At 31.0% G+C, this 53,145-nt stretch carries 43 protein-coding genes, 2 pseudogenes and 1 riboswitch; of the genes and pseudogenes, 14 read left to right on the top strand and 31 right to left on the bottom strand.

The genetic code is table 11. The annotated features are described in order from the left end of the window. A pseudogene (gene msaA, locus CD034_RS11385) lies at positions 1-163 on the top strand (regulatory protein MsaA); the annotation flags it as partial. Between the two features lie 205 nt (positions 164-368). Then, on the top strand, positions 369-569 hold the full coding sequence (gene cspA, locus CD034_RS05020) for a cold shock protein CspA (RefSeq protein WP_001831260.1): 201 nt from the start codon (positions 369-371) through the stop codon (positions 567-569). 317 nt (positions 570-886) lie between these two features. On the opposite strand, the gene lysA is transcribed toward cspA, so the two are convergent. The 9 genes and pseudogenes from lysA to CD034_RS04975 form a co-directional block, all read right to left on the bottom strand. Continuing rightward, positions 887-2,152 carry a diaminopimelate decarboxylase gene (gene lysA / locus CD034_RS05015; RefSeq protein ID WP_002449712.1) on the bottom strand — a complete coding sequence of 422 codons (1,266 nt, stop codon included), beginning with the start codon at positions 2,150-2,152 and terminating at the stop codon, positions 887-889. 1 nt (position 2,153) lies between these two features. Next, entirely contained in the window at positions 2,154-3,227 is a 1,074-nt protein-coding gene (locus CD034_RS05010) for an alanine racemase (RefSeq protein WP_103288183.1), read from the bottom strand. Positions 3,228-3,233: 6 nt separating this feature from the next. Then, positions 3,234-4,385, bottom strand: coding sequence for an amidohydrolase (locus CD034_RS05005; RefSeq protein WP_049336273.1), 1,152 nt, complete (start codon positions 4,383-4,385; stop codon positions 3,234-3,236). A gap of 108 nt (positions 4,386-4,493) precedes the next feature. Next, positions 4,494-5,213, bottom strand: a complete 720-nt coding sequence (gene dapD, locus CD034_RS05000) for a 2,3,4,5-tetrahydropyridine-2,6-dicarboxylate N-acetyltransferase (RefSeq protein ID WP_002449858.1) — start codon at positions 5,211-5,213, stop codon at positions 4,494-4,496. A 24-nt stretch (positions 5,214-5,237) separates the two neighbouring features. After that, on the bottom strand, positions 5,238-5,963 hold the full coding sequence (dapB, locus tag CD034_RS04995) for a 4-hydroxy-tetrahydrodipicolinate reductase (RefSeq protein ID WP_049430855.1): 726 nt from the start codon (positions 5,961-5,963) through the stop codon (positions 5,238-5,240). Positions 5,964-5,965: 2 nt separating this feature from the next. Further along, entirely contained in the window at positions 5,966-6,847 is an 882-nt protein-coding gene (gene dapA / locus CD034_RS04990; protein ID WP_002455353.1) for a 4-hydroxy-tetrahydrodipicolinate synthase, read from the bottom strand. Between the two features lies 1 nt (position 6,848). Beyond that, complete coding sequence (locus tag CD034_RS04985) at positions 6,849-7,838, bottom strand: aspartate-semialdehyde dehydrogenase (RefSeq protein ID WP_103288182.1); 990 nt, start codon at positions 7,836-7,838, stop codon at positions 6,849-6,851. A 59-nt stretch (positions 7,839-7,897) separates the two neighbouring features. Further along, positions 7,898-9,102, bottom strand: a pseudogene (locus CD034_RS04980) (aspartate kinase). Between the two features lie 77 nt (positions 9,103-9,179). Beyond that, positions 9,180-9,355, bottom strand: a riboswitch (Lysine riboswitch). Positions 9,356-9,627: 272 nt separating this feature from the next. Next, a complete protein-coding gene (locus CD034_RS04975) occupies positions 9,628-11,232 on the bottom strand; it encodes an ABC-F family ATP-binding cassette domain-containing protein (protein ID WP_002449802.1) in 1,605 nt (534 codons plus the stop codon). 148 nt (positions 11,233-11,380) lie between these two features. Between CD034_RS04975 and cvfB the strand changes: the two genes are divergently transcribed. The 6 genes from cvfB (at position 11,381) to phoU (ending at position 17,172) form a co-directional block, all read left to right on the top strand. Continuing rightward, the gene (gene cvfB, locus CD034_RS04970; protein ID WP_002449860.1) at positions 11,381-12,277 is read left to right on the top strand and encodes an RNA-binding virulence regulatory protein CvfB; all 897 of its coding nucleotides are present in this window, start codon (positions 11,381-11,383) and stop codon (positions 12,275-12,277) included. Between the two features lie 234 nt (positions 12,278-12,511). Then, positions 12,512-13,462 carry a PstS family phosphate ABC transporter substrate-binding protein gene (locus tag CD034_RS04965; protein WP_002449750.1) on the top strand — a complete coding sequence of 317 codons (951 nt, stop codon included), beginning with the start codon at positions 12,512-12,514 and terminating at the stop codon, positions 13,460-13,462. A gap of 182 nt (positions 13,463-13,644) precedes the next feature. Continuing rightward, positions 13,645-14,571: a phosphate ABC transporter permease subunit PstC gene (pstC, locus tag CD034_RS04960; RefSeq protein WP_002449801.1), complete on the top strand. Its 927-nt coding sequence runs from the start codon at positions 13,645-13,647 to the stop codon at positions 14,569-14,571. A 1-nt stretch (position 14,572) separates the two neighbouring features. Beyond that, positions 14,573-15,493, top strand: a complete 921-nt coding sequence (gene pstA, locus CD034_RS04955; protein WP_002449903.1) for a phosphate ABC transporter permease PstA — start codon at positions 14,573-14,575, stop codon at positions 15,491-15,493. Positions 15,494-15,570: 77 nt separating this feature from the next. Then, positions 15,571-16,515, top strand: coding sequence for a phosphate ABC transporter ATP-binding protein PstB (gene pstB / locus CD034_RS04950; protein WP_049430864.1), 945 nt, complete (start codon positions 15,571-15,573; stop codon positions 16,513-16,515). 6 nt (positions 16,516-16,521) lie between these two features. Beyond that, positions 16,522-17,172 (top strand): phosphate signaling complex protein PhoU, encoded by a 651-nt coding sequence (gene phoU / locus CD034_RS04945; RefSeq protein ID WP_002449706.1) that lies wholly within the window; start codon positions 16,522-16,524, stop codon positions 17,170-17,172. A 99-nt stretch (positions 17,173-17,271) separates the two neighbouring features. Here the strand turns inward: phoU and pepF are convergent, their stop codons facing one another. Then, positions 17,272-19,080 carry an oligoendopeptidase F gene (gene pepF / locus CD034_RS04940; protein ID WP_002449848.1) on the bottom strand — a complete coding sequence of 603 codons (1,809 nt, stop codon included), beginning with the start codon at positions 19,078-19,080 and terminating at the stop codon, positions 17,272-17,274. 167 nt (positions 19,081-19,247) lie between these two features. Between pepF and CD034_RS04935 the strand changes: the two genes are divergently transcribed. Beyond that, positions 19,248-19,592, top strand: a complete 345-nt coding sequence (locus tag CD034_RS04935; RefSeq protein WP_002449774.1) for a hypothetical protein — start codon at positions 19,248-19,250, stop codon at positions 19,590-19,592. Positions 19,593-19,670: 78 nt separating this feature from the next. On the opposite strand, the gene CD034_RS04930 is transcribed toward CD034_RS04935, so the two are convergent. From CD034_RS04930 to CD034_RS04880, 11 genes are all read right to left on the bottom strand, one after another. Beyond that, on the bottom strand, positions 19,671-20,684 hold the full coding sequence (locus CD034_RS04930) for a siderophore ABC transporter substrate-binding protein (RefSeq protein WP_103288181.1): 1,014 nt from the start codon (positions 20,682-20,684) through the stop codon (positions 19,671-19,673). 1,202 nt (positions 20,685-21,886) lie between these two features. Continuing rightward, positions 21,887-23,146 (bottom strand): aminoacyltransferase, encoded by a 1,260-nt coding sequence (locus CD034_RS04925; RefSeq protein ID WP_002449855.1) that lies wholly within the window; start codon positions 23,144-23,146, stop codon positions 21,887-21,889. 18 nt (positions 23,147-23,164) lie between these two features. After that, positions 23,165-24,427: an aminoacyltransferase gene (locus CD034_RS04920; protein ID WP_049336297.1), complete on the bottom strand. Its 1,263-nt coding sequence runs from the start codon at positions 24,425-24,427 to the stop codon at positions 23,165-23,167. A gap of 343 nt (positions 24,428-24,770) precedes the next feature. Next, entirely contained in the window at positions 24,771-25,505 is a 735-nt protein-coding gene (gene trpA, locus CD034_RS04915; RefSeq protein WP_049336298.1) for a tryptophan synthase subunit alpha, read from the bottom strand. Then, complete coding sequence (trpB, locus tag CD034_RS04910) at positions 25,498-26,712, bottom strand: tryptophan synthase subunit beta (protein ID WP_002449727.1); 1,215 nt, start codon at positions 26,710-26,712, stop codon at positions 25,498-25,500. The genes trpA and trpB overlap by 8 nt, the downstream gene beginning before the upstream one ends. Beyond that, positions 26,693-27,343, bottom strand: coding sequence for a phosphoribosylanthranilate isomerase (locus tag CD034_RS04905; RefSeq protein WP_049430876.1), 651 nt, complete (start codon positions 27,341-27,343; stop codon positions 26,693-26,695). The genes trpB and CD034_RS04905 overlap by 20 nt, the downstream gene beginning before the upstream one ends. Continuing rightward, the gene (gene trpC / locus CD034_RS04900) at positions 27,340-28,119 is read right to left on the bottom strand and encodes an indole-3-glycerol phosphate synthase TrpC (RefSeq protein WP_103288180.1); all 780 of its coding nucleotides are present in this window, start codon (positions 28,117-28,119) and stop codon (positions 27,340-27,342) included. Before trpC ends, CD034_RS04905 begins: the two co-directional genes overlap by 4 nt. A gap of 2 nt (positions 28,120-28,121) precedes the next feature. Continuing rightward, positions 28,122-29,126: an anthranilate phosphoribosyltransferase gene (gene trpD, locus CD034_RS04895; RefSeq protein WP_049417590.1), complete on the bottom strand. Its 1,005-nt coding sequence runs from the start codon at positions 29,124-29,126 to the stop codon at positions 28,122-28,124. After that, positions 29,071-29,700: an anthranilate synthase component II gene (locus CD034_RS04890; RefSeq protein ID WP_002449807.1), complete on the bottom strand. Its 630-nt coding sequence runs from the start codon at positions 29,698-29,700 to the stop codon at positions 29,071-29,073. The genes trpD and CD034_RS04890 overlap by 56 nt, the downstream gene beginning before the upstream one ends. Beyond that, positions 29,697-31,106 (bottom strand): anthranilate synthase component I, encoded by a 1,410-nt coding sequence (locus tag CD034_RS04885; RefSeq protein ID WP_002449722.1) that lies wholly within the window; start codon positions 31,104-31,106, stop codon positions 29,697-29,699. Before CD034_RS04885 ends, CD034_RS04890 begins: the two co-directional genes overlap by 4 nt. A 487-nt stretch (positions 31,107-31,593) precedes the next feature. Beyond that, entirely contained in the window at positions 31,594-32,628 is a 1,035-nt protein-coding gene (locus tag CD034_RS04880) for a M42 family metallopeptidase (protein ID WP_002455365.1), read from the bottom strand. Positions 32,629-32,763: 135 nt separating this feature from the next. Between CD034_RS04880 and CD034_RS04875 the strand changes: the two genes are divergently transcribed. After that, positions 32,764-33,855: a prephenate dehydrogenase gene (locus tag CD034_RS04875; protein ID WP_077699726.1), complete on the top strand. Its 1,092-nt coding sequence runs from the start codon at positions 32,764-32,766 to the stop codon at positions 33,853-33,855. Positions 33,856-33,906: 51 nt separating this feature from the next. Here the strand turns inward: CD034_RS04875 and CD034_RS04870 are convergent, their stop codons facing one another. Next, complete coding sequence (locus CD034_RS04870) at positions 33,907-35,169, bottom strand: Y-family DNA polymerase (RefSeq protein ID WP_077699725.1); 1,263 nt, start codon at positions 35,167-35,169, stop codon at positions 33,907-33,909. A gap of 148 nt (positions 35,170-35,317) precedes the next feature. Between CD034_RS04870 and thmT the strand changes: the two genes are divergently transcribed. After that, positions 35,318-35,503: a 2-hydroxymuconate tautomerase gene (thmT, locus tag CD034_RS04865; protein ID WP_002449790.1), complete on the top strand. Its 186-nt coding sequence runs from the start codon at positions 35,318-35,320 to the stop codon at positions 35,501-35,503. 78 nt (positions 35,504-35,581) lie between these two features. Here thmT and CD034_RS04860 read toward each other — a convergent pair whose 3' ends face one another. Next, on the bottom strand, positions 35,582-36,565 hold the full coding sequence (locus tag CD034_RS04860; protein ID WP_077699722.1) for an LCP family protein: 984 nt from the start codon (positions 36,563-36,565) through the stop codon (positions 35,582-35,584). 140 nt (positions 36,566-36,705) lie between these two features. Here CD034_RS04860 and msrA point away from each other — a divergent pair, with 140 nt between their 5' ends. Beyond that, complete coding sequence (gene msrA / locus CD034_RS04855; RefSeq protein WP_002449832.1) at positions 36,706-37,221, top strand: peptide-methionine (S)-S-oxide reductase MsrA; 516 nt, start codon at positions 36,706-36,708, stop codon at positions 37,219-37,221. A gap of 37 nt (positions 37,222-37,258) precedes the next feature. Here the strand turns inward: msrA and mprF are convergent, their stop codons facing one another. The 6 genes from mprF to parE all read right to left on the bottom strand — a co-directional run bounded on the left by mprF (position 37,259) and on the right by parE (position 48,318). After that, complete coding sequence (gene mprF, locus CD034_RS04850; RefSeq protein WP_103288179.1) at positions 37,259-39,781, bottom strand: bifunctional lysylphosphatidylglycerol flippase/synthetase MprF; 2,523 nt, start codon at positions 39,779-39,781, stop codon at positions 37,259-37,261. Between the two features lie 205 nt (positions 39,782-39,986). Then, the gene (locus tag CD034_RS04845) at positions 39,987-41,216 is read right to left on the bottom strand and encodes an AI-2E family transporter (protein WP_002455368.1); all 1,230 of its coding nucleotides are present in this window, start codon (positions 41,214-41,216) and stop codon (positions 39,987-39,989) included. A 63-nt stretch (positions 41,217-41,279) separates the two neighbouring features. Continuing rightward, positions 41,280-42,134: a glucose PTS transporter transcription antiterminator GlcT gene (gene glcT / locus CD034_RS04840; protein WP_065581259.1), complete on the bottom strand. Its 855-nt coding sequence runs from the start codon at positions 42,132-42,134 to the stop codon at positions 41,280-41,282. A 129-nt stretch (positions 42,135-42,263) separates the two neighbouring features. Next, complete coding sequence (gene alsT, locus CD034_RS04835; RefSeq protein ID WP_002449891.1) at positions 42,264-43,724, bottom strand: glutamine transporter AlsT; 1,461 nt, start codon at positions 43,722-43,724, stop codon at positions 42,264-42,266. Positions 43,725-43,933: 209 nt separating this feature from the next. After that, the gene (gene parC, locus CD034_RS04830; RefSeq protein WP_103288178.1) at positions 43,934-46,333 is read right to left on the bottom strand and encodes a DNA topoisomerase IV subunit A; all 2,400 of its coding nucleotides are present in this window, start codon (positions 46,331-46,333) and stop codon (positions 43,934-43,936) included. Then, complete coding sequence (parE, locus tag CD034_RS04825; protein WP_002455371.1) at positions 46,330-48,318, bottom strand: DNA topoisomerase IV subunit B; 1,989 nt, start codon at positions 48,316-48,318, stop codon at positions 46,330-46,332. The genes parC and parE overlap by 4 nt, the downstream gene beginning before the upstream one ends. A gap of 216 nt (positions 48,319-48,534) precedes the next feature. Between parE and plsY the strand changes: the two genes are divergently transcribed. Together plsY and CD034_RS04815 are read left to right on the top strand one after the other, a co-directional pair. Continuing rightward, positions 48,535-49,143 (top strand): glycerol-3-phosphate 1-O-acyltransferase PlsY, encoded by a 609-nt coding sequence (gene plsY, locus CD034_RS04820; RefSeq protein ID WP_002455372.1) that lies wholly within the window; start codon positions 48,535-48,537, stop codon positions 49,141-49,143. A gap of 159 nt (positions 49,144-49,302) precedes the next feature. Then, a complete protein-coding gene (locus CD034_RS04815) occupies positions 49,303-49,602 on the top strand; it encodes a HesB/YadR/YfhF family protein (protein WP_002449780.1) in 300 nt (99 codons plus the stop codon). Between the two features lie 48 nt (positions 49,603-49,650). Here CD034_RS04815 and menI read toward each other — a convergent pair whose 3' ends face one another. Together menI and acnA are read right to left on the bottom strand one after the other, a co-directional pair. Further along, positions 49,651-50,121 carry a 1,4-dihydroxy-2-naphthoyl-CoA hydrolase MenI gene (gene menI / locus CD034_RS04810; RefSeq protein ID WP_002449842.1) on the bottom strand — a complete coding sequence of 157 codons (471 nt, stop codon included), beginning with the start codon at positions 50,119-50,121 and terminating at the stop codon, positions 49,651-49,653. Between the two features lie 195 nt (positions 50,122-50,316). Then, the gene (gene acnA, locus CD034_RS04805; protein WP_002449723.1) at positions 50,317-53,022 is read right to left on the bottom strand and encodes an aconitate hydratase AcnA; all 2,706 of its coding nucleotides are present in this window, start codon (positions 53,020-53,022) and stop codon (positions 50,317-50,319) included. Positions 53,023-53,145 lie beyond the last annotated feature (123 nt).

The following is a 53,145-nucleotide window of genomic DNA, read 5'->3' as shown; positions in this document are numbered from 1 at the left end:
ATATTATAATAATTATGTTATTGGGAAATATAATATTTATGCATTTTATAATAATTGTGATTTAAATTTTTGTGAAGATTGTGATGAAGATTTACAAATATTTTATAGTTTTATTATTTTAAATAATAAACAAGTTTATTATAATCTACCAAAAATTAATTAAAAGAGAATTTTCTATAATTGTATTGCAATTTAGTTCAAACTAACATATAATAGTTACCAAGCAATAGTTTTATTCCATATTGCAAAGAATATCTGTAATATTGATTGATAGCATTTTGTTATTTATACATATTTATAACACGTATTTTTTGTAATATGCGAATAATGCATATTGAATGAATTTTAGTCTTGGAGGTTTCACAATTATGAAACAAGGTACAGTTAAATGGTTTAACGCTGAAAAAGGTTTTGGCTTCATCGAAGTTGAAGGAGAAAACGACGTATTCGTACACTTCTCAGCAATTAACCAAGAAGGTTATAAATCATTAGAAGAAGGTCAATCAGTTGAGTTTGAAGTAGTTGAAGGCGATCGCGGTCCTCAAGCTGCAAACGTTGTTAAACTATAATTTATAGATTGCAAAAATTGACTTTAGTAACACCTTACCAAGATGTAGGGTGTTTTTTATATATAATTGAGGCTGGGACATAATCCCAGAAAAATAGCCAGTAAATGAGTTTTAAAAAACTCATTTACTGGCTTCTTTATTTATGATACTTTCTGTTATTGGATCATTTTCTTAAAGAACAGCTTCATCCTGTTCCTTCAAGTATTTCGCCAACATACTTTATCTTCAATTAAAACAATTCTTGATATCTGAATTCAATGAATTCAAATATCATCATGGTGCAACATTAACGGGTAAGTATAAACTTTTTCGTTATTTTATTTTGTATCATTAATTATTAATTGACGTAATGATTGACGTTTAATAACTTCACGTGCTTTTCCATCTTTTAAGAAGAAAACAGGTGGTTTTTGCATTTGATTATAATTAGATGCCATAGAGTAATGGTATGCGCCAGTAGATAAAATGGCTAAATAATCTCCACGTTTTACAGAAGAAGGTAACATAGCATCTCGGATAATAATATCTCCAGATTCACATAACTTTCCGGCAATAGTTACCGTTTCGTCTGCCTCCTCATGACGATTTACAAGTAATGCTTGATATTTTGCTCCATATAAAGCAGTTCTAATATGATCACTCATACCACCATCAATAGAAACATATTTATTTACTTCAGGAATGTCTTTAATTGTTCCAACTTCATATAAAGTAATGCCCGCTTCGCCAACAATTGAACGTCCTGGTTCAATACCAATTTCAGGAACGTCGTAGTTTAATTTTTCTGATTCAGATTTAATCGCATCTGTAATTTCAGCAATACCTTCTTCAATAGGGAAGCTCACATCACCTTCGACATATTTAATACCAAAACCACCACCTAAGTTAAGTAATTCAACTTGGATATGATGCTCATTAAGCCAATTTAAAACAATTTTAGCTGTTTCAATCATAGCTTCAGTACCCTCAATTTGTGATCCTACATGGAAATGTATTCCTTTTAAATGAAGATGCTTTGATGCTTTGACTTTTTCAACTGCTTGAATTGCAAGACCATGGCGAATTGAAAGACCAAATTTACTATCTTCTTGACCAGTTTGAATAAATTCATGGGTATGGGCCTCTACTCCAGGATTCACACGAATGACAACATTAACTGTATCACTTGCATAGCGATCGATTAATTCAATTTCTTCTAAAGAATCAATAACAAAGTAGCCAACGCCACTTTCTAAAGCATATTGTATTTCACGTTTCGTTTTATTATTGCCATGGAAGTGGATGCGACTAGGATCAAATTTAGCCTCTAATGCTGTATAAAGCTCACCTTCAGATACGACATCTAATTGTAAGTTTTCTTCTTGAACTAACTTTACCATTTGAATGCAAGTAAAGGCTTTAGAAGCATATGAAATATTGTATTTTAATCCACTTTTTTGAAAAGCATTATGAAATCGACGCATTTGATTGCGAATTTCATCTTCATCATAAACAATGGTAGGCGTACCAAAACTTTGAGCTAGTGTTTTCAAACTTGTACCCGCCATTGTTAATTCACCATAATCATTATATTTAACTGACATTTTATCTAAACTCCTTTATAAGAGAATCATGATTCATCGCACTAAGTTGTTCTGAATTAGCGCCAACACCTTTGAATGTGTATTCATCAATGCGTATATCATTATTATATAGTATCACTTCATCTTGTGCATGAACATCATCATCGACTTCAACAAACATGTGACTCATCATTAATGCTCGAATAGGGTAACGTTTACCATTAATTAATGCTTCGTGTGTTGCACGTTTTTTTAAAATACCATCACCATAGCCAATATCAACAACTGCAAGATGTGTATGATCATGCATTGCTTCAAATGCAAAACTATAACCACAATAATCACCTTTATTTACTTCACGAACTTGAATTACATTTCCTTTTACGGTTAAGGCTTGTTCAATCTCATGTTCATCTAATTTGCTATATGGTCTTGAACCATATAAAGCGATACCTACACGTGCATGTGTATGATAGGGAAGAAGTTGTTGTCCTTCGCGATAATAACTCGCACTGTTTTGCGCATGGATAAGTTTAAATTGGTATCCTTCATTTAATAATGTATTAACGACGTTTAACCATGCTTCCCGTTCAATCCCATACTCTGGAACATCAAATTCATCTGCATACCCAAAATGCGTCCATAGGCCAACGATATTCATTTTACTTCCATTATCATTTTCATGATGATGAAGTACTTCTTTAATTTCGTCAAGATTTTTGAAACCTGAACGATGGAGTAAATTTTCAAATTCTAAGTGAACATTAATATCTTTTAATTCACTTTTGTACTGATAATAATATTCTAAAGAGGGAAGCGTCATTTGAATATTATTATTTCGAACTGTATCAAAGTCATAAACTGCATTCATTAAAAAGATTGTAGCATGAGGCGCAAGTTTACGAACTCTCACTGCTTCTTTTAAGGAAGTAGTACTAAATGTATGGATACCCGCTTCTAAAAATGTTCTTACTGCAAACTCTAATCCATAATGATAAGCATTATTTTTTACAACTGCCATTATTGATTGATTATTCTTTACTTTAGTTGCATTTCTTAAAAATATTTTTGAATCAACTGACCAAACTGCTGTCAATTTAATTTACTCCTTTCCATAATGGTTCAATATTTGTTCATAGTAATTGGCAACATCAATAAGCACTTTTTCGTCAAAATTTAAATGCGATGTATGTAAGCCTGTGATAAAGCCTTTATCTTCATTTCGAGTTCCTACAAAAGCAAAGTAAGACGGTGCTAATTGTTGGCCATAAAAACTAAAGTCTTCGCCGAATAAAAATGGCAGAGGCTTTTCAATAACTTCTAAATTAGCAGATAGAATAGATTTTTCAACGATATGACGTAGTTTAGGACTATTCATTGTAGCAGGATATCCTTCTTCAAATTTGACTTCACAATCAACATTGAATAATAATTTCACACTTTTTGCAATTTTATTCATTTGATTTTTCACAATATTTAAATCAGTGGCATCATAAGTACGAATAGTTCCTTCTAAATAACCGTTACTAGGCACCGTGTTAATTGCTTCGCCTGCATTAAAGTGGCCCATATGAACAATATTACGTTTTAGTCCATTTAAATGATATTGCTGTATTTGACCAACTTGATTTAAAACATGAATCAGTGCTTCGCCACATGAATGACCTTGCTCTTTATCAGCTACATGACTAGATAATCCTTTTAGGAAAAAACGATATTCAGTGGCACTTGCTGTAATTTCTTCATCGCGTATCACGACTTGTCCTTCCTCAGCGAAAGGATTGACATGAATGCCAAATACTGCTTCAATAGGATATTGATTAAAAGCACCTGCTTTAATTAAGCGATTTGCGCCTCCGCCTGTTTCTTCAGCTGGTTGGAAGATAAACACGACATTATGAGGTAATTGATGTTGATCAGCCATCACCTTACATCGTTTAACAAATAACATCAATGCTGTTGTATGACCATCGTGACCACAAGCATGCATCACATTATCTGTTTGACTACGATAATCGACATTATTTTCTTCAAAAATGGGTAGGGCGTCAATGTCTGCCCGAAATGCAATTGTATGGTCACTATTACCTTCTAAATATGCAATAGCACCCGTTTCAAGAGGTTGTTCGTAAGGTACATTTAATTCATCTAGAAATCGAGTAATATATTGAGTTGTCTCAAATTCGTGAAGACTTAATTCTGGATGTTGATGTAAATGTCTTCTATGTTGTGTGACAAATTCTAATTCGCTCATCTTAATCAATCCTTTATTCATTTATTATTCAACTTATGTATTCATTTAATTGTAAAGGCTGAGAACATGTTGTCCCAGCCTTTAGCATTCAATTATTCAAGTTTGTCATTAATCATTTAATTTTCTTAACGCTGCAACAATTTCTCGTTTAGAGTCTTGAACTTCAGATGTTTGTTTAATGACTTTAGCAGGTGTACCAGCTACAACCGCACCGGCAGGAACATCTTGAGTCACGATAGCACCAGCAGCTACAATAGCGCCTTCGCCAACTCTTACGCCTTCTAGAATAACTGCGTTTGCGCCAATTAATACATTATCTTCGATTACTACTGGAGAAGCACTAGGTGGCTCAATAACGCCCGCTAATACTGCACCGGCACCTACATGAACATTTTTACCCGTTGTCGCACGACCACCTAATGTTGCATTCATATCAATCATAGTGCCTTCACCTACAACAGCGCCAATATTGATTGTTGCTCCCATCATCACAACGGCACCGTCTTCGATAATAGCTTGTTCACGAATGAATGAACCTGGTTCAATACGTGCATTTGTATTAGTTAAGTCTTTTAAAGGAATAGCAGAATTACGACGGTCCATTTCAATTTCTAAGTCAGTAATATGTGATTGATTGGTTTCATAAAATGTTTTCCAATCATCCGCTTCACAAAATATTACTTTTGAATCATCAGATCCGAATACTTTAAATGTATTAGGAAAAGTGACGTCATTGAATTGTCCATTTACGTATACTTTTAATGGTGTTGATTTTTTAGCATCACTAATATATTGAATAATTTCTTGTGCAGATAAGTGTTGTACCATAGTTTAGAATCTCCTTAAGTTATTTTATAAGTTGTCAAATGTATAGAAACCATTTGATTTTGTGTTTAATTTTTCAGCAGCTGTAATTGCGCCATTTGCAAAAATGTCCTTAGATTGCGCTTTATGAGAAATGGTAATTGTTTCATCTGTGCCAGCAAATAAAACATCATGTTCGCCTACAATTGTACCGCCACGAACTGAATGAATACCGACTTCATCTTTTTCACGTTTTTCAGTTCGCTCATGTCGATCGTAAACAGGCGTTACATTTTCACGTAATTCTTTAATAACATCATAAAGTTTGACTAGCGTGCCACTTGGCGCATCTACTTTTTTATTATGATGAGCTTCAGTTAACTCAATATCATAATCGTGTAAAAGGGGAACAGCTGCTTCTAGAATTTTAGTTAATGCATGGACGCCATAACTCATATTTGCACTGAAGAAAACAGGCATACGTTCGCTTAATTGTTCTAATTTTTGAATTAGTTTTTCTTTTTCACCAGTAGTAGCAATCACTAAAGGTAATTCAAAACCTTCATCTAATAAAGGTAATAATAGATTAGGATTAGAGAAGTCGATCGCTACATCAGCTTCATTTTGTGCGTCTGCAATATGATGATAAGTTTTATATGGTGAATGTTGATGTTCTTCTGGCTCAATTGTACCAATAATCTCATGACCTTTTTCTTCTGCTAATCTGGCAACGCGTTGATTCATTGTGCCATATCCAATGAGTAAAATTTTCATTTTTATTCCTCCGCTTTAAATGCTTTATAAGCATTCACTAATACATTTGCTTTTTCTTTCTCTAGTGGTAATAAAGGTAATCTTAATTCATAATTTCCAAATCCTAAATGACTTGTTAGAGCTTTAATTGGAATAGGGTTGACATCAACTGAAAGTGCATCTAACAATTGACCAATTGGTTCAAAGTCTTTCTCAATTTCTTTCCCATTTTGTTTAGCATCATAGAGTGCTTGAAATTCTTTCGGAATAACGTTAGCAATGACAGAAATTACGCCATTACCTCCGCGATTATAGAATTCTACGACATTATCATCATTACCACTGTAAAGAGCAAATTCATCTTGATGAATACGTTTTTTCACTTCTTCGTAATAGTTAAAGTCATTTGTAGCATCTTTAATAGCTACAATATAATCATTATGACTTAATGTTTCGACTGTTTCAGGATCAATTGTCATATTCGTTCTTGAAGGTACATTATATAAAACAACAGGTAACTTAACTTCATTCGCGATAGTTTCAAAATGTTTAATTAAGCCACGTTGATTCGTTTTATTATAGTAAGGTGTGATTAACATAATACCATCTACACCTAATTCTTTAGCACGTAATGAAGCTTGAATAGATTTAGCTGTATTATTTGTACCAGTTCCAGCGATAATAGCCACTTGATGATTAACTTGTTTAATCACTGCTTGAAGTACTGTTTCTTTCTCTTCTTCTGTTAAAGTAGGGCTCTCTGCTGTAGTACCGTTTACAATAATTGCTTTAACATTATTATCAAGTAAAAATTGAACATGTTGTTCTAATGCTTTATAGTCAACTTCATTATTAGTAAATGGAGTAGCAAGCGCTACACCTACACCTTCAAAAATATGTGCCATATTATCTAGCTCCTTTTAATTTAATGACTTGTTCTAACACTTGAACTGCATTTAAAGCTGCACCTTTAAGTAGGTTATCTGAAGTACACCAAACATGGAAAGTATTATCAAGTGAGTCATCACGACGAATTCTACCTACAAACACTTCATCTTTACCTGTTGAATTAATAGCTAAAGGATATTCATTATTTTCAGGATTATCTACTAAAACAACACGATTATCGTTTTCAAATAAATCTTTAATTTCTTGAACTGTTGCTTCTTTATCAAGAGTAACATCAATTTCTACGCTATGACTATCTTGAACAGGTACACGTGCACATGTTGCAGTCACACGTAAGTCAGGTTGTCCTAAAATTTTTCGTGTTTCATCAATCATTTTTTGCTCTTCTTTTGTATATCCATCTTCTAAGAAAACATCAATATGTGGTAAAACATTATTATAAATAGGATGTGGATAAGCTTCTGGAGCTTTACCATTCGCACCTTCAGCTAAGTCTCTCTTACCTTTAATCCCTGAACCTGAAACTGCTTGATATGTTGTATAAGCTACACGCTTTAATCCAAAAGCATCGTATAAAACTTTGAGTGGCACGACCGACTGAATTGTTGAGCAGTTAGGATTGGCAATGATACCACGTTTAAATTCTGGTTGGTTAACTTCTGGTACAATTAAGTCCACATCGTTTGCCATACGCCATTGACTTGAATTATCAATAACAATTGCTCCAGCTTTTTCGAAAATAGGGGCAAATTGTTTACTTGTTTCGCCACCTGCACTCATTAGCACGTAATCAAATTTTTCACTTGCTGATTCTTCTGTAAGTTCTTGAACTGTATATGTTTTCCCTTGAAACTCAATTTCTTTTCCTGCTGATCTTGCTGATGAGAATAATACTAACTCATCAAATTGAATATGTTTACGATCAATTGTTTCTAACATTTTTGTTCCGACTAATCCTGTTGCTCCAACTACTGCTAATCTTGTCATAAAAGAATCACTCCATTTAAATATTAATTGAATTTTAAATTACTTATTTTAACTTAAGTTTAAATATCAAAAGCATCGTATAAAACTTCAACCGCTTTATTTCCATTTTCTGCATCAATAACATAAGAAATACTAATTTCAGAAGTTGTTGTTTGATAAAATGGAATATTAGAATTAATTAACGTAATAAATGCTTTTGAAGCTACACCAGACATATCACGCATTCCTGAACCAATTAATGAAATTTTGACGTACGCTTCATTAATTTTATAGTCTAATGCATCAAATGTTGTAGAAAGTTCCTCTAAGATACTTGAAATTTGTTGTACATCACTATCTTTAATAGAAAAAGATAGTTGTAAACCTTCAACATTTACGATTTGAGAAATCATATCCACATTAACTGAACCTTCATCTAAAGCAGTAAATAATTGAGTTAGAAGTCGATTATCTGGAAGAGGATAACTAATTGTTACATGCATCATATGTGTATCTAATGCAACTCCAGTTACGGCTTTTTTTCTAATATTTCTGTTCTTGGCATAATCCATGTTCCTTTCACATTTGATAACGTTCTACCTAAATACAAGGGGATATCATAATTTTTAGCAAGTTCTACACTTCTTGTTTCTAACACACCAGCACCTAAAGCGCTCATTTCCATCATTTCTTCATAAGACACATAATCTAAACGTTTTGCCTCACTCAAAATTCTTGGATCAGTAGCATAAACGCCATCAACATCAGTGTAAATTTCACAAGGGATTTGATTACTAGCTGCTAATGCAACAGCAGTCGTATCTGAACCACCACGACCAAGCGTAGTTAACTCTAATTCGTCGTTCACTCCTTGGAAACCTGCTACAACTAAAACATCCTTGTCTTTAAATTCCTTGTTAAATGTTTCAGGATTAATTTCTGCAATTCGACTTTTTAAATGATGACCTACTGTTTTGATACCTGCTTGATATCCAGTCATAGCTCTAGCACTTACGCCAATATCATTTAATACCATCGACAAATAAGAAACTGTTTGTTGTTCACCAGTTGTTAATAATAGAGCAAGTTCTTCATCTTTTGGTGTTGTTGTAAGATGAGAAACATTTTCCATTAATTGATCTGTTGTTTTGCCCATAGCACTTACGACAACAATAAGTTGTTCACCGTCATCTACACGGCGTTTAAGCATTTCTGCAATATTTTTTATCTTTGTAAAATCGGCGACAGATGAACCACCGAACTTTAAAACACGTCGTTTCAAGATTTTACCTCCTAGAATTTAGGGGCACACGTCATAAAAAAGAGCAAGTTCGGAATGTGCGAACTTGCTCGTAATTTATATACAAGTGATGCACTCCATTATTAAATAATAATGACAAACTCTCAGCTCTTAACCACAAAGTCCAACGAACGCTTACTGCGGTTGCAATTCGTTTCGGCATCGCACCCTTTCTATATTAGCCGTGGCAGACAGTATTCTAATATATACTAATGATTGATGCGCCTCATCAATTTCTTATTCAATTACTATGTTTTTAATTATACATAAGCACCTTTTAACTGTAAACCGATTTTTGTGATTTTTTGAAATAAACTGAAAATTATTAAAGTAATATTACTGTTAAAGAAAATAGATAGTAATAATAAGTAATTTGTGTAAATAATAACAATAATTCGAAAATAATAATATTTTATAAAAAAACTGTCGATAAAGTTCGTTATTTATCGACAGTTTTATACATATTTTAAATTTTAAAAATAGAAGATACCTTATTAAAATCCTGTTATTTTATTTTTGTAACACACCAATTTCTTTTAGATATTCTTCATATGGCAATTCTTTAGATAAACTACCTGGTTGGTTTAAGTCAATCACACGATTAGCGATTGTATTAATAAATTCAAAATCATATGAAGTAAAGATAATTGATCCTTTGAATGAAGCTAATCCATCATTAACAGCTGTAATGCTTTCTAAATCAAGATGATTCGTTGGCTCATCAAGTAGTAAAACATTGGCACTTGAAAGCATCATTTTACTTAACATACAACGTACTTTCTCTCCACCTGATAATACACTTGCTTTTTTCTTAACTTCTTCACCGCTAAATAGCATACGTCCTAAGAAGCCACGTAAAAATGTTTCAGTTTGTTCATCTTCAGGAGCATATTGACGTAACCATTCAACTAAATTCATATCTACGCCTTCGAAGAAATCAGAATTATCTTTAGGGAAATAGCTTAATGAAGTTGTCACTCCCCATTTAAATGAACCTTCATCTGGTTCCATTTCACCAGCAAGTATTTTTAATAGGGTAGTTTTAGCAATTTCACTATCGCCAATTAAAATAGCTTTATCATTTGGATTCATAGTGAATGAAATATTATCTAAAACTTTTTCACCATCAATTGTTTTTGAGATACCATCAACTACTAATAAATCGTTACCAATTTCTCTTTCTGGGGTGAATTTCACATAAGGATAACGTCTTGAAGATGGTTGAATATCATCAAGTTCAATTTTCTCTAATTGCTTCTTACGACTAGTTGCTTGTTTTGATTTTGACGCATTCGCAGAGAAACGAGCAATGAAGTCTTGTAATTCTTTAATTTTTTCTTCTTTTTTCTTGTTTTGTTCTTGAGCCATTTTTTGAGCAAGTTGACTTGATTGATACCAAAAATCATAGTTACCAACATAGACTTTGATTTTGCCAAAATCTAAATCTGCAATATGTGTACATACATTATTTAAAAAATGACGATCATGAGATACGACAATGACAGTATTTTCAAAGTTAATTAAGAAATCTTCTAACCAACTAATGGCAGGAATATCAAGACCATTGGTAGGCTCATCGAGTAATAAAACATCTGGATCTCCAAATAAACTTTGTGCCAATAATACTTTTACTTTTTGATTATTTTCTAACTCTGACATTTGCTTATCATGTAAATCTGGGGTAATACCAAGTCCTGATAGTAGGGAAGCTGCATCTGCTTCGGCATTCCATCCATTCATTTCAGCAAATTCACCTTCTAATTCAGCTGCACGAATGCCATCTTCATCACTGAAGTCAGGTTTCATATAAATTTCGTCTTTCTCTTTCATCACTTCAAATAGACGTTCATGACCTTTTATAACTACATCTAATACACGTTCATCTTCATAAGCAAAGTGATCTTGTTTTAATACTGCTAAACGTTCATCTTTCCCAAGAGAAACATGACCCGTTTGTGAATCAATTTCTCCAGATAAGATTTTTAAGAAAGTAGATTTACCTGCACCATTCGCACCGATAAGTCCATAACAATTACCTTCAGTAAATTTAATATTTACATCTTCAAATAGTTTACGATCACCAAAACGTAAACTTACATCCGTAACTTGTAACATTCATTTACTCCTTTATTCATCGTTTATCTAACGCAAAAAATTATATCATATAATGTTCCTATATTCGACCTTATATCATTTATGTCAATGATACTTTACAAAACTCATGTTATAATACTTAGAAATACACTGCTTAAAGGAGACAACTATGGCATTAGACAAAGATATCGTTGGTTCAATTGAATTTCTAGAAGTTCTTGGATTGGAAGGCTCTACTTATTTATTAAAAGGTCCAAATGGTGAACAAGTGAAGTTAAATCAGTCAGAAATCAATGAGGAAGATGAATTCGAAATTGGAGAAGAATATAGTTTCTTCATTTATCCAAACCGTTCAGGTGAATTATTTGCTACTCAAAATATGCCTGATATTACAAAAGATAAATATGATTTTGCAAAAGTATTAAAAACAGATAGAGATGGTGCAAGAGTAGATGTTGGTTTACCAAGAGAAGTGCTTATTCCATGGGAAGATTTACCTAAAGTTAAATCGTTATGGCCTCAATCAGGAGATTATGTATTAGTCACATTAAGAATCGATAGAGATCATCAAATGTTCGCGCGTTTAGCTAGTGAAACAATTGTGGAAAAAATGTTTACACCTGTATCTAATGATGATATGCAAAATCAAGTATTAAAAGCAAGACCTTATCGTTTATTACGTATCGGTACTTTTTTATTAACTGAGGATGGTTACAAAGTATTTGTACATGAGTCTGAACGTAAACATGAGCCAAGACTAGGCGAAGCTGTAGAAGTACGTATTATCGGGCATAATGAAAAAGGTGAATTGAACGGTTCATTCTTACCACTCGCACATGAACGTTTAGATGAAGATGGTCAAGTCATCTTTGATTTGTTAGTAGAGTATGATGGTGAACTTCCATTTTGGGATAAATCAAGTCCGGAAGCAATTAAAGAAGTATTCAACATGAGTAAAGGTTCATTTAAACGTGCAATTGGTCATTTATATAAAAGAAAAATTATAAATATTGAAACTGGAAAAATTACATTAACTAAAAAAGGTAAAACCCTTATTCAAGAATAATGAGTTCATGAAAAACGAGTTTCTTCTATATTATATAGATAGTTCAAAACCATTGAAAGGTAACACTTTCGATGGTTTTTTTATGGGTTTTATTTATATAAAACATAAGTTTTTTGATAAATTAACAAAATATTTACAATTACTCTATTTTACATTAACAAAAAGTATGTAATATAAGCATTGTAAGAAATACATATAACATTTTGGGTTATCTATAATTAGGAGGATGTTTTAATGAAGAAATGGCAATTAGTTGGTACAACTGTTTTAGGTGCTACTGTTCTTTTAGGCGCATGTGGCGGTGGAAATAGTGGCGGCAGTGGTTCAGGAGATGGAAAAGACCTTGAAGGTTCTGCAAAAGGTGAAGGTTCATCTACTGTTGCTCCAATCGTTGAAAAATTAAATGAAAAATGGGCTAAAGATCATCCAAGCGCAACTATTTCATCTGGTCAAGCAGGTACTGGTGCTGGTTTTGAAAAATTCATCGCTGGTGAAACAGACTTCTCACAAGCTTCTAGACCTATCAAAGATGAAGAAAAACAAAAATTAGAAGACAAAAACATTAAATATAAAGAATTTAAAATTGCACAAGATGGTGTAACTGTTGCTGTTAATAAAGATAATGACTTTGTAAAAGAATTATCTAAAGATCAATTGAAAAAAATCTACAGTGGCGAAGCTAAAACTTGGAAAGATGTAGATTCTAGCTGGCCTAACAAAGAAATCAAAGCTTTCTCTCCAAACTCAAGTCATGGTACTTATGACTTCTGGGAAGAAGAAGTTATGGATAAACAAGATATCAAAGCTCAAAAAAATGGAGATACTAACGTTATCGTTCAATCAGTTGAGAAAAACAAAGAAAGTATTGGTTACTTCGGTTATAACTTCTATAAACAAAATAAAGATAAATTAAAAGAAGTTAAAATTAAAGGTGACGATGGTAAATCTGTAGAACCTACTAAAAAGACTATCCAAGATGGTTCTTATCCTTTAAGTAGACCATTATTCTTATATGTTAAAGAAAAATCATTAGAAGATAATGATGTTATGAGAGAATTCTTGAAATTCACTTTAGATGATAAAGGTAAATCAGCTGAAGATGCTGGATACGTTGCTTCACCAAGCAAAGTTTATAAAGATGAAATTAAAGAATTAGATAAATACAAAAAAGATTCTGACAAATAATAATCATTATTAATATAAAGGGCTGGGAATTAACAACTCATGTAAATGTTACATGAGTTGTTCAGGATATATACATGGGTGATTGTTAAAGTGTTTTAAATTAATTTGAACTCATTCGTTACCTGATAATTTCCTGCTCTTTTTTAAAATCTATTGGGAGAAATAAAAAGAGAGGGTTACATATGGCTTCTAACACTAATGTTAGAGAGATGATAGCTAAAAATAACGCTAAAAAAGGTGGATTTTCTGATAAAATCGTGCCAATTATTTTAGGAATTATTGCTGCCATCTCTATTTTAACAACTATCGGTATACTATTTACGTTAATCACTGAAACAATCACATTCTTTACACGTGTTTCAATTACTGAGTTTCTTTTTACTAAAGATTGGAGCCCTACAAGTTCTGATCCTAAATATGGTATTTGGGCTTTAATTCTTGGTACTTTAAAAATCACTTTCATTGGTACTTTAGTGGCTGTTCCTATCGGATTAGGGGCTGCAATCTACTTAAGTGAATATGCAAGCGATAAAGCAAGACGTATTATTAAACCTATTCTTGAAATCTTAGCTGGTATTCCAACTATCGTATTCGGTTTCTTTGCTTTAACTTTTGTAACACCTTTATTAAGAACATTTATACCTCAACTCGATAGTTTTAACTCTATCAGTCCTGGTATCGTAGTTGGAATAATGATTGTTCCAATTATTACAAGTATGAGTGAAGATGCAATGGCTTCTGTACCTAATAAAATGCGGGAAGGTGCTTTTGGTTTAGGTTCAACTAAATTTGAAGTGGCAACTAAAGTCGTATTACCAGCTGCCGCTTCTGGTGTAATTGCTTCAATTGTACTTGGTATTTCTCGTGCTATTGGTGAAACAATGATCGTATCATTAGCTGCAGGTAGTTCACCGACATCATCTTTAACATTAACAAGCTCTATTCAAACAATGACAGGTTATATTGTTGAAATTGCTACAGGTGATGCGACATTCGGTTCAGATATTTACTATAGTATTTATGCAGTTGGCTTCACATTATTCATTTTCACATTAATTATGAACTTAATTTCATACTGGATATCTAAGCGTTATAGAGAGGAGTATTAATATGACAGCAACGACTGATCCAAGAGCTAAAGGTTTAGTTGACAAAAATAAAGTCGAAAAAAATCTATCTAGTCGTGATAAAAAAAATAGTCTTAATAAATGGCTATTCTTTGCATGTATTGTATTTGCTTTAATCGTTCTTGCCGCACTACTGATTCAAACACTTGTAAAAGGTGTAGGACATTTAACACCTGAATTCTTTACAAGTTTCTCATCTTCAACACCATCACAAGCTGGGATTAAAGGCGCATTAGCTGGTACATTATGGTTAATGATTACTATTATCCCAATTTCTATTATCTTAGGTGTTGGTACAGCAATTTATCTTGAAGAATACGCACGCGATAATATGTTTACAAGTTTCGTTAAAATTTGTATTTCTAACTTAGCTGGTGTCCCTTCAATTGTATTTGGTTTATTAGGTTTAACATTATTTGTACGTGGCGCTGGTATTGAATCATTATCTTTAGGAAATACTGTTATCGCTGCTGCTTTAACAATGTCATTACTTATCTTACCGATTATTATCGTTTCAAGTCAGGAAGCGATTCGTGCCGTACCTAATTCTGTAAGAGAAGCATCTTATGGTCTAGGTGGAAATAAATGGCAAACAATTAGAAAAGTGGTTTTACCCGCTGCTTTACCTGGTATTTTAACGGGATTTATTTTATCACTTTCACGTGCATTAGGTGAAACAGCACCATTAATCTTAATCGGTATTCCGACTATTTTCTTAGCAGTACCATCTGGTTTATTCTCAATGTTTACTGCTTTACCAACTCAAATTTATACTTGGGCTAAAATGCCACAAGCTGAATTCCAAAACGTGGCATCAGCAGGTATTATCGTATTACTTGTTATCTTATTATTAATGAACGGTTTAGCAATTTTCTTACGTAATAAATTTTCTAGAAAATATTAAGCATTTTATTATTAAAGTTATTTGGGATAGAGAAAAAGGTTTCTGCTTTCTCTCTTAAAATAAAAGGAGTTTTATATATGGCAAAAATCAATGTAGATGAAAAGAAAAAGAACGTTGAACAACATACAAATGATGTTGTTGATCAACGCTCAAATCACACTCATCCAACAAACGACACACAACAACATAACGACAATCAGTCGCAAAAGACAACAATTGTAACAACTAATAATGAAAATAAAAAAGATATTAAACCTGACAGTGAAAGAAAAGTAGTTTATTCAACTCAAAATTTAGATTTATGGTATGGTGAAAATCATGCTTTACAAAATATCAATTTAGATATCTTAGAAAATAATGTCACTGCTATTATCGGACCTTCTGGCTGTGGTAAATCAACATATATTAAAACATTAAATCGTATGGTTGAATTAGTACCATCAGTTAAAACTGCGGGTAAAATTTTATACAGAGGACAAAATATTTTTGATAGCAACTATTCAAAAGAAAAACTAAGAACGAATGTAGGAATGGTATTCCAACAACCAAATCCGTTTCCTAAATCAATTTATGATAATATTACTTATGGTCCAAAAATCCATGGTATTAAAGATAAAAAATTACTTGATGAAATTGTTGAAAAGTCATTACGTGGTGCTGCAATTTGGGATGAATTAAAAGACAGATTACATACAAATGCGTATGGATTATCAGGGGGACAACAACAACGTGTCTGTATTGCTAGATGTTTAGCAATTGAACCAGATGTTATTTTAATGGATGAACCTACGTCTGCATTAGATCCTATCTCTACTTTAAGAGTTGAAGAACTGGTTCAAGAATTAAAAGAAAATTATTCTATCATTATGGTTACACACAACATGCAACAAGCTGCACGTGTTTCTGATAAAACAGCATTCTTCCTTAATGGTTATGTAAATGAATATGACGATACTGATAAAATCTTCTCTAATCCTTCAGACAAACAAACAGAAGATTATATTTCTGGTCGTTTCGGTTAATGCTTAATGAAAATTATTAGACAAAAATATGAAGGCCAATTGGACGATTTAATTAAAGAACTTCGTCGTCTTGGTCTTCGTGTTTATTCAAATGTTAACAATGCTATTGAATCATTGAGTGAAGATGATAGAAACTTTGCTAGACACGTCATTGAAAAAGATAAAGAAATTAACAAATTTGATTATGACATTAACGAACAAGTAATCATGTTAATTACGAAACAACAACCCATTGCTACTGATTTAAGAATGATGATAGCAGCTTTAAAAATTTCTACTGATTTTGAAAGAATGGGGGATAATGCTGCAAATATCGCTCATATTCGACTAAGAGTAAAAATTACAGATCATTATGTCTTAACACGTTTAAAAACAATGGGTAAACTTGCATTATTAATGTTAGAAGACTTAAATACTGCTGTTAAAAATGAAGATTTAACATTGATTAAAGAAATTATCGAACGTGATAAAGATATTGACGATTTATACGTGAATATTGTTAACACAACTTATCTAATTGATAATGATCCGTTTGTAGCTGGACAAGCTCATTTAGCTGCACGTAACTTAGAAAGAGTAGGGGATCATGTAAGAAATATAGCAGAAAGTGTTTATTATTACTTTACTGGTGAACATTTTGATAAATATGATCGTTAAACTACTTTATAGTTGATAGTTTTATTCAAACTAAAAAAATCAAAGTAAAGGAGTGAGACACTATTCATTTTGAATAGTGTCTCACTCCTTTATAATACATTAATTATGTTCGATTTCATTTGTAAGTATTTCTACTTCATCTACTAATTCTGAAATATACGCAATAGTAGATTTAAGTGGGGCATTTGTTGTTATATCAACGCCTGCTACTTTTGCAAGTTCAACTGGATTTTTACTTCCTCCAGCTTTTAACGTTTCTAACCATGCATCGACTGCTTTTTGTCCTTCTTTTTTAATTTTTTGAGAGACCACTGTGCCAATAGTTAATCCAGCTGAATACGTATATGAATATAATCCCATATAATAATGTGGTTGTCTCATCCAAGTTAATTCCATTCCATCAGTAAGTTCAACCGCATCACCAAAGAATTGTTCATAAACGTTTCTCATTAACTTATTAAGAACCGGTGCTGTTAAAGATTCACCGTTATCAACTTTTTTATATACTTCTCTTTGATATGCTGCTTCTAGTAAATGCGTGACCATATTATGATAATATGTGCGAGATATAATTGAGCCAATCACCCATCGTTTAAAACGAGCATCATTACTATTACTAAATAAGTAGTTTGCCATCAGCATTTCATTCATTGTAGAAGGCGCTTCTACAAAATACATAGATGCTTCTGAATCTAATAAATGTTGATGTTTTTGTGACAATGTAAAATGACCAGCGTGACCCAATTCATGCGCTAATACGAAGGTTTCTGCCATTTTACCTGTCCATGAAATAAATACATATGAATGCGTAAAATAAGGACTAGCACAATACGCGCCAGTATCTTTACCTTTATTTTGAGCAAAATCAATCCATTGATGATTATAAGCATTATCAACCATTTTAATATAGTCATCGCCTAAAACACCTAAAGCACCGTGAATATATTGTTTTGAGTCTTCTATTGAAATATCTGGTTCATAACTTGGATCAACTGATATTTTTAAATCTTCAAATCGCATTTTATCTAAGTTATGAATTCTTTGCAGTATTTTGGCATATTTTTGCATCACAGGTGCTAAATCACTCATGATGACATCAATTTGTCTATCATACATTTCACGTGTAACTTCTTGTTCTTGTAGTAAATAATCTATAACAGAATCATAGCCTCTTAAATTAGCCTCAATTTTTTCTTGTTGCACATGTTGATTATATGTTGCAGCTGTTGTGTGTTGATATTTACGTAATGCATTACTAAAAGCTTCGAAACTTTTACGTCTAAACTCTGGATCTGAACTGTCTTCATATTCGTTTTCAAAAGTTGCATAATCTAAAGGATACGTTTCATGATTATGTTCAAACGATTCAAACGCAATATCAAGCATTTTAGTTGTTCCATAGAGTTCATAAGCACTTTGAAAAGTAGGTGACAAACTAGCAAGCACTTCTTCAACTTCTGAAGATAATTGATAAGGTTTACGTTTTATTAATTTTTCTAGATAATGAGGACTATTGAACTGTTCTTTTAGCTCTTTTAATTTATCATCAGAGAGTATCATTATTTCAGATTCAACAAATGATAATAAACTAGATATCTTACCATAAGATGTTGATAGTTTGGCATTTAACGTTTGCGCTAATTCATTTGTAGTATCGACACTTAATCTAAGTTCAGCATAATTACCTAATCGATCAAATTGTATAAGTAAGTCTTCATATTCTTTAAGCGCATCTAGAATAATTTTAGTTTCTGATAAATTATTTTTATATTTTCGATTAAATTGATCGGATTTCTCTAATACATCATTTAAAGTATTATAAAATGCTTCATCATTCGTAAATAAATCTTCTAAATTCCATTTTTCATTATCTGGAACATGTTTTCTGAGTGGTAAGCCTGTGTTCATTTTATTCACTCCTAAATAGTTAGTCTCATATATATTATACATAATATTATTTGTAAACTCAGTTTTAAGCCTTTAGTCTGAGTCATTTTAATAATTAAGAAGGTATAATTATTTATAAAAGTATTGTATATTACATATTATAAAATATAAAAGTTGAGGCGTTTTTTATGACGATATTTGATATGCCAAATTATCTTTGGATTACAATCGTAGCAATGATGATATTAACTGTCTTTTGTACATTGGTACTGAAAAAATGGTTTTCAGCAACAGTAATTACCTTCGTTGTTTTAGCAATATTAGCTTTCTTTATTCCTAATTTTTATAATATAACGTTCCAGCCTTTATTAGGCTATGCGGCTTTTCTTGCCATTATAAGTTTAATGATTAGTTTCCTTTTATGGTATTTTACAAGAGGATGGCGCCGAGAACGTAAAGAAAAGCAATTGGAAAAAGAGATGAAAAAATATGATCACGACGAGTACATGTATCGCCGTCGTGATAGAAGATAAATATAAGGGAGTAGGATAGAATTCATTTTGAATTCGTTATCCCACTCCTATTTATATTATTAATGGTGTATAACATGATTATTTTTTAAAGGCTTTTTTAATTTTATTTAATTGATGAATAGTTGTTTCAATACCACCTTCACTAAAATACCAAGCGTTAGCTTCAAATTGATATACTTGGTGATTTTTTATTGCTTTCATATCTTTTATCACTTTATTATTTAAAGCAGAAGGTAACGTTTTGTCATCCGCATTTTTAGTTCGATTAATTACAAACAATTTATTAGGATTAATTTTATTTAAATACTCATTAGTAACTATATTACCAGCTGAATTTGCTTTCATTTTAGGATCAGCGTGATTAATTCCTAAATCTTTATTTAAGAAGCCCCCGAATCTACCAGTTGGTCCGAAGACACTAATGCCTTTATCATCAACATTTAAAAGTAATACGGTATCATTATTCATTACTTTTTTAGTCTCTTTCACTTCTTCACTTAATTTATGATTAAGCGCTTTTGCTTTTTCTTCTTTTTTGAAAATTTTACCAAACAATGTCGTATGTTCTTTAATTGATGAAATATAATGATCATTATCGGGACTAACAAATAAAATTTTAGCATTAGGCGCCGCTTTTTTCATTTCATCTATTGTTTTTGTATGTGCTTGTCTAAATGAAGCAAAGATAACATTAGGCTTTGATTTAGCTAATTCATCATAATTAGGTCTTCCAGGATTGCCTAGATTTGTATATTTACTGTTTTTAAATTCCGAAAGGGAAGAAGGTAAGAATGAAGCACCTTGTCCTTTAGCAATAGAAACTATTTTATCTTGAAGTCCCATTTGTTGCATAATATCTAACGCGCCATAATCTAGTACTGCTACACGTTTTGGATTAACTGGTACTTTAACTGTTTCTGTTTTATTTTTGCCTCTACTATGTGTATGATTCTTATCCTTAAATTCATATGTATTTTTTACTGTAATGGTATTTTTACTAGATGAAGAATTTGAATCCGATTGCTTATTACATGCTGATAAAATTAAAATAACTGATAAAATTAATAGAATATATTTAAATAATTTTTGCATTTTCTTACCTCCTAGAGAACATTATAATAGAAAATGATAATCATTATCAATTAAATATTTACGTTTTATAACATTATTTTACCTAAAATATTACATATTCCTTTTATATTAGTAGTGATTTCTTTAATACATGTATTAGACTTAAAATAAGTGATCTTATTGATTATTCGATAATTTTAAAAGGAGTATATTGCTCATAATATTGGAAAGGTATATTTAATAAAATCGTCTTAATAAACGATAATCAAAATTATAAGAATGGATCATTTTTTATGATATAAAAGTCATTCTTTGAAATAATTGTTATTATAAATCATGGTCCATTATCATCGATAGACCGTAAATTGATAAGGTAGAACAGGTAATAAATTATTTATCTGCAAAAATAATTTGATATCTTACATTATGTAAACTAAATAAGCATTCAATAATTGATTCATTATCAAAATATATTGTGTCATAAATACCAACACTAGATTCATATTAGTATTTTCTACGTTATATATAACGTAGTTGATTTTTATTATAACAAATTATAACTAAGTCAATCGTTTTAGATAGATCAATGTTAACCAAAGAATGATAACTAAAATGTATCATTAAAGTGTCATTAAAATAGAATAGGTCCCCTAATTGTTATACACATAACTTCCTATAATATATATTATGTAAACTAAATTGTTGAAATCTGTATTTTTATATGAATATCTTCAATTTAAGCTTTTTAACAAAATACAGATATTTAAAGTTTTAATATATTCCTTAACTCATTTACATATGCCCATGCATTCTAATTTTATGAGTATTTATTTAAAGTTATTATTTTTCTACAGTTCGGTAATCAATATCTAAAGTATTGAATCATGGTTGTCGACATTACGATTCATACAATCATTCTTAATTATTTGATAAATCAATCAAAGCGGAATGATTTCTATTAGATTAGTTATTTGATGATATAATAGCTATGTATTTATCATTTGAATTATAAAAAGATATAAAATTCATTTTTTATAAAATATCAAAAACAAATTTATTTTGGTGTATCATTGATAAAAATGATTGATATGCTATTATTAATTTGTAGGATGCAACTTGTATTTACAACTTAGAATTTACCTACACTATTTATAATTAGTCTCTATCACTAATTATAAAAAAGCATACTGGCAAGATTGCCAATATGCTTTTTATTCTAATTGTTATTTTTTAATCTTCTTACGTATACGATTCAATGTTTTAAATAGCCAATATTTAGGTTTATTAATTGGTTTATAGAAGTCTCCAATTAACTCCTCGATATACACATTAAACCCTCTTTTAAAGCGATAAACACCATAATCTTCACTATTTTCAGTAAAATCACCAGATAAACCGTAAAAATTATATCGATCATATCCATGGTCAAAGCAATAATTCATCATAAACCAATGCATCATGTATGGTCCCATATAATTATTGTATTTTTCTGATGAGCCACCTGAGAAATAGTTTACTTCATAAGCATTTGCAAAGTATACTCCAGAAGCTAAGTTTAAAATTTGTCCATCAGTTTGACGTAATTCACTTGCATGTAAGAGCTCTTTTTGGTCATGTTCTATTTGTTTATCTAATTCAGCAATTTTTTTCAGCTGTTTGTCACTTTTATTGTCTTTAGACATCATTTGATCACGACGCGTTTCTTTATCATTTAAAGAGGTTTGCAATGATTTAATATAGTCATCTAAATCAATATATGCTAATGGCACTAATGCTTTATCGCCGTATGTATCTATAAAATTATAAAAATATTCATCTGTTTTTGAAACAAAACCGGTACGTGCTTCTGTTTCACGATACAAGTCTAAGAAAATGTTTAGTTCATCTCTTTTAAGAAATCTTACTTTTACTCCATAGTTTATCGCTTTATTTATATTTCTTTTACGTTGACTATCAAACTGCTTTTTCAATGATGCAGGTGTTTCACCTTTTAGATAATTTACACCCATCCATCTCACTTGACTAGAGCGATCATATTTCGTAGTGAAACCATGATGTTCGTAACCATGTGATTTAAATAAATTAACTAAAGCATCATTTTTTTCGTGACCTTCAACCGGATTGATATCTTTATCATAAATTTGATAAATCCAATATGGATCAAGTTTTACATATAAACATTGATGTTGGTGTAGGTATTTTTCTAATTCTCTTAGGTAAAAATCAACAAGACCTAAATCGGAATAATCCATCACCGGTCCACGATTTGAATAGTATACATAACTTCCCATAGTTGGAATTTTTGAGAAAAGACTTGCAGCAATCACTTTATTACTTTCATCTTTTACGCCTAATAACACAACTTCAAATCCGTCATTTTCTCTAGTTTTTATATTTTCAGTAACTTGAAAGTAATGACTCTCTAATGATGGATTTTGTACGAAGGTTTCATATTCTTTAACTGTTAACTCTGTAAATTTCATATTCGCACTATCCCCCTCTTAATTCAATCTTTTTTTAATTTTTTTAAGTGTTGTATATAGTGAATACATTGGTTTATTTATAGGTTTAACGAAATCACCAACATATTCAATTACATCTGCATTAAATCCTTTTTTAAATTTTACAACACCTGCATCTTCAGCATCATCTGTAAAATGACCACTAATCCCATAAAAATTATAACGGTCAATGCCATGATCAATTGCATAATTAATCATAGTCCATTGAACTGCATAACTTCCAGCGAAGTGTCTATATTTATTTGACGTTCCACCTGCATAATATACAACTTCAAATGGATTAATAAAGAAGAATCCAGCAGATATTGGTAATTCGTTACCATGTTCTAATTGAAGTTGTGTTGCTTCATCAATTTTTTGCTCATTTGCTTTTAATTGCTGTTCTAAATTTATTTTTTTATTTTGTGCTTTTTTGTTATCTGGTCGTTTTTCAATATCTTTTAGAGCTTTGTTTAAGTCTTTATTTAATGTCTGACGTTCTGCATGAAGTTCTTCAAGATATTCATCAAATTTTATATATGCGAGAGGTACTAATACTCTATCTTTAAAATGATCAAATCGATTATAGTAAAAACTATCCTCTCTATCAGAAAATTCTTTAGTCTCTGATGTATCTTCCATAAATGATCTGAAAATAGGTAATTCTTCTTTAGTAAGAAATCTTACTTTAACACCATTTTTTTGGACTTTTTTAGTATTTCTTTTTCGTAAACTATCCATTCCATTTAATACATCTTTAGCAGTTTTATCCTTTAAATTTAAAACTGAATGGAACCGAATTTGTAATATTGGATCAAATCCTGTTGTAAACCCTTCGTGTTGATATCCTAATTGTTTCATTTTATCGAAGAACCAATCATTCCCAGCATTTCCTGTAATATCACCATCATGATTACGATATTGATAAGGCAAATAAGGGTCTATACGTACATATAAACAATGTTGTTGTTTTAAATATTTACTTAATTCGTTAAAGAAAAAGTGAACGAGTTCTTTGTTTTCATAATCAATGACTGGACCACGATTTGAATAAAAATATTTAAAAATTTTCATAACGGGTACAGCAGTTAGCATACAAGCAGCAATGACTTCATTATCTTTATTTTTAATTCCTACTAAATGAGTTTCAGTTTTCTCAGCAACTTTTAACTCATAATTTTCAGTCATCTGTGTAAAATGGCTATATGGCATTTTTTCAGTAAAATCGCCAAATTCTGTAGCTGTTAAATTTGTAAACTTCATTATCTCTATAACTCCTAATTTAGAATCTTTATTTAATTTGAGTTGACTAATTTTAAAATTTTAGCTTATGTATATGTTGTGAATACGCATCGGTCTAATCTCAATAAGTATACACTAGATAAGGTTAAAACTAAAATATAAACCTGTATACACTTCCAATTAACCTAAATGCGCTTAAATTCTTGGCTTCTATCTTCTCCAAATAATAAGAGCTGAAAAAGAATGATTTTCAGCTCTTAAATTCATATCTAATTTCATTTTAAATCAATTAATACTACATTGCTACTAATTCTTAAGTATTTCATGCTATGAATACTTTAAATAGCTTTTATTTTATACTATGCTAATAGTTATTTAAAATTTGTCTAATCTCCCTTAAGTATTCTCCTGTTTGATTTAAGTCATCATTTTCAAATCTTCGAACGATTTCACTTCCAATAACAACACCATCTACATCTTTTACCAAATCTTTTATATGGTCTGTAGTTCTTATTCCAAATCCTGCTACAACTGGAAGAGCTGTAAAAGATTTAATCATTTTTATCTGGTCTTTAAGCTTTGGATGAAACGTTCCATCTTCTCCTGTAGTAGCATTCATCGTTACAGTATAGATAAATCCTTCAGCATGTTTTGCTATATTTTGTATACGATTTGTATCTGCCGTCATTGCTATTAATGAAATTATTTTTACTACTCTATTATCATTTAATTGTTGTTTTAATTGTTCTATTAATTCAAATGGTAAGTCTGGAATAATTACTCCATAAACACCAATATCATCGCATTTTTTAAAAAAGGCTTTTTCTCCATAACTTAAAATAACATTATAGTATGTCATTAGGACATATTTACAATTAATTTCGTTTTGATGTTTATCTAACTCATCAAATATATAGTCGATTGTTATATGATTTTGAAGTGCTTCATGACCAGCTTTCATAATGATAGGTCCATCAGCTACAGGATCTGAAAATGGAATACCAATTTCTATCATATCTGCTCCACTTTTATCAAGTAATTTTACATTTTCTAAAAATTGTCTATTACCCATGATATAAGGAATAAATAATTTACTCATTTTTATCCTCCTTTCTTTGTTGGATATATTGTTGAATCGTTTCCATATCTTTATCTCCACGTCCAGATATTGTCACTACTAATATATCGTTTTGTTTCATTTGAGGTGCTAATTTTTCTACATAACTTAATGCATGTGCACTTTCTATAGCGGGGATAATACCTTCTATTTTGGTGAAGCGGACAAGTGCTTCCATTGCTTCTTCATCGCTAGCACATTCATAGGTTACTCTTCCAATATCATGATAATATGAATGTTCAGGTCCAATACCTGGGTAATCTAATCCTGCTGAAATAGAATGTGCCAATTCAATTTGTCCATGTTCATCTTGGATTAAATACATTTTTGATCCATGAAGCACACCAGCCTTTCCTTTCCCTATCGCAAGTGCATGTTGATTAGTATCCTTACCTCTGCCAGCTGCCTCCACCCCGTATAATTTCACATTATCTTTGATAAAAGGATAAAATGTTCCTATTGCATTAGAGCCTCCTCCTACACAAGCAACTACTGCATCTGGCAAACGATGTTCCTTCTCTAATAGTTGTGATTTTATTTCTTGACCAATTACACTCTGAAAATCTCTAACCATTGTTGGAAATGGATCCGGTCCTAAAGCTGATCCTAATAGATAATGTGTATCTTCTACGTGACTTACCCAATACTGTAGCGCTTTATTAACTGCGTCAGATAAAGTTCCTTGACCTTCATCCACAGCTTCAACTTTAGCTCCTAATAATTCCATTCTAAATACATTCAGTTGTTGCCTTTTGATGTCTTCTCTTCCCATAAAAACAATCAATTCCATATCAAATAATGCAGCCACTGTGGCACTTGCAACTCCGTGTTGTCCAGCTCCCGTTTCTGCAACAAGTTTATGTTTACCCATTCGTTTAGCGAGCAATGCTTGACCTATGGCATTATTGATTTTATGGGCACCAGTATGATTTAAATCTTCTCTTTTTAAATAAATTTTAGCCCCACCTAATGTTTCTGTGTATGATTTCGCATAAGTCAATGGTGTTTCTCTCCCAACATAATCCTTTAAATAATATGCTATCTCTTGTTGGAATTTAGGATCACTTTTGGCTTTTTTATACGCTCTCTTTAATTCAATGATAGCTGGCATTAATGTTTCCGGTACATATTGTCCTCCGTACTCACCAAAAAAACCTAGTTCATTTGCTTCAGTTTGTATCTGTTTCATATTCTAAGCTCCTTTTAACGTAATTTATAATTGTTTCCATTTTCAATTTATCCTTGCATTCATTTGTCTCTATACCACTGGATATATCATAGCCTTTATGTGATAAATCTAGCTTTTCAATCTGTTGAATAGCATTTATGTTTATTCCTCCTGCAATAAGATAAGGAATGTCTTGGCTTACTGATTCTAATATTTTCCAATTAAACGTTTGACCCGTACCACCCAATTGAATTGAAGGAGTATCAATAATAAATAAATCCACCCATGGCTTATATTGATTAATATCTCTATTCAAATTTTCTGTAGCCGGCAACGCTTTAATTATCTTAATATTCTTAAAATTCAATTTAACTTTTTGGATTAATTCAATTGCTTCATTACCATGAAATTGAATGGCATTCACATTGGTTTGTTGCAACAATGTATTTAATTCTTTATATGTAGGATTCACAACAACTATAACTCGATGAATGTGCTTTGCTACAAATTGATTTAAATAGTTAATTTGTTCTATATTTAAATGACGTTTACTTTTTGGATAATGAATAAAACCTATCATGTCTATGTCTAAGGAATTGACTTTTAAAATATCACTTTTTGTTTTAAAACCACAAAATTTTAGTATATTCATTTCTCTTTATTTAGTTTTAATGAAGGTAATAACGATGATATATTATTACTATTCATTAAAGCTCCTCCCACAAGTAACCCGTCTATTCCACTACTTACAATTTTTTTTACATCATTTAAAGTTGTAATACCACTTTCAGAAATATAGTAATAACCTTCTTTTTTCATTTCCAAAATGTCATTAGTATGTTCTACTTTAGTAATAAATGTTTTTAAATCTCTATTATTTACTCCAATGATTTTAGGTTTAATTTGATATGCGCGTTCTAACTCTTCTTTGTTATGGACTTCAACTAAGACTTCTAAGTTTTGAGACATTGCATAATGATATAAAGACTGAAGTGTATCATTGTTTAAAATATTTACTATTAATAAAATAATAGAAGCTCCAGCTCTCTTAGCAAGATCAATTTGAAGCGGATCAATGATAAAATCCTTACATAATACTGGTAAATGTGTGAGTTGTGTTAACGTTTGTAGACGTTCAAAACTTCCTCCAAAATATTTTTCATCGGTTAAAATTGAAATAGCATTTGCTCCATGATTTTCATATTTAGCAATTTGATGCTCTAAGTTAATGTCCTTGAATGCTTTTACAGAAGGACTTTTAGATTTTATTTCTGCAATAATACTCAATGTTGATTCTCTTTTCAAAGTGGTTTCTAGAGCTGACTTATAAGATACATCAACTTTTTTAATATGTTTTATTTTATCAGTATAATACCCATCACTTAGTAATTGTTTTTTATACTGTACAATCTCATCTAATATTGTCACTTTTATTCCCCTTTCATCAACTGATATTGTTTTAAGGCTTTGCCACTATCAATTAAATCTTTTGCTAAATCAACGCCCTTTTTAATACTATCCACTCTATTTGATATATATAAGGCTAATGCTGCATTCAGCACTACGACATTTCTTTTAGGGGAATGATCTTTTCCACTTAATATATCAATGGTAATGTTTTTATTTTCTTCAGGTGTACCACCTTGAAGTTCTATATTATTCGCATTAGCAATGCCGTAATCTCGTGCATTTAAAACATAATGTGAAATAGTTCCATCTTCATGCAATTCATATATTTCGTTATCCCCAGATAACGTTGCTTCATCCATTCTATTCGCGCCATGAAGTACGATACCTCTTCGTCGTCCTAAATCTTTCATAGTTTTAATAATCATGGATAATTGGGAAGCATCGTATACCCCCATTACTTGATAATCTAATTTAAAAGGATTGATTAATGGTCCGACAATATTGAAAATAGTTGGTTCATGAATGAGTTTTCTAATAGGTTGAATATATTTCATAATTGGATAAGATTCCATAGCACTGATAAATGCTAAATGCGTTTTAGATACTTGTTTGGCTACATTCGCTACTTTCGTAGTAGGAATGTGTAATTGTTGTAATAAATCGGTACTTCCAGAATTAGATGTAATGCTTTTATTTCCATGTTTAATGACTGGAACATCTGCACTTGCTACTACAAATGATACTGTCGTTGAAATATTGAAACTATTTGATTTATCTCCTCCTGTTCCACAAACACATATACTTCCTTTGTATTCAGGTTGAGTTGAATACATCGTATGAATAAGACTTTTCACTATATAAGTTAATTCTTTTTGTTGTATCGACTTATTTGTGAAAGCTTGTAATAACTTTACTTTATCTTGAGTATGACATTCTGGATTGATGAGATATTGAATAAATTCAGTAGTTTCATGTTGTGAGAGTGTTACATGGCTTTGAATTTGGTTGAGTAATGTTAAGGTCATCATATTTACCTCTTTCCTTTACGATATCGATAAAATTTTTAATTATTTGTTGTCCTTGGTCTGTTGCAAACGACTCGGGATGATATTGAATACCAAAATGTAATCCATTTTTTGTTTCATAAGATTGAATGCAATCTTTTGTTCTTCCAGTAATTATTAATTGTGATGGAAAAGAGATTTCATCACTTATTAATGAATGGTAACGCATTATATTAAATTGATTTGCTAAGTTGTTATATAATTTAGTTTGTTGAATAACTGTTAATATATCGACTTTACCATGCATGACTTTTTCACCTTGAATAACATGGCCACCGTAATAGCATGTTATTGCTTGTGCACCTAAACATACGCCCAATATCGGTAAAGATTTATACCTTTCAATAATATTTAATAGATGGTTACTATCTAAAGGATGACCAGGTCCTGGAGATATGATGAGACCATCACTTTGGTTAACGTAATTAAGCACATCTTTATCATCTGGATATTTAACAATGACGTCGTCTAATTGACTTACTATATCAACTAAGTTATATGTAAATGAGTCATAATTATCAATGATTAAAATCATGGTGTTACCTCCAATAAACTTTTTGCTTTTAATAATGTTTCTTCTAATTCTTTTTCTGGTACTGAATCATAAACCACCCCACATCCTGCTTCGACTTTCACGGTAGTATCATCGATTAACATTGTTCTTATTGCTAAGGCAAAATCTAAATTCTGATTGCAATTAATGTAGCCTACACCACCACTATATAGGCCACGTTTATATGGATATGTCTCATATATACGCCTAATTGCTCTAAGTTTTGGAGCTCCTGAAACAGTTCCTGTAGGTAATAAATTAGCAATTACTGTCATAGGAGATAATTCTCGCTTAATCTCACCTCTTACTTCGCTTACAATATGCATGACATGTTCATATTTTTCAATTTTCATTAATTTTGTAATTTTTGAACTACCGGTTCTACTGACTCTATGTATATCATTTCTGCCTAGATCAACAAGCATTCGATGTTCGCTTAATTCCTTTTCATCACTCAATAATTGCTCTGCATTTTGCTTATCTTCTTTTATGGTTTTACCTCTTTTAATTGTTCCAGCGATTGGATTCGTAATGACCGTCCCATCTTGTACAGCTACAAAACTCTCTGGAGAACTGCCTATAATAATTTGTGTAGTCATATTAATATAGTACATATATGGACTTGGATTACGTCTTTTTAAGTTTTGGTATAATTGATAACTTAATTGTAATGTATTATTTTTAAAATAATGATTGTAGCTATATATTCTAGATGGTACAACTTGAAACATATCGCCTTCTTTTATAAGTTCTTTCAATTGTTTTATAGTATTTATAAATTCATCATCTGATACATTTGGCATGATATTTGAAGGCGTAGGAGGATGAATATAATCATCTGTATAAGCTTTAATTTGAGATAGTGCCTTTACTCTATTTTTTACTCTTTCTTCTAAATCTTTCTGTTCTACTTCTGAGAATTGATTTGTAGCAATAACATATAATTCATCTTTATAATGATCAAATACATATACATCTTCTATCATGTGAAATTCAATATCATTGCTGTCCTTAATTTCTTGTATAGATTGCTGTTTTAACATTGGAAATTCATGTCTTATTAAGTCAAAACTACATGTACCAATAAAGCCAGATACAAATGGTAAATGTTTTAATTTTTCATCTGTAATCTGAATATTAAATTGATTGATATAATCTTTTAAGTATTCATAAGACTTTTCAGTAATTTCAATATTTTGTTTTTTTGTTTTTATCGTTAGTAAGTCGTTGTTTAACACAACAGAACCATAGCTTTCGAATGCTACAATAGAATATCTACCTTTAACTTGTTTTTGACTGGTACTTTCTAAAATAATTTTATTTTTCTTTAACTTTCCTAATACTTCGGGTGTAATATTAGCTCTAAGTATTTCATAATATATTTTCATTAAGCTTTAGTCCTTTCTCAAAAAAATATCAGCATCCTTATTTAAAAGGACGCTGACGCGCGGTACCACCTTAATTAACTAAATATTTTGAATTATCAAAATATTTAAAGTTCACTCATTTTTCATTTAATTTTTTATAAGTATAAACCCAATTTCATTATTAGTGATGTTAGTTTTCATCAACCACTAACTTTCTATGATTATCTAGCTAATAATTACTATATTTATACCAAAAAGACACCACGATTACGTTCCATAGATAAGGACGCGTTACCGTGGTGCCACCTTAATTAACATTACATGTTCACTTTACTGTTATTAAATTTAACCTTCTAAGTCCAATTCAAACATATGCTGTGCTAATTTACATCATCCATTAGCTTTCTATTTGCTACATCACATATCTTCTACTCAATTCTCAGAATTATTAAAATGTTATTATAATTCAGTATAATACATAAATAAATCTTCCTTGTCAATATTTATTTCAATTTATTGATGACAAGCAATAGGCATATAATAAGTTTTGAGCGGCATGTATAGAATCAATATGTGTTCGTTCCAGTGCATGAGAGGACTCAATACCAGCTCCAAATAACCCATGTTTAATATCTGCTCCTGCTTTTAATGCTGCAGACGCATCTGACGTATAATAAGGATAAATATCTATTTTATACGGAATATGATTAAATTTACATAAGTTTACTAGATGTGTTTTTAATTCTTTATGATAAGGTCCAGACGCATCTTTAGCACAAATAGATACTGTATATTCGTCAGAAGATTGTCCCTCTCCAAGCGCTCCCATATCAAAAGCAATAAATTCTACAATTTTATTAGAAATAGATGCATTCGCTCCATATCCTATTTCCTCATTATTAGAAATATAAAATTGAATAGTATGTGGTAATTTAATTTGTTCATTTTTTATTCTTTCTAATAAATCTAATATCATTGCTACACTTGCTTTGTCGTCTAAATGTCGGGATTTAATAAATCCAGATGATGTTATTTCTGTTCTTGGATCAAAGCTAATAAAATTACCTACTTCTATTCCTAAACCTTCTGTCTCTTGCTTAGAAGTCGTTTTTTCGTCTATACGGACTTCCATGTGTTCAATATCTCTTGGGATTTTTTCATTTTCACGATATACATGAACACTTGTTTCATGTAAACATATTGTCCCTGTGTATGTTTCGCCAGAGTCTGTTTCAATCTGACAATATTCTCCTTCAATCGCATTATATTTAAATCCACCAATTAGATCGATTGTTAAACGACCATCTTCTTTAATTTCTTTTACCATTGCACCTAAAGTATCTACATGAGCAGTAATACAACGTTGACGCTCATTGTCTTCACCCTCAACTGTGATAATTAAAGCACCTTTATTTGTTAATTGAGTTGAATATCCTAAATGTTCTACTTTTTGTTTTACATAACTTATTGCTTTATAAGCATTTCCCGAAGGACTATTAATGTTAGTTAAGTTTTGAATTAATTCTAATATTTTTGATTCCATTCAACTTCCCCCTTTATCAATTTAAATATATTTTAACTTAGATAAATAGCGAACTCTAATGAATAGTATTGTTTAAAATGAATGACTCATTTAAAATATAGATATTCTGAATATTTAGAAATAAGGAGAACTCATATGAAAAATATTTTATTTGTTGGTTTAGGATTAATTGGTGGAAGCTTAGCTAGTAATTTAAAATTTTATCAATCTGATTTTATAATTTCTGCCTATGATACTGATGTAACTCAACTAGATAAAGCAATGTCTATTGGTATAATTGATAAAAAGATTAATGATTATGCACTTGGTGTTAAGGAAGCGGATATTATTATCTTTGCTACTCCAGTTCATCAAACAACGATATATCTAAATTCATTACCTAATTATGAAACTAAATCACATTTGATTGTAACGGATACTGGCAGTACAAAGCTTATCATTCAAAATTTTGAAAAACGTTTATTAGAATCAAATATCCATCTTGTTAGCGGGCATCCAATGGCTGGTAGCCATAAATCCGGTGTCCTTAATTCAAAAAAGCACTTATTTGAAAATGCATACTATATTTTAGTTTACGATGATGAACATAATACACAAGCGGCTAAAACATTACAAGATTTGCTCTCCCCTACACTAGCTAAATTTATTGTTACTAATGCAAAAGAACATGATTATGTAACGGGGATTGTCAGTCATGTTCCACATATTATTGCCTCTAGTTTAGTACACTTGAGTTCAAGCCATGCAAATGATCATGCTTTAGTCAAACAGCTTGCTGCTGGTGGATTTAGAGATATTACAAGAATTGCAAGTAGTAATGCCGAAATGTGGAAGGATATCTCACTTAGTAATAAACAAAATATCATTAGTTTACTAGAAGATATGCAAACCAATATTAAGGATATGATAGTTAAACTTAAAAATGAAGAAGAACAACAAATATATCAATTCTTTGAAGAAGCAAAAATATTTAGAGATCAATTACCTCTTAAACAACATGGTGTAGTCAATGTTGGGTATGATTTATATATTGATATTCCAGATAAAGCGGGTATGATTAATAAAATTACTTCTATACTTAGTTTACATAATATTTCTATAAGAAACTTAAAAATTTTAGAAGTTCGTGAGGATATTTTAGGTGCTTTACAAGTTACCTTTAAAACTCCAAAAGATCGTGAATTAGGTATTGTTGCTTTAAATGAATTTGATACTTATATTCCATAAAAAAGGAAGTGGGCCAAAATTCAAAATGAGTTTTGACCTACTTCCATTTATTTACATCTTATGACCTGCCATTAATCCTAATCTATTATGTTTTGTTCCAGATTCAGTATAAGAAATTGCTTTTGAAACGATGCCTTTACCATATTTTTTTTGTAACGTATCAATCGTTTTAGCTAAATTTTCATCTCTTTGTCTTTTATATTCATCTATAAATAAATTTAATTGTCGATTTTCTTCATTAATGAATTGTGTTAGTGAAACACTTAACGTACGATACAAAGCGTGTTTATCACACAACTGATTCGCATAATCATTAACGACTTTAAACATATCTTGTTCTAGATTTGTAGCATCAGTTAAAGTGTGTTGTTTATGTATTCCTCCACCTTCAGTATATCCAAATGAAAAATGTATAGTACGTGCTAATTGCTTTCTTTCTCTTAATCTACAAGCAACATCTTCAATCAACTCTTGCATAACAGTTTTTGTTTCGTTAAATTGATAGTCTCTCATCAAAATTTGGCTTTTACATATAGCTGGATTGTGAATTTTACTTTTTTCTCTTATTTTACTTTGATCTATACCGTTAGCATGTAAATGCATATCAGTGCCTAATATACCAAAGTCTTTTTTCAAATATCTATGAGGATAATGCGCTAAATCACCTATTGTAATAATTCCTTTTTTATTTAACTTTATTTCTGTTTTTTTATTGATTCCCCAAAATGATTTTAATGGTGAGATACACCATAATTTATCGGGGATATCATGATATCGCCACTCAGTAATACCTTCTTTTAGGTGTTTAGCTTCGACATCCATAGCTACTTTACTAAGTAACAAGTTAGATCCAATACCTATCGTGCAGTATATTCCCGTCTTATCTAAAACTTCTTTTTGAAAACACTTAGCAAAAGAATATACTGTAGTATTAAAAAGATGGTAGCTATTTGTTACATCCATAAAAAATTCATCAATACTATATTGATGTAAGTCTTCCTCTGGAACATATTTAAGAGCAATTTTAGAAATTTCTAATGATACTTCTAGATATCTTCTCATACTTGGATTAATAATATAAATATCATTACGTTGTGGAATTTCAAATAATCTAGATCCCGTTTTAATACCAAGTTCTTTTAATTTAGGTGTTGCTGCCAACACAACAGATCCTTGTCGCTTAGTGTCAGCTACCACTGCTAATTTTGTCGTTAAAGGATCTAACCCTTTTTCAATACAAGACACACTAGCATAAAAACTTTTCTGATCTACACATAGTATGTCTCTATCTTCAAGTAAATTATAATCATACATATCAATCCCCTCCTTAGATAATTCAATTATATAAGAACATTTGTTCCCTTACAATATTAAAAAGAACAAATGTTCTGTTTAAATATCTTGAAGTTCATTTTTTAAAAATGATATACTAAGCACATAATTATATAAGGAGGAAAACATCATGCCGATTGTAAATGTAAAATTATTAGAAGGACGCTCAGATGAGCAATTAAAAAACTTAGTCACTGAGGTTACAAATGCAGTGGAGAAAACAACAGGCGCAAATAGAGAAGCAATCCATGTAGTTATTGATGAAATGAAGAAAAATCACTACGGTGTAGGTGGCGTGAGAAAATCAGAACAATAATATTATAATCTTTAAAGTTTACATAATAATATTATTGTAGTTAAAGAGATAATAAATAAGCAGGCCAAAGTGGCCTGCTTATTTATTATCTTTTAAAAATGACTCTATTGCTTTTTTATTTTTCTCTTTATCAATATCTAATGCACTACCATCGTTATTAGTATTAATATTTTGATAAGAATTTTTTAACGGTACAGTTAGTGTTTCCACATTTTTATCGCCTCGTATTCCAAAACTTAGTCCTGTTTGGAAAATAGCTGAGTTTGGCATATCTGTATTAATATATCCTCTCAATATACCAGCTACTTTAGGTAATTTCACGATTGTACTTGGGGTAATTAATTCTTTCTTAAGTGTTTGCATAACTTGTTGTTGACGTCTCACGCGTCCAAAGTCCCCCTCTGGGTCATGTCTAAATCTAGCATAACCTAATAATTCTTTACCGTTTAATCGATGATGTCCTTTTTTTAATGAAACTCCAATATTTTCTGACATATCTTTTTCAACATCAATTGGCACACCATTAGGTTCTAACTCATCAATCATTTTTTCAAAGCCAGTGAAATCTATGACTGCATAGTATTCAGGGTTAATACCTAAATTTTTATTTAGTGTTTGTCTCAACAACTCTGGTCCACCAAGTGAGTATGCAGCGTTAATTTTATATTTGTCATAACCAGGAATTTCCGCATAAATATCACGCATAATTGACATCATTTTCATTTTTTTCTTAATATAGTCATACTGTACAACCATAATAGAGTCAGTTCTTGATTTCCCACCATTAGCTTGGTCAGCACCGAGCATTAATACTGTAATTTTCCCGTCATTTTTAACGGCTCCATTAAATTTATGAATTTTAATATCTTTTGCATGTTCTTGTGCATATTTCATCCCACTTTGATATCCATGAACGACATACGTAATCATTACAATAAGTAAAACTACAATAATCAGTATTACAAAAGGTAATTTTCGAAATTTTTTCTTCTTGCGTCGTTTAGAAGGTATCGTTGTCCCCGTTTGCCGTCTTAATATTGTATTATCCTTCTCTTCTGTCATATTTACCTACCTTACACTCTTTAAAATCTTCAAAATAATATTCGGATATACTATAATATATAAATAAGTTATATAAAATACCTTAAAAAATCAAGTGTTTTCAATAAATATTACAAAGGTGTTAGGAAAGGATGGCATAAATGAATATTAATACAGCATACTTTGCAGGAGGCTGTTTCTGGTGTATGACAAAACCGTTTGATCAATTTGAAGGTATTGAATCAGTAACATCAGGTTTTATGGGGGGATCAGTTAAAAATCCAACCTATGAACAAGTAAAAAGCGGAACTACTGGACACTATGAAACTGTTAAAATAGAGTATGATGTTGCTTTATTTTCTTATCATAAATTATTAGAAATATTTTTTTCAGTCATTGATCCATTAGATGCTGGCGGTCAATTTCAAGATAGAGGGTCACAGTATCAAACAGCTATTTTTTATACAAATGATGATCAAAGAAAAGTTGCGATTAATTATATCAAAGATTTAGAACAAACGATGCATTCTGATAAAGCCATTGCTACTAAGGTTCTTCCCGCTTCAAATTTTTATAAAGCAGAAGAATATCATCAAAATTTCTATAAAAAAAATCCTGAACGTTACGCACAAGAACAGCGAGATCGCGCAAATTATGATCCTCGTTCTAACTCATAATAAAAAAGATATCCGAAAACAATTTCGGATATCTTTTTTATTTATGTCTAATCACTCGCATTACTTTTAACATACTGTACCATAGAGAACTATCTTTTCTATATACCAAAAATCGCGGTTCCCACCGAGGACTATATTTTTCCTTATATCTTCGTAACCCCTGAAAACGATATAAACCATTAAAATGTTCAAACACACGTCCCGCAATACGTTCTCGTAAATAAGAATAATCGAGTTGACCTACATTTGATAAGGTAGCCATACCCATGTTAAAAGCTTTATACCCTTTTTCTTTACCCCATAATAACATATGTAGATATAATCCATCCATTAGAGGTAAATCTAATTCAGGTAACCAACGAATTAAATCTACTGAAATTGCTTCGTTATAGTATGTTGGCATTAATGTACAAAAAGCAATAATCTTACCTTCTTCATTTTTCATAATTCCAATTGGCGCTTTATCTAAGTACTGTTCTGTAAATTGACCAACAGAAAAATGCATTTCAGTACGTCCATCGAGCCACTTATCACTTACTTTTCTAAGCTCTTCTATAAACGCTTTAGAAAATGGTGGTTCTATAATTTCAAATTTAATATTTAAATCATTAAATTTATTCAGTGTTGCTCTAAAACCACGTCGTTTTTTTCCAGAAGTAGTAAATTGTGTTAAATCAATAATAGCCTCTTCGCCTAATTTAAAAAATTGATTTCCAAAATTATGATACAACGGCATAAAACGATCAGATACTTGATAGAAAATGACATCATAACCTAACTTTTCAGCATAACTATAGAAATCATCCAACAATGATTGGAATGATGCTGTATTTCCAATTGGATCTCCCAATACGACCAGCGCATTTGATTTATATCTATACATAAGAAAGGCTTGTTCACTGTCATGCATAAATACATCTTTATCACCACTATATATCAAATGACTTAAATAATTCCCTCCATATGTTTCTATAATTGATTTACATTGAGAAAATTCTTGGAATTGATGTGGGCGTTCAAAGCGACGACCAAATAACCATGCAATACCAACAATTAATAATATAACAACTACCACAGTTAACCAGAAATAGTATTTTAATAATGACGTATCCATTTCCAAGTGATATAAATCTAAAGCATATAAGGTTTCAGAAATAATGAAATGATTAATATATAAAACAATCACACTAATGACTAAGGTAAATATTAAGTTTTTTAATCTAAATGGACGTTTAAATACTTTCGCACGTCGATAAGCTAAAATAAGTAAGATAAAAATAATGATGAGCCATGTAAGTAACATGATAGAAGCATACGTATATAACGTTGCAAGAAATATTAAAACAAGTGAAATCATTGAATAAATAATTGCTCTCTTACTTTGCTTATATATTCCCCTTACATTAACAAGTAATATTAAACATGCACTTGTATGAATAGACAACATGATATAGTAAATAAAATGATCTGCATCATATAATCCATCATACACAATCGTCACATTATTAATAAAGAAAATAAAACTTGTTAATAGTGCGAGAATAGATAAAGCAAATGCTGGGATTTTTGAAATAATATCTTTTTGATAAGACAGTATGAATGAGGTAATATCTTTAGCGGGTACAAAATATTTAGACTCTTCAAAGTACTTACGCGCAGAATTGCCAAATTCAAACGTAGATAGAATTAAAGCAATAATAACAGGTACAAAATAATAAGCAAAACGATATAACAGTAAGGCAATCAATATTTTTTCTTCAGGAATATCTAAGGATTTTAGTCCTAATAAAACAACTAAATCAAATGCTCCAAATCCACCTGGAATAAAACTAATTAGTCCAGATAATGCAGCAATAATAAAAATACCAAGTAATGTTGTAAAAGCTACATGAATATCAATAATCCATGCCGACAAGTAAAGTACAACAGCAGCGGCTATCCATTCAATACTTGAAACAAGCGTGCAATATATTCCTACCAATTTATTATGTTCAGTAACCGGTTTAACGACTGTATACACTATAAAAATAGGTAAAAATAAAGCGACTACGTACAATACCCATTTTACAAAACGTACTTTATCAAGAATATGAGAAGCATCGAAAATATGAAGTACGACTAAAATAGATAAGAAGCTTAAACCAGTTAACATTGAAACTAATATGATTGAAATAGCGTGAAGTAATCTTTTTCTATCAGAAGTATAATTTTTATAAATAAATGTTCTAAATCCTGCGCCTATAAATCCACCAAATCCAACAATAGCATTAAATGCATTAATAATATAACTCAAACGAAATACTTTGTTCAGTGGTATACTCAACTTTAAAGTTTTAACAAGAATGACATCATATAAACTTAAAAGTAGCATTGATGCGCCACCACATATAAATAAACCAATTAAAAACCATCGATTGATTTTACTAAATGCTTCTAATGTTTGTTTGAAGTTAATATGTGACAATTCATGATATAAAGTAGCAACTACTACAATAAAAAGTATGACAGCAAATACCACTTTTAATATAGATATCAATCTATTTTTATGTTCTTCAGTCATTATTCATTATTATCCTTTACATTATATTAATATAAAATATATCATATCATATTCTAGGTATATATCTTTAGACTATTGAACTAACATAATTGTAAGATAAAAGGTAGTGGAGGAGAATTCATCGCTCTACTTTACAACGATGACTATCACTATATTAAAAAGCCCGAGACAACTCATTATGTCTCAGGCTTTTTAATATAGTGATTTATTCTGCTTCTGTGTAATTTTTATGTTCTTCTTTTTTAATCTCATATTGACCTGCATCGTCACCATAGTATTTATTGTAACGACGTTTAAATAATAAGAAGATATGAGAAACTAATACTTTTAAAATAGCGTAGCCAGGAATACCTAAAATAACTCCTACAATACCTAACAAATTACCCGCACTTAATAAAATAAAGATAATTGTTAGCGGATGAATTTTTAACGTTTTTCCCATAATATTAGGAGAAATAAAATGACCTTCAATAAATTGAACCAACGTCCACACAATAATCAATTTTAATAACATAAATGGTGAAGTAATAATCGCAATAATAATTGCCGGAGAAATTGCAATTGTTGGTCCTAAGTATGGGACTACGCTCGTTACTGCAGCAATTGAAGCTAGAACTAATCCATAATCTAAACCAATAATAGAATAACCAATAAACAATAAAATACCAATACAAAATGATACGATAATTTGGCCTTGAATATATGAGCCGACCTGTACACTCATTTTTTCTAATAAATCATGATAGTCTTTTCTAAATTTAGGCGGCACAATTTTAGTTGTATAATCTCTAAATTTAGTTCCATCTTTCAACATAAAGAATAATACAAATGGAGTAGTCGCAATCACAACACCAACATTCACAACAGCTTCTGCAAATGTTCTAATTTTAGTTCCAAATCCACTAAAATAATCTGACGTTAACGATGGAATCTTTTTAGAAGTAGAATCAAGCCAGTCCTGAATTTGATTATAAAATGAAGATAAAATAGACATATGTGTCACTTTATCAATAGCTCTATTAAATTTTTCAATATATTTTGGGAAGTTATTTGCAAGTTGTTTAATTTGATCACCAATCACAGGAATTAATAAATCGATAATTAATGTTGCTCCTCCAATAATCACTAGAAAGACTATTGTAATTGCTAATAATCTTGGAATATTATACCGTTCCATCAAATTAATCACTGGATTTAACAAATAATACAAAATAAGCGATAAAATAATTGGCGCTGCAATAGTATTAAAGATAATGACAAAAGGCTGAAAAACATAAGAAATTTTGTCAAAGATGAATATAGTAATACCAAGTAATACTAATGAAACTAGCGCAAATAATAAATCTTTACCACCTAGAAACTTCATAAAGCGTGTTTCAGAAAAGCTTAGCTTATTAGCTTTCTTTCCTTCAACTTTATTGTGGTCCATTGACATATCATTTTCACCGTACCTTTTAATCTAAAATAAAATAATCTATATTATATCATACCATGTAGCTTATTCATTTTGTGTGTTATTTTGAGATTGAAAATGATAAATATGCAAAGCTAAATAAACAATTTCTGAATCATCTACATCAATATCTAGATTTTTTTGAATAACTTTAGAAATCTTATATGCTGTACTGTAACAATTAGGGTAATATGTTTTGACCATATTGATAAATTCATCTTGTGCATGAACATATTCCTTTTTATTTAAACGACGAATTAGAAATTGAATATGTCTAATAAATCGTTGATATTGGACCGTTCGAGGATTTACAGGATACCCTATATCATTTTCGATAATTAATACACATTTACTTATCATTTTATTAATTAAAGATATTTCACTCATAGGTAAATCTTCTTTATTTGACGCAATATGCAATGCTATAAAACCTATTTCATCCTCAGGAAATGTGACATCTAATTTTTCATTTAATCTCTGTATAACTTGTGTGGCAATATCATACGCCTCACTATATAAATGTTTAGTTTCCATTGCAAAGGGATTACTAATTATTTGATTTTGTTTTAAGCGTTTATATGCAAAAATAATATGATCGGTTAAGGCAATAACTAGTTGTTTATCATCGTTCATATAGATTGTACTTGTAATATAGTTAACTGATTCAATAATTGCTTGTAAGACCTCTTCATCAGCTATTTCAACTAGAGATTTGTAATACTCTTGTTGTTGTTTTTGATCTAATTTATACACTTTCTCAATAGAAGCATTATCATTTACGACCATTCCAGGCTTTTTATTAAAACCAATACCTTTACCAATTAAAATAACTTCTTGATTACTATTGATGCATATGATGACGTTATTATTTAAAATTTTTGAAATATGATATTTACTCATCATTATCATCCTTTTTTTACTATTAAAATTATATAGTTAAACATTATATTTGAAAAGTCGTCCTTTTAAAAAACACTTCTTTCTCGCATTACTCTAAAAGATGGAGAAAAGAAGTGTTGATTTAAATTATTAATGTTTTTTAGATATTTTATCTTCACGTCCCCAAGATTCAATACCAAATAAATTAATCTCAAGGTTTTCTGGTTTAAATACAGGTTTTAAACCAGCACGTTTTTGTTGAATGTAATCTTTCATAACAGCAAATGCAATATTTGAAAGACCTATAATGGAAACAAGGTTTACAATGGCCATTAATCCCATAAATAAGTCCGCTGTACTCCATACGGTTTCAGTTTTAACAACTGCTCCTGTAAATACTAATACAACAACTAAGCATCTAAAAATAAATAAAATTGCTTTGTTTTTAGATAGAAATTCTATATTAGATTGTCCGTAATAGTAATTACCAACTACAGAAGAAAATGCAAATAGAGTAATCGCGACAGTTAAGAAAATACCGCCCGGAGAACCAAGATGTTCATTCAATGCAGATTGTGTAACTTCTACACCTTGTGGCGCTTTTTCACCAAATTTTAAGCCTGAGTAAAGTAAAATCATAATAGCTGTTGCTGTACAAACAAGCATTGTATCGAAGAAGACACCTAAAGATTGAAGTAATCCCTGTTTTACTGGATGTGGTACAGCAGCAGTAGCAGCCGCATTGGGGGCTGAACCCATACCTGCTTCGTTAGAGAATAAGCCACGTTTTACACCTTGTAAAATCGCTGTACCTACTGCGCCACCTGCGACTTGTTCCATTCCGAATGCACTTTTAATAATTGTACCAATCATTGGAATAATTTGATCAAAATTCATTAGTAAGATAACTAAAACAATACCAACATAAACGATAGCCATTATTGGAACAATTAAAGATGATAACGTTGCAATACTACGTACACCGCCGAAGATAATGATTGCTGTAATGACAGCCAAAATAATACCAGTAATGACTGGACTAATATGATATTGGGTTCTTAAAGATTCAGCAATAGTATTCGATTGAACTGTGTTAAATACAAATGCAAATGTAACAGTAATTAACACAGCAAATGTAATACCAAGCCATTTTTGATTTAAACCTTTGGTTATGTAATAAGCTGGACCTCCTCGGAAGCCACCATCTTTATCATGAACTTTGTAAACTTGTGCAAGTGTTGCTTCTATAAATGCACTCGCAGCTCCGATAAATGCGATAATCCACATCCAAAAAACTGCCCCAGGGCCACCTAACACAATCGCTGTTGCTACACCAGCAATATTTCCTGTTCCAACACGAGAACCTGCACTAATAGCAAATGCTTGAAAAGGTGAAATACCTTTCTCTCCATTTTTCAGAGTTTCTGGTTTTTCGACTAATGCCTTAAACATTTCAGGTAGCATTCGTAGCTGAACAAATTTAGAACTAATAGTAAAGAAGATACCTACTGTCAATAGTAAACCTATTAAATACTGTGACCAGATTAAATCATTTCCAACTTGGACGACGGATTTAAACCAATCAGGTATTAAACTATCAAAATCTCTCAATTAAATCCCTCTCATCAAAATTATTGTTATGATATACATTACAAGAGATTTATATTGTAGTATTAAAGATCAAAATGTACATATTTCTCATGTAATCACTTTGATATACTTACCAACAATATAAATCTCTTGTGAGTTATAAATAATTAAATATTAAATTAATTTTATCATCTTATGAATTACTTGAAAACAAAAATTTTAAAATCATATTAATTTATTATCATTGATTTTACATTTCCAAATTCATTTGTATCAACCACAAATGAACCATTTGTATATTGTTCAGAAAGATGAATACGAGAAATTTCACCTGTTTCAGCATGTTTATCTGAATAAAGTGTATAGTATGTTTCATCTCTGACAACATGTGCAGCTACAATACGATGAGGATTTTTTTTCAATTCTTTTAAAAGTGTAATACCTCTTTGTGCGCGTTTGGCACCTTGTAATATATCTTTAGCAATACGTTTTATTGCTCCTCTTTGCGTAGCCATAATGATTGAATTATTCTTATCAACAGTATCAGTCATAATAACGTAATCTTCATCTTTTAAATTGATAGATTTCACACCAGCCGCTCTTAATCCTGTATCTGAAAGTTCTTCTGTAGAATACGTTAATGACATGCCTTTATGTGTAATAACAGTAATCATTTGTTCTTGAGTTATGCGAAGTACATTTACCACTTCATCTTCATTTTTTAACTTTGTTGCAATGAGTGGCTTATTAAATCGCGTGGTTTTAAATAATGATTGATTACTTTTTTTAATCATGCCATTACGAGTTGCAATAATATAAAAAGCTTTACCATCAAATGTTTTTTCGTTAAATACATCTATAATTCTCTCGTTTTCTTCTAAAGACACAATTTGCGATACATGCTGACCTAACTCTTTCCATCGCACATCTGCAATTTTATGAATTGGAATAAAGAGATATCTTCCTTTATTCGTAAATACTAAAGCTGTATCTTGAGTATTTACAGTTTGGTATTTGAGTAAACTATCTCCCTCTTTTAAACCTACTTCTGTCACACCACTTGCATTAAAGCTACGTGTAGACGTACGTTTTATATATCCATGTCTAGTCATACTTAAAACAACTTCTTCACTTGGTACAATAACTTCTTTATCAATTTTAATTTCTGATATTTCCGCTTCAATTGAAGATAAACGTGATGTTTTAAAACGTTTTCGAATCTCTGTAAGCTCTTTTTTAATAACATTTAATAATGCGTCATGATTATCAAGAATATTTCGGTACTCTTCTATTAATGTTTGTAATTCTTCATGTTCTTCTTCAAGTGCAACAATATCAGTATTAGTTAAACGATATAATTGAAGCATTACAATGGCTTCTGCTTGTGCTTCAGTAAAGTCAAATTCTTTTACTAAATTATCTTTTGCATCTTTTTTATTTTTAGAATGACGAATTAGCGCGATCACTTCATCTAATATAGATAAAGCTTTCATAAGACCTTCTACAATATGCATACGCTTTTCAGCATGATTTAAGTCATATGTGGTACGATTAGCTACAACTTCAATTTGATGGTTTAAATAGCTGTCAATAATTTCACGTAGACCCATTAATTTTGGACGTCCATCACTAATAGCGACCATATTGAAATTATAAGTAATTTGTAAATCAGAGTTTTTATATAAATAGTTTTTAATAGACTCTGAATTAACATCTTTTTTTAATTCAATAGCAATTCTTAAACCTGTACGATCTGTTTCATCACGTACTTCAATAATACCATCTACTTTTTTATCAGCACGAAGCTCATCAATACGTTTCACAAGTGAATTTTTATTCACTTCATAAGGAATTTCTGTCACAATTAATTGTTTACGTCCATTTCTTAACGCTTCTTCCTCTACTTTTGAACGAACAACAATTTTTCCTTTTCCTGTTTCATAGGCTTTCTTTATACCATCAATGCCTTGAATAATACCGCCCGTTGGAAAATCAGGACCTTTAATATATTTCATTAATTGATTTACTGAAATATTAGGATGATCAATATATTTTAATGTTGCTTGAATTACTTCATCTAAATTATGTGGAGGAATATCAGTAGCATATCCTGCCGAAATACCAGTCGAACCGTTTACTAGTAAATTTGGAAATCTTGCTGGTAACACCATAGGTTCAAGTGTTGTGTCATCATAGTTTGGTACAAAGGACACTGTTTCTTTATTAATGTCACGAACCAACTCTTCAGAAAGTTGACTTAATTTCGCTTCTGTATAACGCATCGCAGCAGGTGGATCATTATCAATACTACCATTATTTCCATGCATTTCGATTAATACATGACGCAACTTCCAATCTTGGCTTAAACGTACCATTGCATCATAAACTGAAGAATCACCATGTGGATGATATTGACCAATAACATCCCCAACTGTTTTCGCACTTTTACGGAAATTTTTATCATACGTATTGCCACTGCTATACATAGCAAATAAAATTCTACGTTGTACAGGTTTTAAACCATCACGCACATCTGGTAACGCACGTTCTTGAATAATATATTTACTATATCTTCCAAAGCGATCGCCAATAACATCTTCAAGTGATAGGTCTTGAATTATCTCACTCAATTGACTTCCTCCTCATCATCTTCTTCAGTATCTAGTATTTGAACTTCTGTATTATCTAAAATACTTTGATCTTCTTGCATGCCAAATTCAACATGATTTTCAATCCATTCACGTCTTGGTGCAACTTTATCTCCCATTAATGTTGTTACACGTTTAGAAGAACGTACTTCATCATCGATTTGAACTCTAATCAACGTTCTTGTCTCAGGATTCATTGTAGTTTCCCACAATTGTTCAGGATTCATTTCACCTAAACCTTTATAGCGTTGTAAAATAAAACCTTTACCTAATTGTTTTTGAAGTTTTTCCAATTCATCATCTGTCCAAGCATATTCTACTTTTTTAGATTTCCCTTTACCTTTTTCTAATTTATATAACGGAGGTAATGCAATAAAAACACGACCTGCTTGAACAAGAGGTCTCATATATTTGAAGAAAAATGTTAATAATAACACTTGAATATGGGCGCCATCTGTATCAGCGTCAGTCATAATAATAACTCTATTATAATTACTATCTTCTAATTTAAAATCATTACCAACACCAGCACCAATGGTATGAATAATTGTATTGATTTCTTCATTTTTGAAAATATCTTCAAGTTTTGCTTTTTCAGTATTAATCACTTTACCTCGTAAAGGTAAAATAGCCTGGAATTTTCTGTCTCTCCCAAGTTTAGCTGATCCCCCTGCTGAATCACCTTCGACAAGATATAATTCATTTTTCTCAGTATTCTTACTTTGAGCAGGCGTTAACTTTCCTGATAATAATGTATCTTTACGTTTGTTTTTCTTACCAGAACGTGCATCTTCCCGTGCCTTACGAGCCGCTTCTCTTGCCTGTTGCGCTTTAATAGCTTTCTTCACAAGTGATTTAGATAATTGCCCTTTTTCCTCTAAGTAATAAGGTAATTTTTCAGAAACAACAGAATCTACTGCACTACGCGCTTCAGATGTACCAAGCTTAGATTTAGTTTGTCCCTCAAATTGCAGTAATTCTTCTGGAATACGTACAGAAATCACTGCTGTTAATCCTTCTCTAATATCATTACCATCTAAGTTTTTATCTTTATCTTTAAGTTCATTGATACGACGTGCATAGTCATTAAATACGCGTGTCATTGCTGTTTTAAATCCTACTTCATGAGTTCCGCCATCTTTTGTACGTACATTATTAACAAAACTTAATATACTTTCAGAATATTGATCATTATATTGAAAAGCAACATCTACTTCGATTCCATTTGCAGCACCTGTAAACGTCGTAACATCATGTAATACTTCTTTACCTTCATTGATATAACTTACAAATTCTTTAATACCTTCTTCGTAATGATAAACATCTTCACGTTCTTTTCCATCACGTAGATCTTTCAAAGTAATTTTTAAGTTTTTTAATAAGAATGCAGATTCTTGTAAGCGCTCACTTAATGTATCAAAATTAAATGACGTTGTTGCTTTAAAAATACTTGAGTCTGGTTTAAATGTAACTTTTGTACCTGTTTTCTTAGTTTTTCCCGCTTTCATTAAACCAGAAGTTGGAATACCACCGTCTTTAAAAGATTGCTTATAAATTTGTCCATCTCGATGAATTTCAACTTCTAGCCATTCACTTAAAGCATTAACTACGGAAGCACCAACACCATGAAGTCCTCCAGAAGTTTTATATCCCCCTTGTCCAAATTTACCTCCAGCATGTAATACAGTAAAAATAACTTCTACAGTAGGTTTACCAGACGCATGCATACCAGTTGGCATACCTCTTCCATTATCTTCCACTGAAATACTATTATCTTCATTGATTGTTACATCAATTTCATTACCATAACCATTTAAAACTTCATCGACGGAGTTATCGACAATTTCATATACTAAATGGTGTAATCCACGTTTATCAGTCGACCCAATATACATTCCTGGACGTTTTCTAACTGCTTCAAGTCCTTCTAATACTTGAATCGAATCATCTGAATAATGATTTGTCATTTTTGTTGCCAATGCGTTCGCCTCCTACAAACGTACGTTCGTTTTTTTAACTTTACAATAGTTATTCTTATATAAAACGCATTAAAATGCAAGTATGAGTTATATAAGATACGTATTTAACTTAATATATAAGACGTTTTTTCAATTTTTAATCGTTGTCAGGAATACTTTGTGATAAAATATACCTACATTATATAAGGGATGTGTAAACAAATGATGATGATAGTTCTCATGTTGATTTTAAGCTATCTCATTGGAGCTATTCCAAATGGTTATGTTATAGGAAAAGTTTTTTTTAAAAAAGATATTAGAGAATTTGGAAGCGGTAATACCGGTGCCACAAATAGTTTTAGAGTTTTAGGAAAACCAGCTGGATTTATCGTTACTTTTTTAGATATATTTAAAGGATTCATTACTGTATTTTTCCCATTATGGCTCCCAGTGCATGCGCATGGACCAATTAGTACATTCTTCACACATGGATTAATTGTCGGTATTTTTGCAATAATTGGTCATGTTTACCCTATTTATCTTAAATTTAAAGGGGGTAAAGCTGTAGCCACAAGTGCCGGAGTTGTGTTAGGAGTTAATCCAATCTTACTTTTAATCTTAGCAGTCATATTCTTTGGAATTTTATATTTAACAAAGTATGTGTCATTATCTAGTATTATTGCGGCAATCAGCTGTGTGATAGGTTCATTAGTTATTCATGATTACATATTATTTGGAATGAGTGCTTTTGTATCAATCATTTTAATTTTTAGACACCGTTCTAATATTGTTAGAATTTTTAAAGGTGAAGAGCCAAAAATCAAATGGATGTAAAATGGATGTTTCTTGCACCAAATGTGAAGATTCGGATTTAGTTCTATTAATTAAATATGATAAGCAGTTCATGTTTAATAGTGAGAACAATATGTTTTAGTTCAAGCAATTATTACATTATAAATATAATAATAATTAATATAAAGGATGGGTCATATAATGAAAATCAAATTGACTGATGAAGCAGTTGAATGGTTTAAAAATGAATTAGATTTACCTGAAGAGAATAAAGTCTTACAATTTTATGTGAGGTATGGTGGAGAATTTCAACTTAAACAAGGTTTTAGCCCAGCATTTCGTGTGGAACCGAGCAATGACGTTGAGATAGGTTATCATGAAAACTATAATGATTTAATTATTGTAGTTTCAGAAGATGACTTATGGTATTTTGAAGATCATGAAGTTCTAGTTGAAAAAGTAGACCATGAAGACGAAATTGTTTATTCTACAACTAATTAAAAAAAGACCATAAGTATCTAATATTTACAGATATTTATGGTCTTATATTTATATATTCAAATCGCTGCGTTGTGTGATTTCTAATTCCTTACCTTCGTTATTCAATGCTTCGACTTTACTATATACCTGATGCCATTCTGGAAAATAACGATCTAAACGAATTGGTCTGAAATCACTTGCTTTAATACATAATAGCTGCGTGGACCCTGTAGTAGCTAATTCACCTTTTTCATTATATACTTCATAACAGTACGTTGAACGCAATCTTGAATAATGTTCTACCCATGTTTTCACTTTAACTTTTTCAGGATAAAAAATGGATTTCTTATATTGAACTTGTAAATCCACGACGGGTGAGATAATTCCTTCTTTTTCCATATCTGCATAACTAAAACCTAATTTACGAATATAATCAGTACGAGCAACTTCAAACCATGTAGCATAATTCCCATGATAAATTACTCCCATTTTATCTGTCTCTTGGTATCTCGCTTCAATTTCAGTCATACTATAAATCATATTTATGTACCTCTTTCCAATTAAGTTCACTTTCAATATTAACATAAAAAAGTTACTTGCTATAGAATTCCCCATTTACTACTTCTACTATTGAAATAGCTCAATGACACAAATGAAGAAAAAATCCTTAGATGAGATTGCCATCTAAGGATTCAAAATACATTCAAATTTTAAATATTTTTTCGAATAATTGTATTATTGAGCAAGTTTATTTCTTAATACCATTTGTAGAATGCCACCGTGACGATAATAGTCGATTTCAACTTGTGAATCGAAACGAACAATGACATCAAAATCAACCACTTCTCCACTTTCTTTTTTTGCATGAACTTTAATAATATCATGTGGTTGTACATCTTCGTTAATATCTACAGAAATCTCTTCTCTACCATTTAGACCAAGTGAATCAGCTGATTCTCCATCTTTAAATTGTAATGGTAATACACCCATCATAACTAAGTTAGAACGGTGAATACGTTCATAACTTTGTGCTATTACAGTTTTAACGCCTAATAAATTAGTACCTTTAGCAGCCCAGTCACGTGAAGATCCCATACCATAATCGTTGCCTGCTAATACTGCTAAGCCAGTGCCATCTTCTTTATATTTCATTGCAGCATCATAAATTGGCATAATTTCATCAGTTGGCCAATATGTTGTAAAGCCACCTTCTGTACCTGGTGCTAATTGGTTTTTAATTCTAATATTCGCAAATGTACCACGCACCATAACTTCATGGTTACCACGACGAGAACCATATGAGTTAAAATCACGAATAGGTACGTCATGATTTAATAAGTATTTACCTGCTGGTGTATCTTTACCAATAGCACCTGCTGGAGAAATGTGGTCAGTTGTAACTGAGTCACCAAATTTACCCATTACACGTAAATCTTTTAATGGTTCAATGGTACCTGGTTTTTTTGATAAACCTTGGAAGAATGTTGGATTTTGAATATATGTTGAATTAGGATCGAAGTCATATAATGGAGAGTCAGTAACATCAATCTCATTCCACATTTCATTATTGTTGTATACATTTTTATATTCTTCTTTAAATAATTCAGGTGTTACAACACTATCTACTGTATCAGCAACTTCTTTAATTGAAGGCCAAATATCATTTAAGTATACATCTTGACCATCTTTAGCTTTACCAAGTGGTTCATTTTGTAAATCAATATCAACTGTACCAGCTAAAGCATACGCAACGACTAATTGAGGTGAAGCAAGATAGTTCGCTTTTACTAATGGATGAATTCGACCTTCAAAGTTACGGTTACCAGATAATACAGAAGTAACTAATAAATCTTCTTTAGCAATAGCTTTTTCAATTTCTGGCAATAGCGGTCCAGAGTTACCAATACAAGTTGTACATCCATAACCTACTAGATTAAATCCTAAATCATCAAGATATTTTTGTAATCCCGAATCACGTAAGTAACCTGTCACTACTTTTGAACCTGGTGCTAGTGATGTTTTAACATATTCAGGCACTTTTAATCCTTTTTCAACTGCTTTTTTCGCAACTAAACCAGCACCTAACATAACGTAAGGATTTGATGTGTTTGTACATGAAGTAATCGCTGCAATTGCAATGTCTCCTGTTTTCATAGTTGTTTCAGAGCCATCGTTAAATTGAATATGGGCTGATTTATCAAATTCGCTTTGATCCAAACCATGACCTTGATTTCCAGCAGGAGCTGTTACAGATTTTTCGAATTCTTTTTTCATATCACTTAAGAAAATTAAATCTTGAGGACGTTTAGGACCAGATAGTGAAGCTTCAACTGTCGATAAATCTAAATTAATTACATCTGTATATTGTGGATCTTCCTTATCTGATGTAAAGAACATATTGTTTTGTTGTAAATAAGCTTTAACTAACTCAACATGCTCTTCAGAGCGACCAGTTAATTTCATATATTTAAGTGACTCTTCATCAACTGGGAAGAAACCACATGTTGCACCATATTCAGGCGCCATGTTAGCAATAGTCGCTCGATCAGCTAATGGTAAATCGGCAACACCAGGACCAAAGAATTCTATAAATTTACCAACTACACCTTTTTTACGTAGCTCTTGAGTTACTCGTAATGCTAAGTCAGTGGCAGTTGATCCTTGAGGTAATGAATTAGTTAAGCGTACTCCAATCACTTCAGGAATTGGGAAATATGATGGTTGACCAAGCATACCTGCTTCAGCTTCAATACCACCAACACCCCAGCCTAATACACCAATACCATTTATCATAGTAGTATGTGAATCTGTACCAACAAGTGTATCTGGGAAAGCAGTTTGTTCACCGTCCACGTCTCTTACATGAACTACCTTAGCTAAATATTCTAAGTTAACTTGGTGTACGATACCTGTTGCAGGCGGTACAGCATTATAATTATTAAATGCTTTTGTAGCCCAGTTTAAAAATTGATAACGTTCATAGTTTCTTTCAAATTCTAATTTCATATTGCGTTCTAACGCACGTGGGTTTGCATAGCTATCTACTTGTACAGAGTGATCGATGACTAAATCAACCGGTACTTCTGGATTAATTTTATTAATATCTCCACCTACATCATTCATAGCTTTACGTAATGAAGCTAAGTCGACAACCGCAGGCACCCCTGTAAAATCTTGTAAGATTACGCGAGAAGGTTTGAAAGGTACTTCTCCTTCATTACCTTCTTTACCAAAATGGGCTAATGCTTTAATATGATCATCTGTAATAACAAAGTCATCTTCTTGTCTTAATACTGATTCTAGTAGAACACGAATAGAATAAGGTAACTTACTAATTTTAGTTAAACCTTGTTCTTCAAGACTTTTTAAATCATAATATGTATATGATTTACCTCGAACTTCAAATGATTTTTTTGCTTGTTCTTTAATGTTAGAAGCCATTTGATTATCCCCCTTGAATATTAAAAATTCATAATTATACTTCTTTAATTAAATTGTATAATTATATGTTTTTTAAAACAACTATATATCACTAGAATTTGAGTGATTTGAATTTTGGTTTTA

The organism is Staphylococcus hominis subsp. hominis, assembly GCF_002901845.1.
Lineage (GTDB): Bacteria > Bacillota > Bacilli > Staphylococcales > Staphylococcaceae > Staphylococcus > Staphylococcus hominis.
This window is presented reverse-complemented; position numbering and strand designations above follow the sequence as displayed.

Bases quoted from the DNA above. Each gene is read 5' to 3' on its own strand.
- cspA (WP_001831260.1), top strand. From the start codon at position 369: ATGAAACAAGGTACAGTTAAATGGTTTAACGCTGAAAAAGGTTTTGGC.
- lysA (WP_002449712.1), bottom strand. From the start codon at position 2,152: ATGTCAGTTAAATATAATGATTATGGTGAATTAACAATGGCGGGTACA.
- CD034_RS05005 (WP_049336273.1), bottom strand. From the start codon at position 4,385: ATGAGCGAATTAGAATTTGTCACACAACATAGAAGACATTTACATCAA.
- dapD (WP_002449858.1), bottom strand. From the start codon at position 5,213: ATGGTACAACACTTATCTGCACAAGAAATTATTCAATATATTAGTGAT.
- dapB (WP_049430855.1), bottom strand. From the start codon at position 5,963: ATGAAAATTTTACTCATTGGATATGGCACAATGAATCAACGCGTTGCC.
- dapA (WP_002455353.1), bottom strand. From the start codon at position 6,847: ATGGCACATATTTTTGAAGGTGTAGGTGTAGCGCTTGCTACTCCATTT.
- CD034_RS04985 (WP_103288182.1), bottom strand. From the start codon at position 7,838: ATGACAAGATTAGCAGTAGTTGGAGCAACAGGATTAGTCGGAACAAAA.
- CD034_RS04975 (WP_002449802.1), bottom strand. From the start codon at position 11,232: ATGTTACAAGTTACGGATGTAAGTTTACGTTTTGGTGATCGTAAACTA.
- cvfB (WP_002449860.1), top strand. From the start codon at position 11,381: ATGGCATTAGACAAAGATATCGTTGGTTCAATTGAATTTCTAGAAGTT.
- CD034_RS04965 (WP_002449750.1), top strand. From the start codon at position 12,512: ATGAAGAAATGGCAATTAGTTGGTACAACTGTTTTAGGTGCTACTGTT.
- pstC (WP_002449801.1), top strand. From the start codon at position 13,645: ATGGCTTCTAACACTAATGTTAGAGAGATGATAGCTAAAAATAACGCT.
- pstA (WP_002449903.1), top strand. From the start codon at position 14,573: ATGACAGCAACGACTGATCCAAGAGCTAAAGGTTTAGTTGACAAAAAT.
- pstB (WP_049430864.1), top strand. From the start codon at position 15,571: ATGGCAAAAATCAATGTAGATGAAAAGAAAAAGAACGTTGAACAACAT.
- phoU (WP_002449706.1), top strand. From the start codon at position 16,522: ATGAAAATTATTAGACAAAAATATGAAGGCCAATTGGACGATTTAATT.
- pepF (WP_002449848.1), bottom strand. From the start codon at position 19,080: ATGAACACAGGCTTACCACTCAGAAAACATGTTCCAGATAATGAAAAA.
- CD034_RS04935 (WP_002449774.1), top strand. From the start codon at position 19,248: ATGACGATATTTGATATGCCAAATTATCTTTGGATTACAATCGTAGCA.
- CD034_RS04930 (WP_103288181.1), bottom strand. From the start codon at position 20,684: ATGCAAAAATTATTTAAATATATTCTATTAATTTTATCAGTTATTTTA.
- CD034_RS04925 (WP_002449855.1), bottom strand. From the start codon at position 23,146: ATGAAATTTACAGAGTTAACAGTTAAAGAATATGAAACCTTCGTACAA.
- CD034_RS04920 (WP_049336297.1), bottom strand. From the start codon at position 24,427: ATGAAGTTTACAAATTTAACAGCTACAGAATTTGGCGATTTTACTGAA.
- trpA (WP_049336298.1), bottom strand. From the start codon at position 25,505: ATGAGTAAATTATTTATTCCTTATATCATGGGTAATAGACAATTTTTA.
- trpB (WP_002449727.1), bottom strand. From the start codon at position 26,712: ATGAAACAGATACAAACTGAAGCAAATGAACTAGGTTTTTTTGGTGAG.
- CD034_RS04905 (WP_049430876.1), bottom strand. From the start codon at position 27,343: ATGAATATACTAAAATTTTGTGGTTTTAAAACAAAAAGTGATATTTTA.
- trpD (WP_049417590.1), bottom strand. From the start codon at position 29,126: ATGACCTTAACATTACTCAACCAAATTCAAAGCCATGTAACACTCTCA.
- CD034_RS04890 (WP_002449807.1), bottom strand. From the start codon at position 29,700: ATGATTTTAATCATTGATAATTATGACTCATTTACATATAACTTAGTT.
- CD034_RS04885 (WP_002449722.1), bottom strand. From the start codon at position 31,106: ATGAAAATATATTATGAAATACTTAGAGCTAATATTACACCCGAAGTA.
- CD034_RS04880 (WP_002455365.1), bottom strand. From the start codon at position 32,628: ATGGAATCAAAAATATTAGAATTAATTCAAAACTTAACTAACATTAAT.
- CD034_RS04875 (WP_077699726.1), top strand. From the start codon at position 32,764: ATGAAAAATATTTTATTTGTTGGTTTAGGATTAATTGGTGGAAGCTTA.
- CD034_RS04870 (WP_077699725.1), bottom strand. From the start codon at position 35,169: ATGTATGATTATAATTTACTTGAAGATAGAGACATACTATGTGTAGAT.
- thmT (WP_002449790.1), top strand. From the start codon at position 35,318: ATGCCGATTGTAAATGTAAAATTATTAGAAGGACGCTCAGATGAGCAA.
- CD034_RS04860 (WP_077699722.1), bottom strand. From the start codon at position 36,565: ATGACAGAAGAGAAGGATAATACAATATTAAGACGGCAAACGGGGACA.
- msrA (WP_002449832.1), top strand. From the start codon at position 36,706: ATGAATATTAATACAGCATACTTTGCAGGAGGCTGTTTCTGGTGTATG.
- mprF (WP_103288179.1), bottom strand. From the start codon at position 39,781: ATGACTGAAGAACATAAAAATAGATTGATATCTATATTAAAAGTGGTA.
- CD034_RS04845 (WP_002455368.1), bottom strand. From the start codon at position 41,216: ATGTCAATGGACCACAATAAAGTTGAAGGAAAGAAAGCTAATAAGCTA.
- glcT (WP_065581259.1), bottom strand. From the start codon at position 42,134: ATGAGTAAATATCATATTTCAAAAATTTTAAATAATAACGTCATCATA.
- parE (WP_002455371.1), bottom strand. From the start codon at position 48,318: ATGACAAATCATTATTCAGATGATTCGATTCAAGTATTAGAAGGACTT.
- plsY (WP_002455372.1), top strand. From the start codon at position 48,535: ATGATGATAGTTCTCATGTTGATTTTAAGCTATCTCATTGGAGCTATT.
- CD034_RS04815 (WP_002449780.1), top strand. From the start codon at position 49,303: ATGAAAATCAAATTGACTGATGAAGCAGTTGAATGGTTTAAAAATGAA.
- menI (WP_002449842.1), bottom strand. From the start codon at position 50,121: ATGATTTATAGTATGACTGAAATTGAAGCGAGATACCAAGAGACAGAT.
- acnA (WP_002449723.1), bottom strand. From the start codon at position 53,022: ATGGCTTCTAACATTAAAGAACAAGCAAAAAAATCATTTGAAGTTCGA.